Raw genomic sequence first — 56,547 nt, forward strand, 5'->3', positions numbered from 1 at the left:
GGCCGCCAGGCGTATGAGGCGATGGCCGGAAAGACCACGTTCTCAGCGCGTCAGGAAGTGGTTGACCGCCTGCGTGAGTCCGGTGAAATGAGTGGTGAACCCACTGAGACGCAGCGTCAGACAAACTTCTTTGAGCGCGGCGAAAAGCCTCTGGAAATCGTCACGTCCCGCCAGTGGTACATCCGCAACGGTGGGCGCCCATGGACGCATGAATCAACGGGTAAGGACTTCAATGAGGAGCTCATTGAGCGCGGGCACGCATTGGACTTCCACCCCGAATTCATGCGGGTGCGCTATGAGAACTGGGTGGGTGGCCTCAACAATGACTGGCTCATCTCCCGTCAGCGCTTCTTCGGCGTGCCGTTCCCGCTGTGGTACAGGATCGACGAGGATGGCACAACGCTGTACGACCAGCTGATCATTCCTGATGAAGCTGACCTGCCGATCGATCCGTCCAGCGACACGCCCCACGGATACACGGAGGATCAGCGTGACCAGCCCGGTGGCTTCGCAGCCGAGCTGGACATTATGGACACGTGGGCGACCTCGTCCCTGTCCCCACAGATTGCAGCCGGCTGGCTGGAAGACGAGGACCTGTTCACCCGCGTTTACCCGATGGACCTTCGCCCGCAGGGGCAGGACATCATCCGCACGTGGCTCTTCTCCACGGTGGTGCGTGCCGCACTCGAATTTGGCGAACTGCCCTGGCAGCACACGGCTTTATCCGGCTGGATCGTCGATAAAGACCACAAGAAGATGTCGAAGTCGAAGGGCAACGTCGTCACGCCGATGGGCCTGCTCGAAAAGTACGGGTCGGATGCGGTTCGCTACTGGGCGGCTTCCGCCCGTCTGGGTGTGGACTCAGCTTTCGACGAGTCGCAGATGAAGATCGGTCGCCGCCTGGCTATCAAGGTTCTCAACGCCTCGAAATTCGCGCTGACGATGGGCGACGATTCCGGTGAGGTGGATCTTGATGCCTCGCATGTGACGCAGCCACTTGACCAGTCTGTTCTGGCACACCTGCGTTCCGTCATCGACACTGCCAGCAGCGCATTTGCAGCCTACGACCATGCGCGTGCCCTCGAGGTCACTGAATCATTCTTCTGGACGTTCTGCGATGACTACGTGGAATTGGTCAAGGAGCGTGCCTACAACCACGACGGCGCCTGGTCGGACGAGGAAGCTCAGTCGGCACGCGCGACGTTGGCCCTGGTCATCAACGCTGCTGTGCGTCTGCTCGCACCCTTCCTGCCCTACGTCACGGAAGAGGTGTGGTCGTGGTATCAGGAAGGTTCCATTCATCGCGCGTCCTGGCCTACCCTCGATGAGCTGTCCGGCCCCGAGGGTGACCCGACTGTTCTGGATGCTGCGTCGGCAGCGCTGATCGTCATGCGCCGCGTCAAGTCGGAAGCCAAGGTTTCTCCGCGTACGCCGTTCCTGGCTGTGACGGTGCAGGCTCCTGCCGACATGATTCCTGCCCTCGAAATGGTGGAATCCGATCTGCGCTCTGCTACGAAGGTGACGGGTACGCTGACTCTTGAAGAATCCGCGTCAACACCCGACAGCGGCGATGATTCGCATGAGACCCACAGTGTCAAGGTTGCTGACGTGACCCTGGGTGAGCCTCCGGCCAAAAGAAAGAAGTAGTCATGGCGCACAGCTCCAGCGAGCCCGATTCGAATGCCGATGAACAGGTAGTCGTCGAGCCGGCAGGACAGGAGTCTCCCTCGTCAATTGGTGTGGAAGAGGCAACGTCTGCTTTCACGTCGTCTCAGCTCCGCCTGCCGTCAGGAGACTCGATTGACGCGGGCGAGAGCGAGGACGAGAGCGAACCTGTCTCAACCGATGCACTCGAGTGGCGGGCGCCTGTCCTGGTCCGGATCGACGAGCACACCACGATTCCCTACCTGCTGCAGCGCAGGGTGCAACGCTCACCGCGCAAGCCGATTATTGAGCGCAAGCTCTCGATGGGGGACACGTGGCGTCCGATGAGTGCCGCGCACTTCTACGAGGATGTGCAGCGCACATCTGCCGGCCTGATTGCAATGGGGCTCGAACTCGGTGATCGGGTCGCCGTCATGTCGCATACGCGCTACGAGTGGACGCTGTTGGATTTTGCCTGCTGGTGTGCAGGACTGGTGCCCGTTCCGATTTACGAGACGTCGTCGATCGAGCAGATCGCCTTTATCCTCAGAGACACGCAGGCGCGCGTGGCGATCACTGAGACCATCACGATGGCGGAACTGGTGCGTGCCGCGGCCAGCTCGCAATCTCAGGATGTCACCGTGCTGTCGCTGGATTCCGAGGCGATCCAAACCATCCAGGATGGTGGCGCTCAGGTTCGGCGCACAGTGCTGACTGGTCGCATGGCGCAGCTCACCACCGATTCGATTGCCACGATCGTGTACACGTCGGGCACGACGGGACGGCCCAAAGGCACGGTGCTCACGCACGGCAACTTCACTGAGCTGGCGGTGAACTCGCACCGTTGGATGCCGGAGATCGCGGCGGGTGACGATTCACGCCTCTTATTGTTCTTGCCGTTGGCACACGTGTTTGCGCGTTTCCTGCAGGTCTTCCAGATTTCAGGTGGAGGTGTGCTGGGGCACAGCCCTGACACGAAGAACCTGCTGCCGGATCTGGCCTCTTTCCGCCCGTCCTACCTGCTGGTTGTGCCGCGAGTGCTGGAGAAGATCTATAACTCGGCGGACGCTCAGGCGGGCTCGGGCCCTCAGCGCAAAGTATTCCGTTGGGCTGCACATGTGGCGGTGGAATACTCGCGCGCGTTGGATACTCCCGAAGGCCCCTCGCGTTCGTTGCGTTCCCAGCGCATGGTGGCTGACAAGCTGGTGTATCAAAAGCTCCTGAAGCTTGTGGGCGGCAATGCCAGCTACATCGTGTCCGGCGGCGCTCCCCTGTCCACTCATCTCGCTCACTTCTATCGCGGTATCGGACTGCCTGTGTTGGAAGGCTACGGCCTGACTGAGACGGTTGGGCCGGTGTCGGTCAATACACCGCGTCTGACCAAGATTGGCACGGTCGGACCGCCGCTTCCGCCGCTGTCGATCAAGATCTCTGATCAGGGAGAAGTCCTCATCAAGGGGTGTTCGGTTTTCCAGGGCTACCACAATATGCCCGACGAGACAGCTCAGGCGTTGACTGAGGACGGTTGGTTCCGCACCGGTGATCTGGGGTCGCTGGATCGTGATGGGTATGTGCGCATCACAGGTCGAGCCAAGGAGCTGATCGTGACGGCAGGCGGCAAGAATGTTTCACCTGCCACGCTGGAAGATCCACTTCGTTCTCATCCGCTGATCAGTCAGGTTGTGGTCGTAGGTGACAAGCGTCCGTTCGTCGCTGCTCTCATCACGTTGGATGAGGAGATGTTGCCGGTGTGGTTGAAGAATCACGGCCTGCCAGCGATGTCCGTTGCTGAAGCCTCGACCAATGTGGAGGTACAGGCGTCGTTGGAGCGAGCAGTTGAACGTGCGAACGCACATGTGTCGCGTGCCGAGTCGATTCGAGCGATCCGCGTGCTGACCTCTGACTTCACGGAAGCTAACGGCATGCTGACGCCCTCGCTCAAGGTCAAGCGTGCGGTTGTGACCAAGCGCTTCGAGGCTGTCATCAACGACATCTACGGCGGACCGCTTGAAGAGGACCAGGATAAGTAGCGTTCGTGTGCTTCTTGCCCGCGCTCTCGTGCAGGGCGCGGGCAAGAAGCCAACCGTTTGCGATGTTCGCGCAGTCGCACGTCAACGGGTCAAGGTCCTAGTCAACCGGTCAAGGTCAACGCACCGCCGCGCGTCAACCCGTCAAGGTAAGAGGGCCGCTCACTTCGCACAGCCGACCGTTGAACATCGACTTTTCCGCACTACATCAACGTTCTCATATCGTGAGATGTTGAATCCTACGCCTCATACCTTGACTGGTTGACGATTCAGCCCTTCAATTACCTTGACCCGTTGATCAGCAGATCATCCCAGCCGCTTTCGGCTGCACGCAGCCGCGGAATATCACGGCCACAGCCAGATCACGATGCTCAGCCGTCCCCAATTCATGCAGCTGATGGGTTGGCCAGCCGCCCCATCACCACAGCACGCCCGATGAGGGGCCGGCCGTCTGCATCATGATCGACTGCCACGGCGCGATCGGCCGAACCGCCGCTAAATGGCTTTGAGTGAGAGGTTATCGTTCTTCTTGGCCTTCATCATCATGAACGCCAGTGCACACGCACCTGCCGCGATGCCGATCAGGTCGGTGATCGGTTCAGGCGACATCATGGATAGGCCTGCGCCCAGGAACACTGCTCTCATGAGCAACGGTACCTTTTCCATAAAGAAGCCTTCGACGGCGATCGCCAGCAGGAGCACGCCTGCAACAGCCGTGGCAGTTACCTTCATACCCTCCAGCCAGTTCACGTCCTGGAGCAACAGAACCGGGTTGAACACAAAGATGAACGGAATGACGTATCCGGCCAGGGCGAGTTTCATCGACTGGAAGCCCGTGCGCATCGGGTCAGCCCCCGACAGGCCGGCAGCGGCGAAGGAAGCCAGGGCGACAGGCGGCGTGATGTTGGCGAACAAGCCGAAGTAGAACACGAACATGTGTGCAACCAGCGGAGGCACGCCCAGCTGACCAAGCGCAGGTGCAGCCATCGTTGCGGTGATGATGTAGGTCGGAATCGACGGCAGGCCCATGCCCAGAATGATCGAGGCCACCATCGTCAGCACCAGTGACAGCAAGATTGATCCTGCGCCGAATGCTACGATTGCATTCGCCAGTTTGACACCGAACCCCGTCATCGTCACAACACCGACGATGATGCCAACGGCCGCGCAGGCCACAGCCACGGAGATTGCTGTTTTGGCACCGTTTGCCAGCGCTTCGATGATGTCTTTGACTGACATGCGCGTAGCCGGGCGAAGCTCTGCGACCACTATGGTCACCAGAATCGTCAGCAGCGCAGAGAACAAGATGGTGCGTCCTGAGAAGAACAGCATGTAGATCAGGAAGAGCAGCGGGATCACCAGGTGACCGCGTTCTTTCATAACGTCTCGCACCAGAGGCAACGAGTCACGAGAAATACCCTTCAGGCCTTCCTTCGTTGCCCTCAAATGTACCTGCGCGATGATGCCCAGGTAGTACAGCAAGGCGGGGATCAACGCGGCAATCGCGATTTCACTGTATGGCATGCCCAAGGTCTCAGCCATGATGAATGCTGCAGCGCCCATAATCGGCGGCAGGATCTGGCCGCCAACAGATGACGAGGCTTCCACCGCGCCCGCAAACGTCGACTTATAGCCCACGCGTTTCATCAGCGGAATCGTGAAAGCACCGGTTGTTACCACGTTCGCCACGGCGGCACCGTTGATCGACCCAAGGAAGCCAGAGGCAATGACCGACACCTTCGCGGGGCCACCACGGGATTGACCGGCAATAGCCAGCGCGATGTCATTGAAGAACTCACCCATGCCTGACTTCTGCAGGACCGCTCCGAACAGGATGAACAGGAAGATGTAGGTGGCGGACACAGAAATTGCCGTGCCGTAGATTCCTTCGGTCGTCAAATACAGGAAGTTGAACGTGTCGGAAGGGTAATACCCGCGGTGACGGAAGATTCCGGGGAACAATCGCCCGTACAGCGCGTATATCACGAACGCGATCGCCAGCAGCGGCATGGCCCAGCCGGTCAGCCGGCGCGCCGCTTCAATGACCAAAACAACCAGAATCGTCGCAAAGACAAGGTCTGCAGTCGAGGGTTCACCGAACCGACGCACAATCCCGTCGTAGTTGGTTATCACGTAAACGGCCGTCGACAGCGCAGCCAGGGCCAGGATGATGTCATAAAACGGGACTCGCGAGCGCACGCCCTTTCGGATCGGCGGATACAGCAGGAATGTCAGGAACAAGATGACGCCGACGTGGATCGATCGGTGGATCAGCACCGGCGGCGCACCGAAGTAGGCGGTCCACATGTGATACAGGGACAGGGCGACTGCGACGGCTGTGATGAGAATGGCCATCGGTTTCCACTCGACCTGGCGAACGCGCGATTCCCGGTCAAATTCTTCAAGCACGTCTTCGGCGTGTACATCAATGTCGTGCGTGTCGACACTGACACGTTCGTCGTCACGTTTCGACCGGGTCGGGTGCGTCTGTGAGGGGTGAGCCTGTGTGGTGTGTGAGTGAGACATGGTTCTACTCCTGAATTCGTAGTCGCACGAGGGCATGATGTGGCAGATCCGTCGGGGCGATGACATGAGTTCCGACGGTGAGCGTGGTGTGAGTATCGTGGCTATGCGCCCACGTCAGCTCCGGAATCGTCCGGTTGATTCCTTCGGTGTGGATGACACCGTCTTTGACGGTGGTCACTCCTCCAGGGTCGGCCGGCACCCCCGCTCCGTATGATTTGATGTCGATGGCGTCAAGCTGCAGGTGGTCGCCGTGGACGGTGTAGTACTCGATCCACGGTTCCTTTTCGATGGAATGGATCCATTTCATCGTGATCGGTTCGTCGTCAGTGGCGGCGAATCGAAAATATTCCTGACCGGTTTCCTGGTCTTCAATGATTATCGAGGGTGCGGCATGGAGCGCGGCTGCATACGCACCGCACATTGCACCCGTTGCGACGAGGGCGATGCCGACGACGGCTGCCACGATCCGCGGGCTCTTATTCAGACTGTGCAGTGTCTTTGGATGCATCTTTGCTTACCACCCCCTGTTCTGTGTAATAGCGCAGCGCTCCAGGGTGGATGGGGACTGCTGCGCCTTCATCGAAGCTGTCCAGCGTGATTCCCGTTGCAGCTTTGTGAGACGCGTGCAGGGTGTCGAGGTTTTCAAACAGGGCTTTCGTCATTTTGTAGACCTGTTCCTCGTCCAGGTCCGGAGAGACGAGCAGCTGGTTCATAATCGACGCGGTGAGGACGTCCTCTGCCTGCGAGTATGTTCCACCTGGGATCGCGCTCTGGTCGAAGAAGGGATACTTCTCCTTGAGCCTGGCGAATCCTTCACCCTCGATGGGGACGATGACGACGTCTTCGGTTGTCGCAAGGTCCATGATTGAGGAGTTTGGCAGGCCGGAGGTGACGAACGCTGCGTCGGTCTGGCCGTTCTTGATCTGGTCGATGGCGCCCGAGTATGACAGGAAGTCTTCCTGGATGTCGTCATAGGTCATGCCGTATGCATCCAGAATCATCTGCGCGTTCAGTTCCACACCGGAGTTCTTGTCTCCCACGCCGACGCGTTTGCCGCGCAGGTCCTCCACCGATCGGATCCCAGTCCTGGCGGTTGTCACGATCTGGACGTAGTTGGGGTACAACGCTGTTAGTGCGGTGAGCTCACTGAGCTGGCGGCGTCCTTCGAATGGGCCGGTTCCCTCGACAGCTTGTCGTGTTGCATCGCCCATGACGAAGGCCAGTTCGGCGCGCCCTGAGGTGATGAGCGAGATGTTTTCCACGGATGCGCCCGTTGCCTGTACGGATGCGTCCGATCCTAGTTCGTTGCGGAAAATCTGAGCCATAGAGGCGCCGATCTGGTAGTACGGTCCAGACGTGCCGCCGGCGGCGATAGTGATGAATTCGACAGATCCGCGTTCGTGCGAAGGACCTGGTGCTATGCAGGCAGTCAGTACCAACGCCGCGGCGGCAATTGTGGCGCCAAATCGTTTTCTCATGACGTCCCCTTCCGGGCTTGCTGATTTGTCCGATGAGGTGGCTGTGTGACGGTTGGATTCGCCTGCGGCATGCTGACATGCTGGCTGGGTGAATCCTCATGTAGCCAGTTACTTCCCTGTCCTCCAGCTCACATATTTCTTTTGGACAATACCCCTGTTATTATCTTCACGTCAAGAGAAATTTTAGAATTTCATCGCCGTATCTCGAATCGCAGAATTCGAAATACGCAAAAATGCGGCAGATATCGCTGAGGATATCTGCCGCCTTGCGCGTTTCTGGTGCCGCGGATTAGGACATGGAGCCGCTCGCTGCTACTATCGCAACAATGATGATCCATATGATCATGAGAACAACGCCCACGATCAGCGATGCTAGGAAGCCGTTACGCGACATGCGCGAATCGTTCGGACGCTGGTCCTTCCAGACTAACCATAAAATCAGACCGACAATCGGGATGAAGAATCCCAGGACCGCCCATCCGATGCTGCCGGTGTCCACAGGATTTGCTCCCTGCTGATACTGGCTTGCCTGCTGGTACTGCCCTGGCTGGCCGTATGGCGATGGCTGTCCAGCCTGGTACTGCTGAGACTGGGATCCGTACGCATTGGAGCCGGACGAATTGTACTGATTCTCCTGCCCATAATTAGGGTTATCCTGCTCATAATTAGGGGGAGTATTGGTGTTTTGGCTCATTGCCATTGCCCTCATATCCTCGAAAGTGTATGACGTGATTACAGTTCTGACGAACTATCTCTATGATACGGTCACTGGCCCCACTTTGTGAACGATGTCATTTACGTGTTACGCCCCGTTCACTCCTCGTTTCCAAAATTGCGCTTGATGTGTTCATGATGTCGGATAACCTCCCGCACCATAAAGGCCAGGAACTTCTCCGCAAAGTCCGGATCCAGCCCGCTTTCTTCCGCCAAACGCCGCAATCGCGCCACTTGCCGCGCCTCACGCGCCCGATCTTCAGGCGGCATATCGTGCTCCGCCTTGATGAACCCTACGCGCTTCGTGCAGCGAAACCGCTCCGCCAGGATGTGGATGAGCGCAGCATCAATATTGTCGATCGTTTCGCGTGCCTGGCTGAGTTCTACAGGAATAGCGGGCTGCGTGCCGGCACTGGCGGCACTCGGGTCAGATGTTTGGTTCATATCAGCACTCCCCTCGTTGTCTTACGTGCTGCGTCGTCTTCGACGCGTGCATGTCTTCCTGCCGGGCATACCCGCTCCGGCAAAGGCGGCTACGCGCTTTGAGTCTTCGCCTCACCAGGGGCATACAGTTCCGCGTCCCCCTCGCCGGTGACGACATCGCGGGTAATGACGACGGTGCCGACATCGTCGCGACTGGGGAGTTCAAACATCAGGTCGGACAGCGTCTTTTCCATAATGGTGGACAGGCCGCGCGCGCCCGTACCTCGCCTGTTGGCTTCAGAGGCGATCTCCATCAGCGCGTCCTCGGTAAATTCCAGCGTCATGTCATCCAGCTCAAACAGGTGCTGGTACTGGGCGACGAGGCATGCCTGCGGCTCGGTGAGGACGCGAACCAGGTCCTGCTCGGTGAGCAGTTTCGTTGAGGTGAGGATCGGGAGCCTGCCGATAAATTCCGGAATCATGCCGAACTTGTGCAGATCTTCGGGCGTGACTGATTCGTAAATGTCACCCATTTCGGAAGAGGATTTCAGTGATGAGGCAAAACCTGTGGAGCGCTGTCCAAGGCGCGCCCGCACGATCTCCTCGATACCGGCAAATGCGCCGGCCGCGATGAACAGAATGCCGGATGTGTCGATTTCGAGGAACTGCTGGTGCGGATGCTTGCGACCGCCTTGAGGCGGGACGGATGCGACGGTCCCTTCAATAATCTTGAGCAGTGCCTGTTGGACACCCTCGCCCGATACGTCTCGCGTGATCGACGCATTTTCGCCCTTGCGGCCAATCTTGTCGATCTCGTCAATGTAGATAATGCCGCGTTCGGCCTTCTTGATGTCGCCGTCGGCTTCCTGGATAAGTTTGAGCAGGATGTTTTCAACGTCCTCGCCAACATACCCTGCCTCCGTCAGCGCAGTGGCATCCACGATCACGAACGGAACGTGCAGCATGCGGGCAAGCGATCGGGCCAGGTGGGTTTTCCCGGTTCCAGTTGGACCCAGCATGAGAATATTGGATTTGGTGCCCTGCATATCCTCATCGTTTCCGGCTTCCCTGGAGCGCACGCGCTTGTAGTGGTTGTAGACTGCTACGGATAGTGCACGCTTGGCGCGGTCCTGACCGATGACCCACGAGTCAAGGAAGTCGAAGATTTCGCGCGGTTTGGGTAGCGGGGTCTGCGTGGGCGCGCTGTCAGTCTGCAGCTCTTCTTCGATGATTTCGTTGCACAGTTCGATGCATTCGTTGCAGATGTACACACCGGAGCCGCCGATCAGCTTGCGCACTTGTTTTTGTGTCTTGCCGCAGAACGAACACTTGAGCAGTTCTGCCCCATCCGTCAACCGTGCCATGACGCGCCTCCCATTCGATCCGCACACCTCCATGCGCGTGTTTCTAGCCTAATGGAGCCATCCGCAGTGGGCGAACCGGCGCGCGTGAGAACGCCCTCGCCAATCATGTGAGGTTTCCCAGTCGGGTGTCACATAATTGACGAGGGCGACTTGTCCACGTACAGCTCGGCGCGCTGGACAAAGTGACTGGCACCACCTGCTGATACATGCGAGCAGCACCGCGCGTATCTGAGCCAGCGATACTACGCGCCGGCGATCAGTTACTGGGCTTTGCGCGGCTCGAGCACCTGGTCGATCAGACCGTACTCGCGGGCCTGCTCAGCAGTGAGGATCTTGTCGCGTTCGATATCGCGGCGTACCTGCTCCGAGCTGACGCCTGAATGCTTCGCCAGGGTGTCTTCGAGCCACTTGCGCATGCGGTCGATCTCGTCGGCCACGATCTCGATGTCCGAGGCCTGACCGTGCATGCCTTCCATCGCAGGCTGGTGAATCAGGATACGAGCGTTCGGCAGTGCGAGTCGGCGTTCAGGCGCGCCCGCGGCCAGCAACACGGCGGCAGCCGAGGCGGCCTGCCCCAGGCACACGGTCTGGATCTGAGGCTTGACGTACTGCATGGTGTCGTAGATGGCGGTCATCGCAGTGAACGAGCCGCCGGGGCTGTTGATGTACATCGTGATCATTGAATCGGGATCCTGAGACTCCAGCACGAGCAGCTGAGCCATCACATCGTCAGCCGACGAATCGTCAACCTGAACTCCGAGGAACACGATGCGGTCCTCGAACAGTTTGGCGTACGGATCCTGGCGCTTGTACCCGTAGGCGGTGCGCTCCTCGAAGGTGGGCAGCACGTAGCGGGCCTGCGGCATCTGACGGGCCATTGCGTCAAAGTAAGGAGCAGTGCTGGACATATCAGTTCTCTCCGTTCTGCGCGTCGTTGGCACGGTGGCCGATCTCCTGCGGTGTGGAGACGATCTTGTCGGCAAATCCGTATTCGATTGCTTCCTGAGCGCTGAACCAGTGGTCGCGGTCGGAATCCGCAAGGATCTGCTCGACGGACTTACCGGTGCGCTCAGCGGTGATTTCCGCCAGTTCGCGCTTCATCTTGAGAATCAGTTCGGCGTTGATGCGAATGTCGGTGGCCGAACCACCGGCCCCGCCTGAGGGCTGGTGCATGAGGACACGCGTGTGCGGGGTGATGAAACGCTTGCCGGGTGCGCCTGCGGTGAGCAGGAACTGCCCCATGGACGCTGCAAGACCCATGGCCACGGTGACAACATCCGGCTTGACGTACTGCATGGTGTCGTAGATTGCCATGCCGCCGGTGACCGAGCCGCCGGGGCTGTTGATGTACAGGTAGATGTCGCGGTCGGGATCTTCAGCAGCCAGAAGCAGCATCTGCGCGCAGATTGCGTTCGCATTTTCGTCTTCCACTGCACTTCCCAGCCAGATAATGCGTTCCTTGAGCAGACGCTGGTAGACAGCATCTCCGAACGAGCCTTGAGGCTGCGCACCGTCGGCGCCTCTCACGCGCTGTTCACTCACTTGACGTCCTTCCATCGGGCATTTTTCATCACTGATGTCCAACCTACCGGTTTCGCACTGTGCCGTCGGCCTGGATTGGCACTTTTCGCTGACGGCGCACGCTCATACATGTTCACCTCATGCAGGCGGGGCAGGAACGCTTCCTGGTTCCTGCCCCGCGTGTCAGTGGTGATCCGCTACTCGATCACTTCTCGTCAGCTTCTGCTGCCTCTGCGTCTTCAGTCTCGGCTGCGTCGTCGGCCTCAGCTGCATCCTCAGCCGCTTCGTCAGCGCCTTCGGCTGCATCATCGTTGCCTTCTTCATCACCAAAGAACTCAGTCAGGTCGATGGCCTGGCCGTTTGTGTCCTTCACGGTGACCAGACGCAGGGCCTCGATGATGGCCTTGGTGCGGGTCAGTCGTGCAACCACGGTCTGGACTTCCTCGGGCGAAGAGATCAGCTGGTTGATGTCGATGCCGTAGGTCTGCGACATCTGCATCAGGTAGTCGATCAGTTCGCGTTGGGAAACCTGGACTTCCAGTTTCTTGGCCAGTTCGTCGGAGAGGATGTCGCGACGGAACTCGAGTTCGAGCTCTTCGCGGGCTTCCTTCTTCTTCTTGGCGGTGGGCTTGTCACCCAGCTGCTGCTTGACAGCCTCGTCGATGACGGATTCAGGCAGGAGGATTTCCACCTTGTCCAGCAGTGCATCGACCAGACGGTCGCGTGCGTCCAGCGCCTGCTGAGAACGCTTGGTCTGCTCAGCCTGCTTCTTCATGTCCTCCATGAGTTCGTCAGCAGTGTCGAATTCGGATGCCATCTGGGCGAATTCGTCATCAACCTTCGGCATTTCGCGCATCTTCACGGAGTGAACGTGCAGGACAACTTCCGCCTCTTCACCGGCATGATCTCCACCCTTGAGCTTGGACGTGAAGGTCACGTCGTCACCCGAGTGCGTGCCGCGCAGAGCCTTGTCCTGGCCATCCAGCATCGTGCCGGAACCGATTTCGTAGGAAACCTCGGACACCGAATCCACCTCTTCACCGTCGACCGTTGCAGTCAGGTCGATGGTGACGAAGTCGCCGGTCTTAGCCTGGCGCTTGACGGACTTCAGCGTGGCGAAACGTGCGCGCAGGCGGTCCAGCTCGGTCTGCACGTCTTCGTCGGTGACATCCGCCGGGTCAACCTCAACGGTCATGTCATCGGTAATTTCGGGCACTTCGAAGGCGGGAACGATGTCGACCTCGCCGGTGAAGACGAGCTTGCCGCTGATCGGGCCGCTGGTCGCCGGAATTTCGGTGACTTCGATGCTGGGTTGAGCCATGGGGCGCAGTTCGTTTTCCACGACCGCCTGCGAGTACAGGCGAGGCAGAACCTCGTTGACTGCCTGCTCGATGATGGCGGCACGACCAAATCGCTGATCGATAATGCGCGGCGGAACGTGTCCCTTACGGAAACCGGGGATATTCGCCTGCTTCGAAATTTCCTTGTATGCCTTGTCCATCTGAGGCTTGATTTCTTCATGGTCGGCCTCAACGGTCAAGCGCACCTTGGTGGGCTCGAGGGTCTCAACAGTGCTCTTCACGTGTGTGCACTCCAACGTCTTGTTTCGATTTCAGCCCGTATTTCGGGCACATGACAACCCCTCGATTCTACGACAAGTCCCAGGCGTTGTCTGCAAGGGATCCGTCATATGTGGGATGAATCTACCGAATGTGCGACACGCACCACTGAACGCCCCATCGCAACGTAATCTGCGTCACAGTAAAGGTATGGCTCCAACGACCTTAACTTTCGTGGGCGCAGCTGGAACCGTGACCGGTTCCAAGCATCTTCTAACCGTTGACTCCCCACGAGGCGAGCGACGGATTCTCATCGATTCAGGCCTGTATCAGGGCGAGAAAAAACTCCGCCGCAAGAACTGGTCTGATTTTCCAGTCCCGGCCGATTCCATTTCGGATATTCTCCTCACTCACGCACATCTGGATCACGTGGGATATTTGCCACGCCTGGTCAAGCAGGGCTTCAGCGGCACCATCTGGGCCACACCGTCCACCATCGACCTGGCACATATCGTTCTGCGAGATTCTGCCTACCTGCAGGAACGCGACGCCGAACATGCACGCACCTACGGGTATTCCAAGCACCGCCGGCCGTTACCGCTGTATACGGTCAACGACGTTGAGGACACGCTGCCACTGATGCGAGCTGTCGATTTCGACGCTGACATTGACGTGGGCGGGCAGGTCAGTGCGCACTGGACGCGCGCCGGCCACATCCTCGGCTCAGCTTCGATCCGCGTCCACACACCTGGAGGTGACGCGCTATTTTCCGGTGACCTGGGCCGGCCCACGCACCCCGTTTTGCGCTCGCGAGAAATTCCCGAGGGCGCCCCGACGGTTCTGCTCGAATCAACATATGGAGATCGTGAACACTTTGAAACTGATCCAGGACACGAAAAGCACGAAGTGTTCCGTGACGCCATCTGCCGAACCATCGATCGCGGCGGCTCCGTTCTGGTTCCAGCGTTCGCCGTCGACCGCACTGAAGTAGTGCTGAAAGTACTATCCGACATGGTCGCTGCCGGCCAGATCCCCTCGGTGCCAATCTACGTGGACTCCCCCATGGCGCTGGCGTCCCTGCGCCTCTACCAGGCTGTCAGTGCGCGCGGCGAACTCAATGATGAAGTGGGAGGCCTGAAGCTGAGCAACCTGAATCTCATTGAGGTGCGAGACCAGGAACAGTCGCAAAAACTCAACGATCCTAAGGAGCCTTCCATCATTGTGTCGGCCTCCGGCATGCTCACCGGCGGCCGCGTCCTGCACCATATCGAGCACATGCTCCCCCAGGCGATTCATACCGTCGTGTTGACCGGCTATCAGGCGGTAGGCACACGTGGGCGCGCGCTCCTGGACGGCGCACGCGAACTGAAAATGCATGGCGCGTGGGTGAGCGTGCAGGCCGAGGTGATTCGCGACGAGGAATTCTCCGTACACGCAGATTGCTCGGAGCTGGTGGACTGGGTACGCGATCTGGTGCCTCAGCCTCGTTCAGTGTGGTGCGTGCATGGCGAAGATAAGGCTGCACAGGCGTTAGTCGAATCGCTCGATCAGGAGCTGGGCGTACGCGCCCGGGTGGCCGTCCCGGAGAAGACCATCGAGTTGAAGAAGTGACATAGCGTCCACTCCCCCTCTTCTCAGTCGGCCAGAACCGACCGGAACAGAACACGCTTTTTCCTACTTTTGTGTCCTTTTCGTAACTTTTCTCGTCGCAATTGACTGACACACGTCATGGCGCGCCATACAATAATGTCTGCGACTAAAGTCCTATATGCGCCACTGTGCATACAGGCGGCGGACCGACGATGGTACGCCGCGTCGCGCATCTGTCCTGGGATTCTCCGTCGAGGCGACGCGTCCTCTGTGTCACGAAAGGTCACCATGAGTATTCCTACCCTTCACACATCGTCATCGCATGCAGCAGCTGATGACTACGTAGCGCCATCACGTACCGTCCACCTTGTGCGCGTGGCGGGCCTGCTGGGAGGTCCACTTCTGGCCGTACTGGTGTACTTCATCATGCCCGACAATGCTGCCGACATCGCAGCACAGGGCCTTTCTGACGAAAAGCTCAGCACCATGAATCTTGACGGCCTGCCCATCGTGGCCGCGGTCGCGATCCTCATGGGCATCTGGTGGATGACCGAAGCCATCCCGCTCGCCGCCACTGCTCTGATTCCAATGGTCGTCTTCCCTGCCCTACAGGTCGATTCTTTTTCCGGAACAGCCGGACCGTACGCCTCGGACACGATCTACCTGTTCATGGGCGGATTCATCCTGGCGCTCGCCATGCAGCGCTGGAACCTGCACCGACGTATCGCGCTGACCGTGGTCAACATGGTCGGGACGAAACCTCGCCAACTGGTCGCAGGATTCATGATCGCGACTGGTTTCCTGTCAATGTGGGTGTCCAACACCGCGACCGCCGTCATGATGCTGCCCATCGGCATGTCGGTGCTGCAGCTCGTCTCCCAGCTCGAAGGTTCCCGCCAGGCAGATTCTGAGGATCTACCCGCCGACGCTGAATCAGTGTCCGGCACAGCTCGCGACGCCACAAAAGGTGGCGTCGTGGCAGCAATCGTTCAAAAAGGCAAAGATGCCTCGGAAACGATCAGTAAGCAGACGCAGCTATATCACTCGAAGTTCGCCATTTCCCTCATGCTCGGCATCGCCTATTCCGCTTCGATCGGCTCACTGGGAACCATCATCGGCACTCCGCCCAACTCGCTCCTGGTGGCATACCTGAAGGAAAACCACGATATTTCGATCGGTTTCGGACAGTGGATGCTGGTAGGTGTCCCACTGGCGGTGACGTTCCTGGCGATCGGATGGTTCCTGCTGACATATGTTCTGTTCCCACCGGAAATCTCGGAAATCCCCGGAGGTAAGAAGCTCATTCGCAGTGAACTGAAGAAGCTCGGCCCGATGGGCAGCGGCGAGTTGCTCGTCGGCATCCTCTTCGTGGCCGCCGCCATCTTGTGGGTGTTCCTACCCTTTTTCCTGAAGTTTTTCGGCATTCAGATCAAGGGGATCGACACCATTATCGGCATGGGGATCTCCTTGCTGCTCTTTATCATTCCGGCAGACCCGAAGCGAGGGGTGCGTTTGATGAACTGGGAGTCAATGAAGGACCTACCCTGGGATATCATCCTGCTGTTCGGTGGCGGTCTGGCTCTGTCTGGCCAGTTCTCTCACACGGGCCTGTCAAACTGGGTAGGCCACTCAGTTGAGCAGTTGCGCACCCTGCCCATCATCGTGATTTTGTTCGCCATCACGGCGCTCGTCCTGGCTCTGACGGAGCTCACCTCCAACACCGCAACTGCTGCCGCGTTCCTGCCGATTATCGGCGGCGTCGCCATCGGCCTTGGGTACGGCGATATGAACATCCTGCTCTTCGTGATCCCGGCTGCGTTGGCTGCCACGTGTGCGTTCATGCTCCCGGTCGCCACGCCTCCAAACGCCATCGCGTACGGGTCGGGTTACGTGCGCATCGTCGACATGATCAAGGCAGGTTTCTGGTTTAACATCGTCGGCATCTTCCTGGTGATGGGCACCGTACTGGCTCTGGCGGTCCCGATCTTTGGTCTAGCTTTAACGCCTTCCGTGTAGCACTCCGGTCGCCCTCGGCAATCACGATGAACGAGGGCGACCGCGGCGCCGTGTCGAAACTCCAGCTTGAATCATCGGGCGGATGACCGCGCGCCACTTTAATGACAGTGTGTCATAATCGTGGCATGACACCGACTTCCCGGAAAAGTGCATCCACTGCGCCATCTCGGTCATCAACACTGGCGCACCCCTGGATCGCACTCGTTTTCCTGTCTCTGGCACTGTCACTGATCGTTATGGACGGCACCATCATCAACGTGTCTTTGCCGACAATCATGCGTGACCTTGAGCTCACATTCACGCAGGCTCAATGGCTGACAACGAGCTACGCCCTGATCTTCTCGGCGCTGCTGATCACCGTGGGACGTCTGGCCGATAACTGGGGACGACGCAACATCCTTCTGGCAGGGATCGCCATCTTTGTTATCGCATCAATCATTGCCGGCACGGCGCGCACTTTCACTCCTCTGCTCATCGCACGTTTCCTGCAGGGCACCGGAGCGGCGGCCGTTTCTCCAACAACACTCTCAACTGTCAACGCGACGTTTACAGGCAAGAGGCGCATGATTGCGTTCGCCGTGTGGGGGTCAGTTATTTCAGGGATGGCCGCTGTTGGTCCTCTGCTGGGTGGCTGGATCACGACGAGCACCACCTGGCCGTGGATTTTCCTGATCAATGTTCCGATCGGCATCATCGTTGCGCTCGGCTGCATTTTCTTCGTGCCCAACACTTATGGAGAACGCTCCGAACACGGTTTCGACGCGGGCGGGTTTATCACCTCGTCAATCGGTTTCGCCGCTCTGGTCTACGCACTGATTCAGGGGCGTGACCTGGGCTGGTGGAAGCCGATCAATGAGGACTGGGCGTCATGGCCACTCTCGCCTGTGCCGCTGGCGGCTGCTCTGGCCGCCGTCCTGCTCGGCTTTTTCATCTGGTGGGAACGGCGACAGCTGCGAGTGGACGGGCCGCACCTGCTGAATCTGAATCTTTTCAAGCTCCGAAGCTTTTCTGCAGGGAACGTGGCCGCTGCGGCAATTTCAGTGGGAGAATTCGGTCTGCTCTTCGCGTTGCCTTTGTACCTTCAGAACGTCCGCATGCTCACACCGCTCCAATCAGGCGGTGTCCTGGCTGCAATGGCTGCAGGCGCCTTTATCGCAGGTGGCTCAGCATCCCCACTGGGGCGTCTCTTTTCTGCAACGTGGGTGGCGCGCGCCGGACTGGCCATAGAATCCATTGCCGTATTCAGCCTGGCGATCAGCCTGACAGCCCACACGCCCATCGCAGTTATCGTCACAGCACTGGTTGCCTACGGTTTTGGTCTGGGGTTGGCGTCAGCGCAACTCACATCCGTCATTCTGGTTGATGTGCCACCCAGCACGTCGGGGCAGGCATCCGCCACCCAGTCCACGACACGTCAGGTCGGTACAGCGTTGGGAATTGCTCTGGTTGCAACGTTCCTGGCTGCGTCGGTGAATTCACAGGTACAGGGAAGCCTCGACGATGTGCCGCTGCCCGAGCAGGCACGTCACGGCATCGAAGCGTCTGTCGCACCTTCAGCTGGCGCTTCCATTCGGGCGCTGACTGACTCGGACGGTTCAGAAAGCGTTCCAGCGGAACTGACCGATCAGGTGATCGACAAACTGTCGGAGGCTTTCAGCGTCGGAGCGTCGCGCGCAATGGGAGTGGCCGGCGCAGCCCTCGGACTGGGATGTGCACTGACGTTCTTCCTGCCTGGCGCCCGCAAGCCCTCAGGCGAATAGGGCACGTGGCACGGGGGGTTACCTCGCGTCACACGGCGGCGCTTCTGCGGATACCTGTTCGACACGCCCGCTTAAATCGCTACACTATATCAAATGCATCCCAACTGACAGCGACGATCGCTGTGGCGTAGAACAAGAAATGAACGGAGTATGTATGACCGATCCCCATTCACGGCCACAGAGCCCGATTCGTCGGATCGCACTGATTACAAACCCCGTTGCAGGTTTGGGATCGTCGATGGATGCGGCACGGCGCGCCACTGAGTTTCTGGCCAATCGCGGCATCGATGTGGTCTCCATTGCCAGCTACCTGCCACTGACGACGAGCCTGCGCACTCGCGAATTTGTCGCTGACCCAACCATTGACGCGATTGTGGTGTGCGGCGGAGACGGGCTGATCAACCTTGCATTGCAGGAGGTGGTCGGCACAGGCAAACTCTTCGGTGTCATACCGGCTGGCACCGGTAACGACCTGGCACGCGAATATTCCATTCCTTTCGATCCCAGAGCAGCCGCATCACTCATTGTGGACGGCCACCACGACAGCGTTGATGTGGGCCTCATGAGCCACGCGAACGGGGAAGAACGCTACTTTGCAACAATTATGTGCGCGGGCGTGGATTCAATGATTAACGATCGTGCCAACCAGATCAGATGGCCGAAGGGTAATTCACGCTACCTGCTGGCACTGGGCATCGAGTTCGCACGCCTACGCCCCCTGCGCACAACGATCCGCATCGACGGCAAAGGCACACATCACGTCCCGACAATTCTCAACGCCATTGCCATTACCAAGACGTATGGCGGCGGCATCATGATGTGTCCGCATGCTGACCCCCGCGACGGCCTGCTGTCGATCAGCCTGGTGGAAACGCTCAATCGCCTCGAAGCGATCAGCAAAGTTCCGAAGACCTTCCTGCACCGCCTGGAGGAGGTACCGGAGGTCCACATGTACCGTGCCCACAGTGTTGACATCGAAGTCAGCGGCCTCGATGCATTTGCTGACGGCGAGCGTCTCATGCCCATGCCTTTGCACATCGAATGCGTGCCGCGCGCCCTCAACTTGATCATGGCGAGGTAGAGCGGCGCACGCAAGTCGCCCTCGCTCATTGTGACGAACGAGGGCGACTGTGGCAGATCAGTGAGTTTGCGTCGAATCGGTGGGGCTGGCTCACTATGCTGCTGCAGACCAACGGCCAGCCACCGAGAGGCACCCTAGCTTTCAGCCCACGGATCGACGACTATACGGATCGGGTTACCTGTCTTATTGCGCATGATGTCCAGGCCTTCTTCCAGATTCTCCAGCGAGATGATCTGAGAGACCGATTCGGACAGATCCAATCGCCCAGCCTTGACGAGTTCAGCAAGCAGGAAGATGTCCACTACTTCGTAGCCCAGGTGTCCTATGGCCTGACGGCGCTTGACGCCAAAATCGTAAAGGCTTCCGCCGTGGAATTCCTGGCGTGACAGCCCGACCAGCACGGCGCGCCCCCTGTAGTCCAGTGACTGCACTGCCTGCTCGAAGGTCACCTGAAGACCGGCAGCGTCGAACGCAACGTCAATCATGCGCCCACCCGTCGCTTTCTTGATCTTGTCCATCAGTTCGGGGTCGTCGGATCGGAACGTGAAGTCAGCGCCCAGACGTTTGGCTCGATCAAACACACCCTCGTTGATGTCGATACCAATGACAGGGTACGCACCCGCCAGCCGGGACAGCTGGACGATGTGGGTTCCGACTCCACCCAATCCCCACACGGCAACGGCGTTGCCCATCGAGACCTTGCCGGTGTGCTTGACTGCTCCGAACGGGGTTGCCACAGCATCAGCGAGGATCGCGGCCTGTTCCATCGGCACACCATCGGGCACGCGGGTGAGTCCTTCAGCGTTGGCCACTGTGTACTGCGCCCATGCACCGTCATAGTCAAATGCCATAACGCGCAGGTTTTGGCATGAGCCTCGGTTACCTCGGCGGCATTCGCGACACTTCAGGCAGGGCATACCCGACTGCGGGATGACCTTGTCGCCGATCTCCCAGCCCTGCACATTCGATCCCATCTCTGCGATGGTGCCCGAGCACTCGTGGCCCTGCGTGATTTCCGGCATTTTCATGGGAAAATCACTGTCGATCAGCGCCATATCCGAATGGCAGATTCCACAGTAGGCAACTTTGATGAGGACCTGGTTCGGACCGGGTTTGGGAATCGGAATATCCTCGATCGTTACGGTGCGATCTGAATGCAGACGCTGGGCGCGCATCGTGCCTTCCATTGCTCTCTCCTTTTTGCGCGCAGCGCCGTGCCCTCGTGCGCATAAAAAGACAGGCGTCTGTGCCTGCAGATGCGTTGACAAGGTTGTCGCCAAAGCTCACACGACGTCACGCGGACATTATGTAGGAGGATTTCTCCTATGAGCACAGACTAACCCATGACCTGCGGCTATTGGGTCTTTTGACCTATATCGCAGATGCGAGTTTCGACGAAGCGATGCGTGAGCCTGCCTCGACAATAACGAAGAAGCCTCCTGCAACCAACGCGATCGTGCCGCCTGCTGACAGGCCACACACGACCGCAAGCCCCAGTCCAACTACGGCAATAATGGTAGACGCGAGCGTGGACAGTGCGACGAAACGCGGCGTCGATGCGACGCGCCCCTTCAAGACGGTGGGTGCGGCGGCGATTAAGGAGATTGACACGACGGTGCCGACCGCCGGAATAATGACCGTCACCGTCGCGATAATCAGACCCAGGGTGATCAGGCGCATCAGGTCAGGCCGCCCTCCGCTGGCTCGGTAGTTCACCGCGTCGAAGCTGACTGCTACCAGCCGCCCGCCCATCAACGCCCACACTCCCCCAGCGACAATAAGGACGAGGGCGGCCGCGATAACGTCGATGCGCGTACATGCCAGCAGGGATCCTGTCAGGAAGCCATCGATTCGCAGCGGCAGGGGCGCGAACCACTTATTGAGGAAGTAGCCAGAGGCAAACCCCACGGTGAGCGTGATTCCGGCGGCCGCCTGCGAGGAAATTCCTTTCAGGGCCGATACGCCATGCATCAACAGCGCGAGGACGAGTGAGGCCAGGCCAGCACCGATGAACAGTCCCAGAGACAAAGCCTCATGGCTGCTCGAGACCAGCGCCGCGCCGACCACGCCGATGACGGCGCCCGGGAACGCGGCATGGGTGATTGATTCAGTGAAGAAGATGCGCTGGCTGAGTACGGCGAGGGATCCGACCAGGCCGCACAGAGCTCCCACAACGATTGCTTCAACCAGCGGCAGGGCGATGATGGTCCACATCGAGATCATGGGCGCACTCCCTGAATCGGGTGGGCGACAGGCTGCGTCGCGTGCCCGGTGTCCAGTGCGCGCATGCACATGCGGTACAACGTGCGCACAGCCAGTACCAGCCCGAACATGGCACACACACTGAGCGAGACAGCAGCCTGCGGTGAGATTGGGCGCGAAACCGGCAAGTTCATAACATGCATCCCCAGGACCGCCCCACCGACGCCGACCGCAATCCCCACGGGAATCATCCACCCGACGGTGCGGGCGACCAGTCGAGCGCTTGCCCCAGGGATCACCAGATATCCGATCACCAGCAGGACGCCGATGGCGGAAGCGGCTGATACAACAACGGCGGCGATCGCGGTGTTGAGAACAATGTCGACAAGGAGGGTGTTGACTCCCAGAACCGGAGCGGTATCGCGGTCGAAGGCGGTGATTACCTGGCCGCGCCACGTCAGGGCGACGATCACGATGGCGAGCAGGCAGAAGAGGACGGACTGCGCCAGGCGCGCATCGGTCACGTCCAGCAGTCGGCCGAACATGAGCGCTTCCAGCTGGCCGGACATGTCGCCTTTTTTCAGCGAGATCACCACGCCCAGTGCGAAGAAGGTCGTCAGAATCGTTGCGGTGGATCCCTCGGAAATGTGGCTGCGCTGCCCGGCCCACACCAGTGCTGCGATGACTGCGCATGCACATAGCGCAGCTCCGGGCACGATCATGTCGATGCCGCCATAAAGGGCACCTACTACGATGCCAGGGAAGACGCCGTGAACCAGTGCTTCTGCGTTGAACTCCGCACACCGCACGTTGACCAGCACGCCGACCACTCCGCTGGCGCAGGCCAGGATAATCAGCAAGACAAATGGCCTGAACGTGTACGGAGCTGACGCAATAAATCCCCATCCAGGTAGTGGCTGCAGAAACTGCCGTAGACCTTCAAGCCATTCAGCCCACATGCTCGGACTCCTGTGTCGCTATGTGCGCGATGCGAGCACGCCGATCAGCGCGGTGTTCCTCTTTACCTGCGCTGGTCGCTGCGAGTTCGACGGGCACCGACCCGCCGTATGCCGTTGCCACCAGCTCCGGTGTCAGTACCTGTGCGATTGGCCCGAATGCCACTTGCCTGCCTGCCAGCAGCAGTGCCCGTTCACAGGTAGCGTCAGCCAAGATGAGGTCATGCGTGGAGATCACGACGGCTACGCCCTGGTTCTTGGCGTTGGTGATGATGGAGAGCAGGGCACGGCGGTTCGGCTCATCCAACCCGTTGAACGGCTCGTCGAGCAGGATCATCGCCGGCTCAGCGACCAGGGCTCGCGCCAACAGGATGCGCTGACGCTGCCCGCCAGACAGGTCACCGAACCGGACGTCTCCACGATCACTCATCCCGACATTGGCGAGGGCGTCCTCGATGCGCTGTTTGCCGGTCGATCCGAGCCGCCCAAACAGTTTCCGCTGACCTCGGTATCCCATCGCAACTACCTGGCGAGCAGTGATGGGGAATGTGGGGTCCAAGTTGAGCTGTTGCGGGACGTATCCCACTGTTGAGCCTGGCGGCACTCGAAGGTGACCGGCGCTGACGCGGACGGATCCGATGATGCCGCGCAGCAGCGTGGTCTTTCCTGACCCGTTCGGCCCGATCAGTGCCAGCGCTTCACCTGCCTGGATGCTGCCATCCACTCCGGTGAGCACTGTCTTATTGCCGTATGCCAGTGAGCAGTTGTCGAATTCGAGTGCCGCGCCCATAGCCTTTCCTTGCTCCGTTGCCTATTTTTCTGCGAGCGTGTCAGGCAGCTGTGGTACGTTCCCGTTCCACGCCTGGACCAGCGTCGTCACGTTGTGAGTGATGGAGCCGACGTAGGTTTGTCCTGCCGACCCGTCGGGTCCGAGGGAGTCGCCGTATAGTGCGTCGTCTCCGACGATTGCTTTGACACCGGCGGCCTGAGCAACTGCCTCGATTGACTTCGAGTTGTTGGAGTTTTCTGCAAAAAGCGCAACCGCTCCTGAGTCCTTGACCTGTTGGGCGGCTTTCTTGATGTGGTCAGCGGTGGCGTCCTGTTGGCTGTTGAAATCCGACAGGGCTGCGCCGATGAACTTCACGCCGTAGTCTTTGGAGAAGTATCCGAATGCGTCGTGAGAGGTGAAGAGGACGCGGTGCTGAGGCGGAACCGAATCGATCGCTTCACGCACCCATCCGTCCAGGTCGGTCAGGGTCTGCGTGTACTGCGCAACGTGCCGGTCGAAGAGGTCCTTGTTGTCAGGCGAGGCTTTGCCGAGGATTTCACCGATATTGCGCACCTGGATGGCGGCGTTCTTCGGGCTGGTCCACACATGCGGGTCGTACTGAAACTCCGGTGTTGCGGCACCATCTTCAGGCGGGAACGGCCACTTTTGCACATCGACCTTCTGCGAGCCGCGATCAATGGTGTAGGGCAGGTCGCTTTCACGCTTAGTCACCGAGGCAGGGTCGTCGACTTCCGCTGCCGTCAGAACTCCCGATGTCACTCCCATGATCCCGTGGAAGCCAGATGCCTGGATTGCTGAGTCAAGGAAGTGTTCCAGGTCGACGCCAGAAACGAACATGATGTCGGCGTGAGCAAGGGCGTCTGCCTGTGCCGGGGTCATCTCGTGTTCATGTGCCGAGGCATTCGGGGCGAGTAGGCACGTCAGGTTAATCGTGGTGGCGGCTGACTGGGCTGGCGCTCCTAAGGCATGAGTGGCGCCCTGTGCGTCAGTTTTGTTGAGCGCCAGCGTCGAGTGCTCATCGGCGTTGCCGGCGATCTGCGTGACGTAATCGCACACTTGGGTGGTTGTAGCCACCACATTCACTGTGTTGGAGGAGCGTTGTGCGCCGGATTGACCATTCGCGGCGGTCGCTCCTGACATGTTCGCCTGGGTATTGCCACAGCCTGCAAGACTAGCCGCCGCCACGGCGACCATCGCTGCTCGAAGGCACGCAGTTCTCTTCTTCACTCTTTCTCCCCTTATGTGTGATGCCGCTGGTCGTATTCCCTTCCAGCCCTTAACGATAACGGCTCTCACTATACGCCCAAGTTAGGTTTTCGGTCAACCGAATAATATGTTTGGTTCAATACAATATTTGATGGGTGTGGGAGTGTCAACGTGCAGATCAGGAGGCAACACAAGAGCACGGCAGCGTGCTGGATACAGGGGTCTCACTGCAGTGTGTACAGAGGCACAAAGTGCTGAAGTCAGAGGCCTCGCCGCGATGGATACAAGGGGGTAACCGATGGATTCACAGGAAGAGGCAGTGGCCAGCCACCCTCGAAAATTCGAGAGGAGCGGAACGCAACGGGGACAGCTGAAGAACCCAAGAAGAACGGCACATTCGGAATGAATGACAATAAATCGAAAATGGTCGGGGTGACAGGATTTGAACCTGCGACCCTCTGCTCCCAAAGCAGATGCGCTACCAAGCTGCGCTACACCCCGGTCGGTTTCTCACCGCTTGGAAATGATAATGCATCCGCTGAACGAAAACCAATTCTCGCACTCAATCCGGATTGTGGGATAGATCGTGGTTTTTCGATTTCACTTTTCAGCCCCGGCACGTTACGATCGATTCGTTCACGTGAACAGTCACGCCCATCGGCGCTGGCATCGCGGGCGTAGCTCAATGGTAGAGCCCCAGCCTTCCAAGCTGGTCATGCGGGTTCGATTCCCGTCGCCCGCTCCACTTAGACATCGGATTTGATAAGCACCCCTTTGCGTTAGCGAGTATCGCTTAGGGGGGTGCGAAAAATCGCTTGCGTTAGCGGGTTTGGGTTTTGCGTTACCTAGTATCGTGTTTTCCCTGTTCGAATAGGGTTTTGGGGGTTAACTAGCTAACGGATGGCAGGTGGCGTTCGCTGTAGTGCTTGCGATGGTGGTTCTATTTCTATTTTTAATTGGATCTATTTGCGTCGCCCGTGCTTGGCTCTTAGTCTAGTTCTGCTCTGTTGTATATGTAAGTGGCGATGAAAAGTAGCGCAATGATTAGCAGTAGGCTGCTGGTGATTGGCCAGATCCACGGTGCCTCGAGTGTGTCCTGAGCGAGGTTGTTTATTATGGGTGCGAGGCCAAGGGGAGTTTTGTCGCCCTCCTGGACAAATATCGCTGACATCGTTATTAGTAGGTAGGCTCCGAATCCGGCCGCAAGGGGTATGCCGACGCCTGGTTTAACAGTGGCTGCGGCAGTCTGTATTACGTGAATGAGAATGATTTGTAGCGCCCATACCAAACTAGCCAATATGATCGGGGCGGGATTGGCGCCTGGGAATAACAGTGACGTTCCTGCCCAGGCTAGGGTAGCGCTGAAGACGGCAAGGAATAGGGTAGATAGCCAGCTGCTGATAGCAAAGCTGATGAGGTAGTGTGAGCGCTGCACGCTACCAGGGAAAATAAAAGGAATGTCACCATTGCCGGTAAGCACACTGCAACGAAAAGAGTTCATTGCAACGAGGATTACGGTAAGAATTTGGGTAAGGTTCTTTATCCATCCCGCGTAGGCTTGCAGCCAGGAAGGTTCAGGTAGCGACTCTATTAGCGTGGTTACTTCTGATCCGGCCAGAAATCTGATGATTCGCGGCGTGTATTGGGTAAACAATCCTTGGGTGAGAGCAAGGATAACGAATACCCCACCTATCATCCATGTCCCATAAGAGCGTAGGATCCAGACAGCTTGATAGCGCCAGATCAATCTGAAACTCGAGGTATTCACGATTTTTTACCGCCATCCTTAGTCAGTTTGGTGAAAAGTTCATCTAAGCCGCTAAAGGTGGGGTGAATCTTTGCGGCAGAGTCGAGGCTGTAGATAGCCTCCGCCACGGCGGTGGCAACGTCTGAACGCACCGTGACATCAAGCGTAACGTGTTTAGTTTGCTGATTGACCAGCTCGCCTAACTGTCCTTGAGCTAGCAGGCTACCGCGATGCAAGATCCCCACGTGGGTAGAGACTTTAGCGACATCGCTGAGGATGTGGGAGGAAAATACTATCGTTACCTGCCCGGTTAACTCGCGTAGCAGCCCCAGAACATCTGCTCGCCCGATCGGGTCAAGAGCGCTGGTTGGTTCGTCTATCAGTAGTAGTTTCGGGGCAGTAACGAGTGCTGCTGCTATTCCCATCCGTTGCTTCATGCCTCTAGAAAAGGAGCCAATTCTTCCGGGGGCTTTGTCGAGGTTAACCAGATTGAGTAGTTCGTCGCTTCTTTCGGCTGCAAGGTCTGGGGAGATTCCACCAAGGCAGGCGAGAGTGATGAGCGCATCCTTGGCTCTAAGCCAGGGGCTAATCTGGGGGACATCAGTCAGGTAAGACACGCCAGGGATCGGTTTGACCGGAAGTTTGCCTCGACTAACTCCCAGCACGGTGGCGCTACCACTACTGGCTCCGGCCAGTCCTGCAAGGATCCTCATGGTGGTGGTTTTACCAGCCCCGTTCGCTCCCACAAACCCATAACAGGAGCCGGTAGGAACTCGAAGATTTATGTTGTTTAGTACTTGGTGCTTACCGAAGATTTTGGACAAATCTTTAGTACAGACTGCTAAATCCATGTTCATTCCTTCGGATACAGCTTGCTCACCACTGAACTCGCATCAACCTGGTGATGCTTGGCTGTAGCTTTCTGTTCATATTCACGCTGCACCTTAAGCTGTCTTTGTTCGTGAAAGTACATAACCAAAAAGACGATTGGCCCAATCACTTGGCCAAAGATGATAACCAGGAGCCACACTAGGCGATTTAAACCGGCAATGTGAGTTCGCTTATCACGCAGCAAGCAAATCAAAGACCAGACCACCGCTACCAGTTGCAATCCTATAAGGATGCAAACTCCTATCAATGCTGGGGTCGGCAAATCCAACAGTTTATCTATAGGGTTCATTACTTGTCTCCTGAATTATGTAGCCGGGTTTTTACCCTAGCTAACGCGGTTTTTATATAAGCGAGTTGGCAAGCGCCAGCAACGAGGGGCCATAAAGCAACAATGGGCACCATCGACCGGCGGCTCATTTCCTGCTTGTCACCAGCCCGGCGCATTGCTGCAAGCCAGGCTATGGACAAGGCTTCAACACCCAACAAATCAGCCTGATTGGCCAAACGTACGGCATCTTCGGATTCTGGGTCATCGCGCCGAAAGACCTGTGGCGCTAGTGCTGCAACAGTCGTTAAAACCACTGGAGCTAGCGCAGCCTGCTTGCCGCTAATAAATCTTTCAGACCCTCCGAGTGTTGACCGCTGGAGGAGAACCTGATCTTTGCGACTGAGCAGTACCGCCAAGAACCCAACCCCAATCCCACCGGCAATAGTGGTGAGCTTAATGCCGCGCTTTAGACGTGTGGGGACGTAGCTGGCCAAGTCCGGTAGAGAATCATCGGGTCGAATTAGCCCTAAACGCACACCAACAGCACCCAGATTAACGTCCCAACCCAGTCCGTATTTTCGAGGAATGAACAAGCGCGGATTCTCTGGTTCAAAACCATCCAGCGCAGCATCAGAGCGCCCCAACCACAGCCCGGAGACAGGTATCCCCAAAACTCGCGCCTGCCCTTCTATGTCCTTACCGAACCACTTCATCACCGTATTCCTTTCCGCGTTGTACGCTTCACAGCACAATCAAGCGCCTCCCACTCAGAGCGCATCTGCAATAAGCGATTCTTCCCAGATTTTGCGAGCTTATAAATCTTCCTCGGCGGCCCTACCGGAGACTCCTCCCAAGCCGTAACTACCAACCCTGATTTACGGAGGCGTGCAAGCAGCGGATATAACGTGCCCGTAGAAATCTCCAACCCCGCTTCTTCACGAAAACGCTCTACAAGCTGCCCCCCGTAAGAAGGACGAGACGAAAGTAATCCAAGGACAATCAGTTCAACAGCGCCCTTGCGTAACTGTGACTCAGACACAACCCCTCCTTGCTTAACCATGTTCCTTGTATAACATACTACCGCGTGTCTAAAAGGCTAGCAACTACTTTTCGCTAGGACTTCAGGTCTGATAAGTGCTCTTTTGCGTTACCGAGTATCGTGTTTTCCCTGTTGAGCGTTATGGCGTTTGAAATGTTTCTCTGAATGTGGAGTGTTCTACCTAATTCATCCTAGTGTTCATGTACACTATAAACACTAGGAGGTGTTCGTGGATATCATCGTTAGTAATGCAAGTTCTGATCCGGTTTACGCTCAGATTAAGAATCAGCTCAAGGCGGCAATAATCAACGATCAGGTAGCGCCCGGCGACAAGCTGCCGTCGATCCGGCGTTTGGCATCACAGCTTCGCGTGTCGGTGATTACTACCAAGCGCGCCTATGACGAGCTAGAGCTAGAGGGTTTCATTGATTCCGTACAGGGGCGAGGTAGCTTTGTCGCTTCTAAAAACACTGAATTACTCAAGGAAGAGCAGCGTAAAAAAGTCGAAGACTACTTGAAATCCGCCCTCGCCTCGGCTCGGATTGCTGGCTTGTCTGTTTCTGATCTGAAAGAGCTGATTGATTTATTAGGAGAATCCGATGAATGTGATTGAAATCAACGGACTAGTTAAAAAGTATCCGGGATTTACGCTCGGTCCGCTTAACCTTGAAGTTCCCCAGGGGGCAATTGTGGGTTTCGTGGGCGAGAACGGTGCTGGTAAATCTACGACGCTGCGTTTGATTTTAGGTCTTGCTCACCCTGATGCCGGCACAATAGATCTGCTAGGGCAGCCTACAGGTATGGGTAACCCACAAGCGCATGAGCGGGTGGGGGTAGTTTTTGACGATATTAGCCTGCCAGATAGTTTTACTGTTAAGAATGCTGGCGAGCTTGGCAAGCGCCTGTACAAGAGTTGGGAATCAGAAACATACGCTAGTTATCAGCAACGTTTTGATCTCGCTTCGTCTAAGCGAGTTGGTGACCTTTCTCGTGGTATGCGGATGAAGCTGGGGTTAGCGATGGCGCTTTCCCATGCAGCGGATTTGCTGATTTTTGATGAGGCTACCAGTGGTCTAGATCCGGTGATTCGTGATGAAGTGCTTGATATTATGCTCGAATTTATCGAAGATCCAACCCATTCGATCCTGTTTTCGTCCCACATTGTTTCTGATATTGAAAAAGCCGCTGACTACGTGGCTTTTATCCGTGAGGGCAAATTGAAGTTCATGGAACAAAAAGACGAACTTTTAGATTCTTGGCGAATCGCGGCGTTGACCAATGAACAAGCAAACCAGCTTGACTCCGCGCAAGTATTAGGGCGTCGCCGTCATGATTTTGGTCAAGAAGTCATCGTGCGCACCGGGGCCGTTCCTGCTGGTGTACAAGCTACTAGACCGACGATTGAGGACATCATGGTTTACACGATTAAAGGAGAAGATCAGTGAGGGCCGCTTTTTATAAAGATCTTATTGCCAATCGTACGTACATAGCTGTTTTAGGTTTGGTGCTAGTCGTAACCTGCGCTCTAGGAATATATGCGAACCAGTTGATTATCTTTCCGTTCATCTTTGGCATGATTGGAATGCTTTATTTTACGGCCACCTTTGCTCGTGATGCTGAATCCAAGGTGCACCGAACGATTCTTGCCGGACCTATCAGTAGAAACGAACTCGTTAATTTAAATTTTCTGATTACACTCGCTCTTGGGGTAGTGGCTTTCGCGGTTACAGGTGTTCTTGCCTATTTAATGGTTGAGATGCCTTGGAAAAATACTGTTTTGGTGGCCAGCTTTGCCTTTGCGGTCACTTTGTTGTTGACCATTATTCAGCTACCACTGTTTTACAAATTTGGTCCGGAAAAAGCCAAGCTTTTTCTGGTCGCGGTATTCATCGTGGTATTCGCCGGATCATCCTTTGTTGGTTCCAACAAACAAGCAATCTTCGAATGGGTAGCAAAAGCCTTAACCCTACCCCCACTCACAAACGCAGGAATACTACTGACCGCGACGATCGTACTTACCGCAGTATCCCTATGGATAAGTCGAAAGATCATGGCAGGTAAAGAATTCTAAGTTAGTAGAGTCCGATTTTGCATCCAATGTTGACACCCTGCCTTCTTTTCAAAGCCCCACCGTGATTTCTTTCCCGGTTCTAAAGATGAACCGGATCTGGTTTGCGCCAATACAGCGTGGTTGATTAGGGCGTTCCATTGACAGGACTGGAAATGTTCGATGGGTTTGCCGGCTAGCTGGGAGTAGGCGGTTTTTGTGATGTGTCGGGGCATCGTTGACAGTTTGTTGACGGTGTCCCGGTCTTTTTGTGTGTGGGTGTGTCACGTCATTGTTGACAGGTGTGACGGTGCTGGTGTGTTTTTTTGGGCTGGTAGTTGTGTGTGGGGTCGATGGTGTGTTCGGCGATGATTTCTCCGGTGGTGCGGTCGATTGTGATGGTGTCGTTGCCTGCTATGAGGATGAGGACTGGGTGGTGTGCGTAGGGTCTGCCGATGCCGAGGAGGTGGAGGAGTTTTCCTGAGTGGCGCATGGTGACTTTGCCTGCGGTGTCGACCGTGTCGTGTCGTATTCGCCAGATCCTCTCGAATAGCTCGGTGGTGGGGTGTGCTGGTGGTGTGGTTGTGTACACGGTGTGTGGGGTGCGCCTGTTGAAGGCTCTGTGGGGGCGTTCGTGGTTATAGATGCGGGTGAATGTGTCGAGTTGGTTGTGCAGGCTGGTGATGGTTGGGGCTGGTGGTTGGGCGGCGAGCCATTTTTCGAGCGTGTAGTGGTAACGTTCGATTTTTCCTTATGTGGTGGGATGGCCGAGGAGCCCGTTTTTCTGAATGATGCACAGGTCGTGAAGGAGTTGTTCAAACGCGTTGGGCTGGCGGTTTTGGGCGCGTGCTCCGCGCGCGTGGCGCGTGCTGTAGACCATGGCGTTGTCGGTCAGTGTGGAGCGCGGGTACCCGTAGGTGCGTGTGGTGGTGGTGAAGGTTTCCACCACGATGGGGCCGGTGATGCGCGGGTGTGCGCTTGCGTGCAGGAGGAACCGTGAGTGGTCATCAAGCCAGGAGATGATCTCAACTTGCTCGGTTTGAGTGTGCCAGTGCGTGAAGCCGGATTGCCACATTTCATTAGGTGCTGCGGCTTCGAATCGTTTCCATGCTGTGGTTTCTTGTGGGGCTGCGGCACAACACAGTTGTGCTTTTTGAGAATCCTCCAGATCGTGCTCACGCTGGGGCGTTCGTGTTCGTCAAGACGCGCCCATATGCTTTCAGCCCCACCATCAAGACCTTGCTCGATCAGCGTGGCGCGTAAACCCAGCACGTGATCCACCACGTGGAGTGGGCATTGGTGGGGGCGACGGTGGGGTCTACGTGAGCGGGGCTGCAGGCCTGTCAGGCCGTCTTGTTGGTAGCGCCGGATCAGGGTATAGACCCATTGACGTGAAACCCCGAAACACTTCACGGCCTCGCTGATGCTCATACCTGCTTCAACATCGCTCAACACGATTACTTCGTTCTTATTTGTTTCAATCATGTGTCAACGATGACGCGACACACCTGTCAACTATGTATTGAAACCAGACAAACAACGAAAAACAGGGTTACCCCCTCGTTCGGTGCGTGAAGGCGTCACTGACGCTGCGGCAAAAACGGAAAGCACGCGGTCTTCTGAAGCGGGCAATTCGCATGCTTCGAGTGGCACTTCACGATATCCTCAAGGCATGTTATTTGCCTTTTCAATTTCCCCGTCCACGACGGACAGCCCTGACGGTTCGATGGCGCATATCGTAGCGCGCGCCGTCAAAGTCATTCGTGACAGCGGCCTACCCCACGAAACCAATTCGATGTTCACCACCATCGAAGGCACATGGGATGAATGCATGCCAGTGATTCGCCGCGCCTGCGAAGCAGTGGGCGAAGTCAGCCCTCGGGTCTCACTGGTGCTGAAAGCAGACCTGCGCCCCGGTCACTCAGATGAGATGAGCGGGAAAGTGCAGCGACTCAACTCCCAGCTCGACAAGATCGACGGACAGTAGCTCCCCAAGGGAGCACCAAAGTGCGCAGTCACGGACGCGCGCGAGCATGAAGCTATGGCCGATACCGTGGGAACATGAGCATCCCTACCGACACGCCCCAGTCCCGGCCATTCACGATCCGCAAGGCCACACGCGCTGACGTTTCCGCACTGCAGGAACTGTCCATCACGACATTTACACAGACCTTCGGTTATCTGTACGCGCCCGATGACCTCCAGGACTTCCTCGAATCGACCTATTCGCCCAACGCGCTCACAACGCTGCTCACTGGCCCCCAATGCGCCGTCTGGCTGGCGTTCGATGCTGGCGATGGTGGAGACACTAATCCCGACGCGCAGGAGACCTCTCAACCGGTCGCGTATGTGCTTGCCGGATCATGCTCATTTCCCCACCCTGATGTGCGCTCCGGCGACGGGGAGATTAAGCGGCTCTATGTCAGGCAAGGCCTGCAGAATTCAGGCCTGGGCACACAGCTCATGTCCATCGCCGTCGACTGGCTTCTTGAGCGTCAGCCGGACGCCTTATGGCTGGGCGTCTGGTCACGCAACGACCGCGCGCAGCGATTCTATGAGCGTTTCGGCTTCACGCACGCGGGGGAATACCGATTCAAAGTCGGCTGCCACCGCGATCATGAATTCATCGTTAAACGGGCGCTGCATGCCTCACTTCGTCAATGAGGCATGAAATGGGCCCACCGCCTTCAACAGCGGTGGGCCCGAGCTCATACTTTCCGCAGACTACATGCGCTGGATCATCTCCAGCTCACCTGCATCAGCCCTCAACTGTCACAGCGCCACTTTCAGCGTCGATGTCAAATTCGGCCAAGTCTCCGCCGGCTTCGTTTTCGAGTTCAACTTCGAAGTAGAACTTGTTGTCGTCATTGTCGTCGAAGTCAGCGGATTCGAGGTAACCATCGGGACGCTCGGCCAGAGCAGCCTTGACCGCATCTGCCAGCGAGATGATTCCAGCATCCGTGACATGCTTGTCATCTTCATCAAAGTCGTCGTCGATCTCGTTTCGCACGACATTGCCGCTTTGATCAATGACGTAGATACGGCCTTCATTACCCTCAACAACCTTCACTTTCCACTCGGAGCGCTGGTGGTTGGTTTCCAGAGAATAGGCGCGGCCACCGTTCACACCCTCAGCAGCCGCCACAGCCGCCAGAGCCTGCTCGTTGGATGAAACACCTGATGCCGCAGAGGCCTGATCGTCATCTCCAGATTCGGCGGTGTCATCAGCATCATCATCACGGTCATCGTCCGAGGAAGACTGAGTTGCCTCGCTCGTCGCAGTAGTTGACGTGGGTTCAGATTCAACTGGTGCGGGGTCATTTTGGGAGCTGCAGGCTCCGAGAGTGAATGCCAACGCGATCGCAGGGACAAATGCCAGTTTTCGTGTGGTTTTCATGCCTTTATCCTGTCAAGTACTCTCCCACTTTTGCAAGCGATCACGCCAGATTCACGGCGCGCGAAGCATTGCTACCACCCTCAAACGGCGCCAGCGTGCGCAACCCTCGACGTCCGCATGATTATGCATACCTATCAGTAAGTTTCGCTATTTGGATGCCGTTCATCCGACCTTGCGCAAGGTATCCACCATACGAACACTTTTCCACGAGGGCGATTTTTGGCCTACCGTGTTCACATGCTGGTGACAGTCGACTTCTTTGCTGATTCTCGACTGACTGCTTACTCAACGAGGGGGAACGTATGTCTGATTCTGCTGCGACGCCAAAAACTGGCAGCCACGGCAAAGCCGATCCACGCCTTCGACGCAACCTCAAGGCTCGCCACCTCAACATGATCGCCATCGGAGGCGCAATTGGAACGGGCCTGTTCGTCGCATCAGGTGGCACCATCACCGGCGCAGGGCCAGGTGGCGCACTGCTGGCGTACGGCGCAATCGGCGTCATGGTCTTCTTCCTCATGCAGTCACTGGGCGAGATGGCCACATACTGCCCCTCCTCCGGTGCGTTCGAGGTTTACGCGACGCGCTACGTCTCCAAGTCTTTCGGCTTCGCGCAGGGATGGAACTACTGGTACAACTGGGCGATCACGGTGGCAGCCGAACTCGTTGCCGCCACCATCGTCATGCAGTACTGGTTCCCGCCGGATCAAGTTCCACCGTGGATCTGGTCCGGCGTCTTCCTGCTGATTCTGTTCACCCTCAACGCGTTCAGTGTGCGCGGTTTTGGTGAATCTGAATTCTGGTTCGCCGCCATCAAAGTCGTGACCGTCTTGATCTTCTTGGCGCTGGGTGTGCTGATGATCGTCGGTATCCTGGGAGGCGATTCGCCCGGCTTGACTAACTGGCAGATTGGCGAGGCGCCCTTCGTCAACGGCTTCTGGGGAATCATGGGGGTCTTCATGATCGCCGGATTCTCATTCCAGGGAACAGAAATGATCGGCATCGCAGCCGGCGAGACTGAAGATCCGGAGAAGAACGTTCCCAAGGCTACGCGAGCGGTCTTTTTCCGCATCCTGCTGTTCTATATCGGCGCGATCCTGGTGATTGCCTTCCTCATCCCTTACACCGACCCGTCGCTGCTGCAGGGCGCAAGTGCAGACGATTCCACCGCACAAGGCTTCACTGAAGCCGTCACAAAGTCACCCTTTACGTTGCTCTTTGAGCGAGCCGGCATCGCCGGTGCTGCAGGTGTAATGAATGCGGTCATTTTGACCTCGATTCTGTCTGCAGGAAACTCCGGTGTCTACGTCGCCACTCGCATGCTCTACTCAATGGCGAAGGAGCGTAAGGCGCCTCGTCTGTTTGGTCGTGTCACCTCACACGGTGTTCCCCTGGCTGCTCTGGCCGCTACGTGCCTGATCGGCGCAGCATGTTTCGCCACATCTCGCGTCGGTTCCGGCGTTGTCTACAGTTGGCTGGTGAACGCGTCCGGCCTGGCCGGTTTCATCACGTGGATGGGAATCGCATGGTCACACTTCTGTTTCCGTCGCGCATATAAGGCTCAAGGGAAGGACCCGAAGGATCTGCCCTACCGCGCTCTGCTCTATCCTGCAGGTCCGCTCATTGCGTTGGCGATGTGTGCGATCGTCGTGGTAGGTCAGTCCCTCGACGTGATTGCCGGCGAATTCTCCGTCATCAAGTTCATCGGTATCTATATCGGGCTGTTCTTCTTCCTCGCCATTTGGGGCGGACATAAACTGGTGACGCGCTCGCGCGCAGTTGACCCGATGAATGCCGACCTGTCGCGGACAGCGCAGTAGTTCCACCGTTCCCTGTCCTAACAGAATCGGCCTCGCGTTCGACGCGAGGCCGATTCCTTATGCGCTGTTCTGTGTGCGCTGTTCTGTGTGCGCTGTTCTGTGTGCGCTGTTCTGTGTGCTCTGTTAGACGCCCCACCCTTTTGAGATTGATTCTCACTATGTTAGTGTTGATACATATTGATAATCGTTCTTAACAGGAGGTCTGATGCGCCATTCACACACGTTCACTCGGCGCCGCGGCGTCAAAGCCCTTGCGGCAGCAGCACTGCTCAGTGTGGTCGCCTCACTCAGCAACGCCATGCCGTCGCCGGCATCCGACACACTCACCCTTGATCACGGTCACGTCGATATTTTTCACCTCAGTGCCGCCTCCTCAGGCGGAATCGACCTCGACGTGAAAGAAGACGTTACGGGCGCAGGCGTCCGTCACGCCCCTGAAGATGTCACATTCGTCGTCAAGGAAGCTGCAAGAACAGCGATTCCATCCGATGCGGGTGTGCCCGGTGCACCAGAGGCGTATGTGCTTCCGCAAAAGCAGGATTTCAACCTGCTGTGGCCGGGATGGGACATTTTGGCGTTGGGAGATTCCTACACGGGCGCGAACTTCGACATTTCGTATTCAGGTCCCCAGGGAGGTCGGATCGCAGCGTGGATGACACCAGCCTTCGGTGCGCCTCAGTCAGTACTGACCGACAAGTCCCTCGCTTTGGATCCTGCCGGCTCCACTATCGAGCAGCCTTATCTGGCGCATGCGCACGTCAACTGGCTGTTTACACATGCCGGTACCTACATGCTCAAGGTCACCGCGCGTGCCACGCGCACCGATGGCTCTCAGGTTCACAGCACCCCACATACGTACACGATCGTCGTAGGACATGCACAGCCTGCCTCAGATTCACAGGGCACTGATGAACCTGGCTCGAAGCCGGGCGAGGGCGAGGCAGCCACGACACCTGCAACCCCTGAAGGGGACGAAAGCACCTCCCCGGCAGGTGACGACGCGCAGACAGGTGACGGCACGCAGACAGGTGACAGCACGCAGTCAGGCGACGGCACGCAAACGGAAAGCAGTTCACAGACGGGCACTGGCTCACAGGCACAGCCTGACTCGCCAGCAGCCGTCTCGAAACCGCACGCAGACTCACCAGCACACAATGGCTCAGCAGCACAACCAACTCCGAAAGCGGAACCGGAGAAGTGCATTGCCACCGAAATCACCCGACCCGCCACCGAAGCGGAGATTGCGCAGGCACAATCTGCTCCCCACGGTGATTCCACAGTCGCCACAACAACCCTGCACTTTTCGGTAGGCCCGAACGCTTCAGGAGATGCGACCGATGGACACTTCGACCTCGGCGTCGGCATCTCCAACGGGCGTGCCGTGGCACTGCTCAAAGACGATCGCAGTCAGCCCGCATCGTGGGTCAATCCGTCGAGCCTGACGTTTGCCGTGGGAGGCGCCGCATATCTCAAAGCACCCTCAGCATTGTCATTTCTCACCACCGCAGGAACGCCCGTGTGGATGATCGGCTCCACACAGCAGCACGGTGTGCCGTGGCTCGGCATGAACTCACAGCGCCCCGAACTGTCAGGCGCCACAACCGGTCAGGTGCGATGGACACTCGAGGATGTGCAAGGTCCTGGCCGTCTGGGCGTCTTCTTCTCCGGAGGACTTGGCGGCGGAGTAGGCGAAAAAATCTTCACCGCTCCCGGTGATTCCTTCACACTGCCAGCCAACACTCACGCGCATCCGAACTGGGTCTTCACAGCTCCTGGCCATTACTCCGTGACCATCAGCCAGACACTCACCCCCACCAATGCCGCAGCTTTCGCAGCCTCAGGCGTCCATGTGGATGAGAACGGCCAGCACGTCGTCACAGAAATCGTGGGCCGCACCCCCTCCGGAAAAGCATGTGAGTTGCCGGAAAACGCCACCAGTCTAGCGTCAACCGGCGCCAACAGCTTTCTGGCTCTTGCCGGCCTCGTGCTCATCGCGGGCCTGGCTGGTCTGGGCATGCACCACGCTGCTCGTCGCACACGCTGCGATCGCTAGATGCCGCTGATCGCCATGTTCCACACATTACGACGAGGGTGGCCAGCCCACCTGCATGCTGCAGCACACACCTTTCGCATCACAGGTCGCGCACTGCTGACACGCACGGTGGTCGCCCTCGTCACTGCGGCATCTGTCGCCACGATAAGCGCGTGCAGCGGCATCGGACGCGCGCAAGCAGGTGCCGATCAAACCGGCGCGCTCAAAGTCGTGACAACCACAGGAATCCTGGCTGACCTGGTGCGTCAGGTCGGCGGTGAGCGCGTGTCGGTTAATGCACTGGTGCCCGATGGGGCAGATCCGCATACCTATGAGCCCTCACTGCGCGACATCCGCGACGTCGCCTACGCTGACGTGGCATTTTCGAACTACCTGCTGCTCGAAGAACATGCCATAATCCGCGCGCTCGACGCCAACCTGCCTTCCCAGGCGCGCTCGGTGTCCATCGCGGAAGTTGCCGCGGCATACGGTGCGAAAGTACGCCCGCTGGTCGAAGATCGCGCACTGGATACGGTGTGGCTCGGCATGCGGGTAAGCGGCAGCGGGGAGAAATACGGAGCGGATCGAGCATCGGAAATATCCCTGTATTGCACCGGCGCAGACCTACCCGAAGGATCGGTGGCGAGCGCGTGGCTGACCACCACGTTCGGTGCACCCAGCATCGCCTTTACTGCGGGCGGGCAGACAGAGACTTCACAGACACAGGCATGCTCAGATGATCAGATGCGCCTTCCCGCCCAGGCGCACCAGCACATGAGCTGGGGTTTCACAAAGCCAGGGATCTACCGCCTCACGCTGGGAGCGACCATCCACCCCGGGCGCGGCCTGCCTGACAGCAACCTGCGCAATGGAACACTGGTCGTGGCTGTGGGCATTGACCCCGGTGAAGTTGCCGCGCGCGAAAGGCGCACCGTCGTCGATTCTGGCCATGCGGATGTGACCGTGGACCTGGAACGCGGTGACGTGACCCTCATGGCTGATTCACACGCGGGCGGGGATTCGAGCCTGGAGCGGATCAACCTGGATCGCGCCGTCCTGTCAGTTCCAGCTTCCACTTTGACCTCAATTCCGGCAGATGGCTTCCGATTCCTCGGCCATCCAGGCGACCCGATTTATCTGCTGCCGCAGGCAGTCCTCGGCAAGCATGCACACGGCGAGATCGACCCGCACCTGTGGCACGACGTATCGAATGCGCGCGCATACGTGCAGGTCATTCGCGACGAACTGATGCGCGCTGATCCCGAAGGGGCCGCAACCTACCAGCGCCGCAGCGCCGCCTACCTCAACGAGCTGGCTGACCTGGACACCTATATGGCCCAGACGATTGAGCAGATCCCGCCCGAGCGACGCCACCTGGTCACCACTACTGATGCGTTCGCTTATCTTGCCGACGCGTACGGGTTGGACGTGGCGGGCTTCCTGGCTCCCAATCCGGCCACAGAGCCATCCCTCGCTGACCGCCAAGCACTCCAGGCAGCGCTCAGTGACCTGAAGATTCCCGCCGTTTTCCTGGAGCCGAACCTGGCCCGAGGGCGCTCACCGCTGCGCACGATTGCAGAGGAATCAGGCGTGAAAGTCTGCCCTCTGTACGGCGACACGCTGGATTCACGCGCCCCGACCTACATCGACATGATGCGCGCGAATGCCGATTCGCTGCGCACATGCCTCTGCCCTGCTGATTCAACGAAAGAGTAACCGTGACACAATCCCTGATTTCACGCCTGACCAGTGCCGCCCTGGGGGCCCTCGCCGCCACTGCCTGCCTGGCCCTGCCCGCCTTGTCTGCGCCGATGGACGAGGCTGACCCTGCCCTGGATCAGACGGTTAAGGCAGATGAACCCGTTTCCACTGATCCGACCGTGATTTCGCGCGGACACGTTGACATCGGTCCGCGCGTCATCGACGGCACGTGGCAGATCCTGGCGCGCGATGATTCGGCTGCCACACCACTGTGGCGCACCCTGGATTCGGTTGCCATCCACGTGAGCGATGAGTCCATGATGGATGTGCCGGATACAGACGATTACGCCTTCCTCGAAGGCGCGCAGGGTAAGCGCGCCTGGGTGATCCCGCAAACTCAGCAGGTCGATGTGCCCTGGGTCGGGTGGAACACGCAGGATTCGGCGGCACTGAAGCGCATGGGAACGGGCGCCACGATGACGGTTGAACGTGTCGAGGGGCCGGGCCGCATGTGGCTGTTCCTGCAGGACGGTACGTTCGGAGCGCCGCGTGTGCTGGCGGATTCGGGGGCGAACAGCGCTGACGGATCAGCGGGCAGCACACCTGCCGGTGAGGTATGGATGGAAGCCAATACTCATGTCCATGCCAACTGGGTATTTTCTGAGCCGGGCGTGTACCTGGTTCATCTGCGTGTGGCAGCTGACGACGGTGCAGGCAACGCGTCGTCTGACGCGACGGCTCAGGCTGTCATGCGTGTCGCTGTCGGCAGCCAGACTGATCCGCACGACGCCCTCAGTGCTGTGCCCTCAACTGCAGATCCTGCCGATTCTCAGGGCGCTTCCGACCAGTCTGGAGCAGGCGAACAAGCTGGCGACAATTCTGCATCCACTGCTGAATCGGCGCCGCCCGGTGTTTCCTCACAGGACCAGTCGGCTCTGAAAGGGCCGCGGGACGTGTCTGATTCGAATACGTCCGTTCCCCTGTGGATCGCCATCATTGCAGCCGTCGTGCTGATGGGTGCGGGCGTGGCGTGGCTTGTGAGCAGGGCGCACAGGAAGCAGCGCGCAGGCTCATCCCTCGTCAATCCACAGGATTCAGAAAGGACCACTCGATAGGCATGACTCTCACGGTACCAACTGCTGCGGCGGACAGGTCACCGGCAGGCGATGCGCTGAGCGTGTCGGGCCTGAATGTGTCACTGGCGGGCCGTTCGGTTCTGCACAATGTCTGCTTCACTGTTCCTCCCGGCTGCCTGATCGGCCTCATCGGCCCGAACGGTGCTGGCAAGACCACACTGATGCGCGCGCTGCTCGGATTGGTGCCGATCAGCTCCGGCAGCGTTCAAGCCGGAGGGACGCATCTGAGTGCGCCGATGATCGGGTACGTTCCTCAACGCCATGAATTCGCGTGGGAGTACCCCATCAGCGTGCGCCAATGTGTCGATATGGCTGCGCGCCTCCACCCCGGCGAGGGATCGCGCACGCTCCGCATGATGCGGCGTTTCGATTCCATCGCACGCCGCGAGCGCCATGAGCGCGTCTCGCGCGCCCTGGATCGAGTCGAGCTGTCGGATCTGGCTTCCCGTCCAATCGGACAGTTGTCAGGCGGGCAGCGCCAGCGCGTCCTGGTTGCCCGGGCGCTCGCCGGTAATCCGCAGTTACTGTTCCTCGATGAGCCGTTCACGGGGTTGGACATGCCCACCCAGGAACTCCTGACTGATCTGTTTCAGCGGCTGACCGGCGAAGGCCGCACCATCATGATGAGTACGCATGACATTGCCTCCGCGCTCCATACGTGCGATCAGCTGCTGCTGCTCAATCGCACGGTGATTGCGCACGGCACTGCCGCTGAGCTTGCTGATCCGACGTTGTGGGTGCAGGCCTTCCACATTCGCTCCGACAACCCGCTGCTGCGCCTGTTGCCGACAGAACGACTGGAGGACGCATGCTGACGCTCAGCGAGTTTTGGCAGGATCTGCACAATCCCCTGTTGGCTTTCCTGCCTCGGGCGCTTCTGATCTGTGTGTGCTGCGCCGTGGTCTGCGGTGTGGTCGGGTCCTACGTTGTGCTGCGAGGGATGGCGTTCATGGGTGATGCAGTTGCCCACTCTGTGTTCCCCGGCCTTGCCATCGCGTTCGTCCTTCAGGGATCTCTGGTACTGGGAGGTGCGATCGCCGGCATCGTCACAGCGGTGCTGGTCGCTCTGTTGTCAGGCAATCGGCGTTTGAAGGAAGATTCTGTCATCGGAGTACTGTTTGCTGGTGCGTTCGCTCTGGGTTTGCTCATCATGTCGAGGGCGCCTGGCTACGCCGGTTCGCTCCAGCAGTTCCTATTCGGTTCCATCACCGGAATACCTGCATCCGATGTTCCCGTTGTTCTGGGTGTGAGCGCTGGGATCATGGTTGTGGTTGCGCTGATGCATCAGCGTTTCCTGGCGGTTGGGCTGGATCGGGAAAGTGCTCGCGCAGCCGGGATGCAGACGCTGGCTGTGGACGTCTTGCTGGCTGTAGTGATTTCGCTGACGGTTGTCATTTCGGTGCAGACGATCGGAAATGTTCTGGTGCTGGCATTGCTGGTGACGCCGGCAGCCACCGCACGTCTGCTCACTGATCGCCTAGGCGTGATGATGCTTCTTGGCCCTGCCATCGGGGCGCTGTGCTCGCTGATCGGCGTGTATCTGTCGTGGAGCAGTGATCTGCCGACGGGGGCGACGATTGTTGTCACGCTGACAGTTGTTTTTGTTGTGGCGTGGGTTCTTGCTCCGCGACATGGGCTGGCAGGCCGCCGCGCGCGAGACCGCGTGCCCGCATCATCTGCAGCCCGCTAAGCGATCGCGGACGACAGGCTGCACGTGGTTGTATGGGTTATTCCGATTGGTTGCGTTCGAGCTCGCGCAGGTCGTCAGCCAGGGCGAATCCTTCGTCGGATTCAAAGCAGAAAGTGGCACTGCCATTGGGGTCTACGCCAATGCTCGTGGTCGGTTCAACGCTGATCAGGGTAAATGTCCCCACGGATTCCAGAGTTGCCGATTCTCCAGCCAGTAGCACTACCTGGATACCGCCCTGTGTGCTTCCGGCATTCAGATATGTCTTCATAAAGTGATCCTGCACCTGCGGCGCAGTGATCGTCGCGGTGTAATTGCCGGCGTTGTCCAGCCACAGCGGCGCATTCTCACCGATCGTCAGTTCAATTCCGTTGTCACACACTATAGTCTTGCTCCCGTTTTGTCCGTGATTTCCACCGATGATTGGCTCTGAGTCTGATTTCGACTGCTGATGGGTGCTCTCGCTTTGTCCTGTTTCTCCATCAGAGCACCCGGCAAGGGCACCCATCGCGACTACGAAAGCGCATGCCAGGAGGGCCTGTCCCCTGCTCCCATATCTACTTCGCATATCCATCTCCAACCGCGATCGAGCCGTAATACTTTCCAAAGTCTTCCCAGGAAATGGTGATTTCACCGGTGGGAGTTGTTCCTCCACCTTCCAGATAGTTGTGGCCCCATGGATTCACAATCGTGACCGTATCCGCTGTCGCGCTCTTGACCTGATAGGCGTGCTGTCCCACAAGTTCGACGTTGACGTCCCGTCCGCTGGAGTCTGTGGCATGGACCACGGCGGTATGCCTGTCCGGATGGAATTGTCCGCTTGTCGTTGCTGTCTCCGCAGTAACAGGCTTGTCAGCTTCAAGCGCACCTCTGACTTCCATCTGATCCCAGGGCTTATATCCTTCTTTGAAGAACAGGAAGCCGTTCGACTTATCGATGACGTGATAGTCCCCGCCGGACAGTTCCTTCGTGGCAGGGCCAGGCCATCCACCGGTGATGCCGCCATTGTTGCCAGGCATCGTTCCGCCCTGATGCATTTGCCCATAGGCCGACTCAAACAGCGAATACACATTCGCTTTCCCGTCTTTTCCACGGGCTCCACTCGCATATACGTCATCAACGAATTCAGTTCGTTTCCGACTTTCGTCAGGATGAAGCGGATCATCATAGATCGTCACAAAATAGCCGTCGAGTTTTCCATTTTCATCGTAATGGGGCTTGATCATGTTCCGAAGATGCTCACGCCCTTCTGTCGAGTCATTAAGAGCTATTAATGCCGACAGCAGCCCGTTCCCCTGACGCGCAACAGCTACGATCGTTGCCAGTTTCTCCAGGGGCGGAGCCGCATCAATTTGCGCATCGATTGTGAGCGCCTGGTGATGGAGTTCGTCGGCTTTTCGTTGAAGCGCTGAAACCGAGGCTCCATATCCTACGAAGGCATCGCCTGCCTGGCCGATTCCGTCCACCACATGCAACGCCTGTTTTCGAATCTCTTGATGCGCGCTGTCGAACGATTCGCGCGCTTCCCCTTCCCATGCACGTATTCGGCCAGGAATTCCTTCCAGTTCCTGAGTATTCGTTTCCATCACTTGTGCGGTGGTTTCCACACCTGAGGCTGTTGCGTTAATGGCGGCGGCATCTCCCGGAATATCACCGATAAGAAGAGAAAAGAGCGGCATGGCGATCACGACCTGAATTTGTGTTGACGTTCTGGGTCATATCTGAAACTCCGGGCCCATTGCCCGTCCGTCTGTTCACTTTGCTTCCTGGCAGTCGCAACGGCCTCAGATGTCTTGTTACACCATTGCCCGACTTCCCCAACACGTGTCTGTGCGGCTTGGGAAAATGCTTCGTATGCATCGCTCAGCTCCGGCTGACCAAGCACCCCGATCCCAGGGTGAGCTGGCGTCTTGACAGTGGAGAACGCAGAAAACAGCTGGTTCAGATCGTTCGACAGCTGTTTCATTTCTTCGGGGGACATTGAAAAAGTCATCGTCGATCCTGTCCGGTTGCACTGGCTCTACCGTCACGACACTGAGGTGGATCATGTCTCACATCACACTATCATACAAACTCTAGACAATACAAGTGTTTTCGGTGAAAACAACCGGCACACCTGTCGCTTCAGCTATCTCATTCAATACGCAGATGTCCCTCATCTGGACTGCTCTATCACACACAGAGCATTCCAATGACTCGACTGGCTGACACAAAGTCGGCGTATGATCAGTTCACACGTTGTACCCCAAGGATGCGAAACCACCATGGATGTCTTTACTCAAGCAATCACTCCCAGTGCCACAATTACCGGCTACGCTCTGTCCGCAAGCGAGGAGCTGTCCACAGGTCTTCGCCCTGCAGTCCTGATTTTCCCTGGCGGCGGTTACCAGTTCTGCTCGGACCGGGAAGCAGAGCCAGTAGCGCTCGCCTACGCAGCTGAAGGATTCAACGCATTCGTCGCCCGCTACGCAGTGGGTCAGGACGCACCGTGGGAGCAGTCTTTTAACGATGGGCAGGAATGCATGCAATGGGTGCGTCGACACGCACGCAAGTATGGCAGCGACCCTCATCAGATCGCTGCAGTTGGCTTTTCGGCGGGTGGCCACCTGGCGGCATCCATTGCAACGACGCGCGGTGACCGGCCGGACGCCCTCGTCCTTGGTTACCCCGTCACGCGAGCCGAGTTCGGCCCTTTGATGGGTAAAGAGATCCTCGATGTGGTCGATTCAGTTGACGAATCCACTCCTCCCACATTCGTGTTCACCACTCAAAGCGACGGCCTGGTTCCCGCTTCCAATACGACTGATCTGGTCAGCGCGCTGATGGCGCACAACGTGCCCGTGGAGGCGCACATGTACCTTCTGGGTGCTCACGGCCTCAGCCTGGCGAAGGCTCACACGGCTAACGGGCAAGCGGGAAGCACAGATGAGGCGGTTGCGCAGTGGTTCCAAGCTTCCGTTACATTCCTGCGGCGCATTTTCTCCCCCTTCCCGCTCGAGGGTGCTGCGATGACGTGGAAGTCCTATACAGATACACGCCGAGTGGGGATCGACATGCGAGTCGATCGCCTCCTGGCAGTTCCTCAGGCACGCGCGATCCTGCAGAAACTGGCACCTGAGCTTTTGGCATTCGTGGAAGCGCATCCGGCGTCAGCGCACATGTCTGCACGCATCCTGTTCGAACAGGCACCCGACCGTTTTCCTGAGGACACGATCCGTCAGGTCGAAAACGAGCTCACCGCTTGCAACAGGTGAAGACTCCGCGTATTCAAGCGAAAGCCCCGTAACCTCAAGGCTACGGGGCTTCCCTGGGGGTGGCTGACGGGGCTCGAACCCGCGACGTCCTGGACCACAACCAGGTGCTCTACCAGCTGAACTACAGCCACCACTGCCGCACCGACCGGTGCAACGAATGCTTACTCTATCAGAGTTCACGCCGGACCTGAAAATTCTCACGCCCCCTCCGATGGTGGCATCGAACACGTCCCGCATTCACTGCTGCACGCTCCACCGTTCGCAACATCACCGTCAACAATTCGGAACATGTCAGTGAAAGTCCTGCATCAATTCTGCAGCATCGATCCTGATCGCCGCACTTCCACCTCAGCACCCATGTTTTGCCTAGTATCATGCGGAAAAGACCGCTTCTTAAGCATATGTAAAAGAGACGAGCGATGTCGATCCCACGTCGCGCACGATCAGGTCACCGGAACGCAGGAATCATCACCCTCAGCGCATTGATATCGCTTGGCCTTCTGGTCGGGTGCTCCAGCGGAGGCGGTGCCACTAAGAGTGATGACAATGCTAGTGGCGGCGGCACAGCATCTGCCGATGGTGAAATCCCCACCTATGACCCGATTGCCATCGTCGCTGAAGAAGTTCTGGTGTGCGATAACGGCGAAAAGCGGACCACGGCATACGATCTCGAAACAGGCGAACCCACAATGGACCCCGTGGGCGGCGAAGAAAGCTGGGTTAAGACGATCAGCGACGGCTACATCGTCTACGACTCCTCAGCAGATGACGAGGAAGCCGAACATACAATTTACGCCTACGACGGCACAGAAAAGGGTACCTTCAAGGGATTGAAGAGCTTGCCGACAGCGTGGTCAGTCATTCCCTGGTTCCGTCCTCGGCGATGTTTGCCCATCGGGAAGATGGCCCGGCCAGCGTCGACGCCAAGGGAAACGTCGTGACGCTCAGGCACGAGCGTGACGATCTGTTCGCCACCACTGGCTTTAACTTCGACGATATGGGCGAAGTTAAAGCCGTGGCAGCCGACGGAAGATCCGTTGTGATGAGAACTGATGACGGGTACTTCATCGTCACCCCCGACGGAAAGACTCAGCATGAGATTCCAGGGGAAGATTTCAGGGTCTTTGATGGGCACATCGTCATCGACGAACCCGGTCCTGAGGCTCGCCTGCTGGTCCCCAATAAATAGGCCAAAGCGGGTTGCTTAGCCCCACCCCCACTGGTCGAGCTCTTCGTCGTCAACACCGAAATAGTGAGCGACCTCGTGGATGACCGTTGTGCGTACCTCGTCCTCGACTTCTTCAAGCGTGTCGCACACGGCCAGGGTGGGGCGACGAAATATGAAGATACGATCCGGCAGCATCCCGGCGTAGTCGCTGCGCTCAGTCAGAGGCACGCCATCATACAAACCCAACAGGTGCAGTGAATCTTCGGGTGGGTCGTCCTCGACAATGAATGCAACATTGTCGATTGCTCGCCACAGTCTTTCGGGGATCTCATCGACTGCACGCGCCACCATCTGTTCAAACTCATCAAAGCTGACGTCAACGCTCACGCCGGCCGCCCTCACAGGATCTTGCGAGCGCACCTGCCCGCAGCACCGCAATGCTCACCAAAACGCGCGCATCGCAATAGCGTCAGCAAAGTTGTTCATGGCGGCAGGTGACGAGGCAAGATACAGGTCCGCGTCCACCAGTGACACTTCCATCACCCTGAACGAGCCCTGCCCGTCGGGGACAAGATCAACCCGGTTATACAGGAACAGCTCGTCGCGGCCCATCCGATCACGCACATAGGAATGCAGGACCGAGCGGATCAACTCGCCCCACTGCCACTGCTCGGCACTCGCGTCACGCGCCTCGACCACTGATTCACGGAACACAGGTGCCGACATGGTGTCCGGGGACAGCATTGCGGTTTTTTCAACCGAGTGCGAAACCAGGCCGTTGAAGAACAGCAGCGAGATCTCACCGTGAATATCGATGTCCTCCAGGTAGCGCTGCACCATGACCGAACGGCCCTCCGACAGCATCGTCATCGCGTGCATGATCGCGGCCTGACGCTGCTTCGTGTCGTTGGCGGAGTACCGACCCACATCGCGCACACCCGAGGACACAGCCGGCTTCACGACGAAGTCACCCGAGGCGGGAAAACGTGCATGCACCTGATGCTTCGACAGGTTCTGTTCCGGCTCCAACCACATCGTGGGAATCACCGGAAGGCCACGCTTCTCCAACTCAATCATGTAGTGCTTATCCGAGTTCCACTCCAGTACATCGGGGTGGTTGAGCAAACGTGGAACCGAGCGGCTCCACTGGATGAAGGCATCACGGTCAGTGGCGTAGTCCGACACTGAGCGGACGACGCTAACACCGGCATCATCCCAGTTCACGTTCGGGTCGTTCCACACTGCGATGTGCGGATCGGTACCTCGCTCGACCAGTGCATCAAGAAGTCCGGCATCATTGGTGTACAGGTCAGGCATCTCCGCTGACGTTACGAGCGTTACCTTCGGTTTCGACATGACTCCACATTACCCCGATCGGATCTCAGCGAAGCCCAAGCGGGCGTGCAAGTGCTTCGCGCAGCAAAGTATCGAGCAGCTGACCGTAATCCACTCCGGAGCTCTCCCACATGCGCGGGTACAGCGAAATGGGAGTGAACCCCGGCATGGTGTTGATTTCGTTCACGGTAATGGCGCCGGTTGAGTCGTTGAAGAAGAAGTCAACGCGTGAGAGTCCTTCACCACCCACCGCGGCAAACGCCTGGATCGCAACATCACGGATCCGGTCGGCGTCTGCCTTCTTTAAATCTGCAGGACACTTGAGCGTGGCAGCTTCCGCGTCCACGTACTTGGAGTTGAAATCGTAAAACTCGCCGTCAGGCACGATAATCTCACCCAGAACTGCGGCACGAGCCGGAGCCCGCTCCCCTGTCTCAGCGCGGGTGGCCAAGACGGCGCATTCAACTTCGCGCCCCTGCAACATTGATTCGACGATGACGCGCGGATCGTGCGCGTGTGCTTCTTCGATCGCCTGGTCCAGCTGCTCCCACTGGTCCACACGCGTGATACCGATGGAGGATCCAGCGCGACATGGCTTGACAAACAGAGGCAATCCGAGGGCACGGATCCGCTCGTGCGCATCGTCCTTGTGATGCGACCACTGCTCGGCCGTCACCAACTCCCAGCGCCCTACGTCTACGCCAGCCTGGCTGAGCACTGTCTTAGTCAGGTGCTTATCCATGCACACCGCAGAAGCTGCCACACCGCATCCCACGTAGCGCACGCCAACCATCTCTAGGAGCCCCTGGATTGTGCCGTCCTCACCGTAGGGGCCATGCAGCAGCGGGAACACAACGTCGATTGCTCCCAGATCGCGTGCCGTCCGCAGGCCTTGGCCACCCTCGTCACTGTCTGACAGTTCAAAGAGGTGTCCGTGCGGCCCCCACACCACATGTGCGCCCGTCGCGGTGACTTCGTGCCCATGCCCGTCGTGGAATTCAAGGTCATCAGGGTTGTCACTGACGCGCACCCACTGGCCATCCTTCGTAATGCCCACCGGCACAATGTCCCACACGTCGCGGTCGATCGCTGAAAGGATCCCTGCGGCAGTGGCGCACGAAATCTCGTGTTCGCTTGATTGTCCTCCAAAAACCATGAGGACACGGGGTCGGGCTTGAGTCGTCATGGCGTTAAGCCTACCGCCGTCTGCCGCGTTTATTGACGAGGGCGCCCCCTGATGCCTCGGTTCACAGCAGTTCGATGCGCCACCCGTCCATCTTCTGAGGGCGCGACATGAGCATCTGACCCATGTGCTCAATGGAGTCACCGTCATGGACCACGCGCACCACGCTCTCCGTGATCGGCATATCCACATCGTGAGCGCGAGCCAGCTGCAGGATCGGAAGTGCGGAGCGCACACCTTCCACCACGCCGGGAGACAGTTCGAGCGCTTCGTCCAGGGAAGCTCCGCGCCCCATGCGCACACCCAGCGAGTAGTTACGCGACAGTTTCGATGAGCAGGTCGCCACAAGGTCACCGATACCGGCAAGACCGGCGAAGGTGTCGGCACTGGCTCCCAGTGTCGTACCCAGACGGGTCATTTCAGCAAGGCCGCGGGTGATCAGTGTGGCACGCGTGTTGATTCCCAGGCCCATTCCCTCGGCGGCTCCAATGGCAACGGCGATGACGTTCTTGACAGCACCGGCGATTTCGCATCCAAGTACGTCGCCGCTCACGTAGGGGCGGAATGTTGACGTGTGGCAGGTGCGTGCGATCATCGTGGCGCGCTCGATGTCCTCACATGCCACGACCGTTGCCGTCGGCTGACGGTCGGCAATTTCGCGCGACAGGTTCGGACCGGACATGACGGCCACGCTGGTCGGTGCGAAGCCGGTTGCCTCGCAGATCACTGAATGGACTGTGCGCAGCGTGTCCAGTTCAAGACCCTTGGCCAGGGACAGCAATGTGGCATCGGGGTCCAGTGCGGGTGTGGCCTGTTCCAAAGTGGCGCGCACCGCCCCCACGGGCACGGCGATGCATAACAGGTTCGAGTCCTGAATGCACTGCCGGATGTCGGTCGTCGCGTTAATCGCATCGGACAGTGTGACACCAGGCAGGTAGGTTGAGTTTTCATGAGAGTTGATGAAGTCGACGACGCCCTCGTTCCTACCCCACATCGACACGGTGAGGCCGGCCTGGCTCAGGATGTGCGCGAAGGTTGTTCCCCATGCTCCGGTGCCCAGCACGCTGGCGTGGGTGAAGCGCTGTTCAGGTGCGCCTGCCCGTTCCTCGGAGCTGTCCGCCGGAGGCGTGTGGGAGTGAGCGTCGTAGCCGGTCGTTGCGTGAGGTGTCATACATCAACTCTACTGCGTGGGCACTCAGATCGCGGTTGAGCCACAAGTACGAAAAATGGGAGATAAGCTTTTGGGTACTGCCACATGCGCACGAGTGCGCATAAGCGACGCCCTGTAAGGAGATTGTGATCATGGTGCTGCCCGGACCGCACAACGAGGGATCAAAACGTGACAGTGCTTTTCTGCCTGCTGTCGCAGCAGGGATTGCCGCAGCCAGCCTCCTTGTCGCCGGTTGTTCATCAACTCCTGACGAGGGTGCCTCAGCATCCGGTGCCAGCGAGCATTCTCAGCAAAGCACACCCGACACGCCGCAGACACCGGATGAATCGGATGTTTCCGACTCCGGCAGCGACACGGATTCATCCGCGACACCCAATGAGCCGGAAGCGAACCTCTCAGACGAAAAAGATGCAACGTTGCCAGTGAACGTCGATCAATGGATTGACGGTCCCACTCATCAGGAATCCGCTCCTGTTGAAGGCAGCCAGCTCATCTTCCATGACATGCGAGTGGGAGAACATGAGAACTTCTACCGGTTCGTCATCGAATTTTCAGGTGAGGGCCTACCCGGCTGGTACGTTGACCGTGCGGCTCAGCCTCTTGAGCAAGGACGCGGATTGCCGCTGAAGATCCGCGGCGCCACCTTCCTGGATGTGGGCATTGAGGGCACCGCCATGCCGCTGGAGGAAGAAGATCAGAACGTGTATTACTCGGGGCCTCCTCTGCTCAATATCGGGCCGCTGTCGATCATTGAGGACGGCACATTTGAAGGGCGCACGCATGTTGTGATCGGCATGGATCAACAGCGCGTCTATCAGATTGGAATTCTTGAAGACCCGATGCGAGTGGTAATCGACATACGCAAATGAGCCGCCTCGTCGCTCAGGTGGTCAGCGGGCAGCGGGCGGAAGAGTCATCCTCGTCGATATGAGTACACGGGGCACAGGCGCCGCATTGCAATGAAATCAGCGTCCCTGGACGCCCCTGCGCCAGTGCCCGAACCGTCCCAGCGTCTTCTTGGCTGGCCCCTGCATCTTGTCAGGATCCCACGGCTGTTCAGGAGCCTTCTCTCCGCGCAGTTCCTCCACCCCACGAGTGATGGCCTTCTGGATGCGCTCAGTCGCTTCCACCACCGCTTCGCGGTCCTGCGATCCCTGATCGGAATACAGGTCGGAAAGGTCGACCGGTTCCATGATTGTCATGCGCACTTTGCGCCCGGGACGAATGTCCAGCGCCTTCGAGTAACGCTCCAGGATCGCCTGGGGACCCCACTGTGCAATCGGGATGACCGGGCAGCGAGTATCCAGGGCAAGGCGAGCAGCACCCGTCTTGCCACGCATCGGCCAGTACTGCGGGTCACGTGTAAGAGTGCCTTCAATATAGATGCCAACGCACTGACCCGCGTCGAGCGCCTTACGGGCCCCTGCCAGCGAGTCCACAGAATGCGAGGAATTACGCAGCACCGGCACCATGCCAAGTTTCTTCATCACAGCGCCCAGCACCGGCACCTTGAACAGCTCGTTCTTGGCCATGAAGCGGGTCGGAATTCCCAGCTCACCCAGGACAAACGCCACGCACACCGGGTCGGTGTTCGAAATATGGTTCGGGGTCACCAGGAAGCCGCCTGATTCGGGCAGGTTTTCTTCCCCCGTGACGTCAAAGTTGATCCACGTGTGCATGATCGGTGAAACCGCCGCCACCGCATTCTTGTACAGGCCTTGAATTCTGCTCACAGTTCACCAGCTTAATCACAGGGGTCGGTCAATAAGGCGTCTTCAATCCGAGCTGTCGGTGCCGCTTGGTTCTTGGGCACTGCCGAGGAGTCGCTTCAGTTGTCAACGTACTGGACGCGGGCGTCCAGCTGGCGCAGTTTGGTCAGGAAATGCTCATATCCGCGCGAGATCACGTCGATGCCGGCCACGTGGGACGTTCCCGTCGCAGCCAACGCTGCGATGAGGTGGGAGAAACCGCCACGCAGGTCAGGCACGGTGATGTCAGCTGCCTGCAGCGGCGTCGGTCCCGAAATCACTGCGGAATGGTAGAAGTTACGCTGACCGAAACGGCAGGGAGTCCCACCCAGGCACTCTCGATACACCTGAATATTCGCCTTCATCTGGCGCAGCGCCTGAGTGAACCCGAAGCGGTTTTCGTACACCGTCTCATGGACGATGGACAGCCCGTCGGCCTGCGTCAGGGCGACAACCAGTGGCTGTTGCCAGTCCGTCATGAACCCGGGATGGACAGCCGTTTCCAGCGCGATCGAATGCAGAGAACCACCAGGATGATAGAAGCGGATACCCTCCTTCTCGATGTCGAAGGCGCCGCCGACCTTCCTGAAGGTGTTGAGAAATGTGAGCATGTCGGGTTGGCGCGCACCCTGGACGTACACATCGCCGCCGGTTGCCAGTGCTGCCGCTCCCCACGATGCTGCTTCAATGCGGTCGGGCAGCGAGGTGTGCCGATATCCAACCAGTTCCTTGACACCTTCAATACGGATGGAACGGTCGGTATCTGGTGAGATGATCGCGCCCATTTTCTGCAGCACGTTGATCAGATCCATGATTTCCGGTTCAACGGCCGCGCCGCGCAGGATCGTGACGCCTTCAGCACGAACCGCGGTCAGCAGTGTCTGCTCGGTGGCTCCCACTGATGGGAACGGCAGGTCCACGACTGTTCCGCGCAGCCCTTCGGCTGGCCGTGACATATGGATGCCGTCGGATCGTTTGTCGACAATCGCACCGAACTGGCGCAGGATCTGCAGGTGAAAATCGATGGGGCGTCCCCCAATGTTGCATCCTCCCAGCTGTGGGATGAACGCTTCACCCATGCGGTGCAGCAGCGGGCCGCAAAACAGGATCGGGATGCGTGAGGATCCGCCCAGAGCATCGATGTCAGAGCGTTGAGCCACTTCAACGTTCGAGGGGTCAATTCTCATGACGCCGCGGTCCTGGTCGAAGTCGACGTGCGCACCATGCAGGCGCATAAGATTCGACACCACATCCACGTCACGGATCAGCGGAACGTTGTACAGCTCAGAGGGCGTGGTCGCAAGGAGGGCTGCAACCATGGCCTTAGGAACAAAGTTCTTTGCCCCTCGCACGGTAATGCTGCCCGTGAGCGGGTGTCCCCCTTCAACTTCAAGTATCGACGTCATCTGAAGCTCCTCGTGGAAGAATCCGTATTGTCTCACTCTATGACAGTCGAGTGCGCAACGGAGTCTCAGGGAGCGCACTGCTAGGAATCTCTCACTGCTCCTGCTCGTCGCTGGGGCGAGCCGACACGACTGTTTCCTTCGGCAGGGTCCGCACCGGCAGGGTGCGCGGCTTGAAAGAGGGGCGGCGCGCCTCGTACGCTTTGATGGCATCTTCGTTGCGCAACGTCAATGAAATGTCGTCCAGGCCTTCTTGCAGACGCCACGCCGTGTAATCGTCGATGTCGAACGTGCAGGTGAACGAGCCGCATGTCACGGTGCGGTTCTCCAGTGACACGGTCATCATGACGCCTGGTTCGTTGCGTAGAAGCTTCCACAGTTGCTGGCAGTCGCCTTCGCTGATCTGCCCGGCCAGCAATCCCTGTTTGCCCGCGTTTCCTCTGAAGATGTCCGCGAACGAGGGGGCCAGAACGACTCGGAACCCGTAATCTTTGAGCGCCCACACCGCATGCTCACGCGAAGAGCCGGTGCCAAAATCAGGGCCTGCCACCAGGATCGTCCCGTGTTCGTAGGCCGGGTTGTTCAACACGAAGTTCGGGTCTGAGCGCCACGCTGAGAACAATGCGTCCTCGAAGCCCGTGCGGGCAACGCGCTTGAGGTAGACGGCCGGAATAATCTGGTCGGTGTCAACATTCGACCGTTCGAGCGGCACGCCCACGCCACTGACGGTGGTGAATTTTTCCATCTCACTCTTCTTCCACAAGTGTTTTTCTACGATTGCTGGTCCGGTACGTAGGCTGCTATCTGACCGGGGCTCGTGCGCTGCGCGTAAGGACGGCGCGCGCGTCGTTCCGGTCAGGCCTGCGGTTCCAGATCGTCTGGGCTGGACAGTGTTCCGCGCACGGCAGTCGCCGCTGCCACCAGTGGCGAGACGAGGTGGGTGCGTCCACCTTTGCCCTGGCGTCCTTCAAAATTGCGGTTCGATGTGGAGGCGGAGCGTTCACCAACCGACAGTTGATCGGGATTCATCCCCAGGCACATCGAGCATCCGGCGTTTCGCCACTCGGCTCCAAAGTCCTTGAAGATCTTGTCCAGGCCTTCATCTTCAGCCTGCAGTCGCACGCGCGCTGATCCTGGGACGACGAGCATTCGCAGGCCGTCAGCTTTGTGGCGCCCGTTGATAATCTTCGCCGCAGCCCGTAGGTCTTCAATACGTCCGTTGGTGCATGATCCCAGGAAAACAGTGTCGATGGGGATCTGCCGCATTGGTGTTCCTGCACGCAGATCCATGTATTCGAGGGCTCGTTCAGCTGCATGCCGCTTGGTTGCGTCACCCATGTTCTCCGGATCGGGCACGCTTGCTGACAGCGGGACGCCCTGACCGGGGTTCGTTCCCCATGTGACGAATGGTTCGATCTCTTCAGCTTCCAGCACCACTTCGGCGTCAAATACTGCGTCGTCATCTGAATACAGTGTGGACCAATATTCCACAGCCTCGTCCCATTGCTCGCCCTCGGGCGCGTGGGGGCGACCCTTCAGGTAGTCAAATGTGGTCTGGTCGGGAGCAATCATTCCGGCGCGCGCACCGGCCTCAATGGACATGTTGCATATGGTCATGCGGCCTTCCATTGACAGTGCGCGAATGGCTTCGCCTCGGTATTCGAGGACGTATCCCTGCCCGCCACCTGTGCCGATCTTCGCGATGATCGCGAGGATGATGTCCTTGGCTGTCACACTCGGTGACAGCGTGCCGTTGATCGTGATCGCCATTGTCTTGAAAGGGACCAGCGGTAGTGTCTGGGTAGCCAGGACATGCTCGACTTCAGAGGTTCCGATGCCAAATGCGAGGGCGCCGAATGCACCGTGTGTGGACGTGTGCGAATCGCCGCACACGATTGTCATACCCGGTTGAGTCAGACCCAGCTGCGGGCCGACCACGTGCACGATTCCCTGATCCGAATCTCCCAGTGAATGCAGGCGAATGCCGAATTCTTCGGCGTTGGCTCGCAGCGTGTTGATCTGAGTGCGCGAGGTAAGGTCTGCGATCGGCAGGTCAATATTGACTGTCGGAGTGTTGTGATCCTCTGTCGCGATGGTCAATTCAGGGTGGCGAACCTTGCGTCCGGCCAGGCGCAGCCCTTCGAATGCCTGAGGGCTGGTGACTTCGTGGCACAGCTGCAGGTCGATGTAAAGAAGGTCCGGGGCACCGTTCTCGCCTTTCGTCACAACATGGTCTGCCCACACTTTTTCAGCCAATGTGCCGCTCATGATTCCTCCTTCACGCGTGTCATCACCGTCAGTTCCCTCTGATTCAGCGAATTTTCAGCACCGCCGTCGAACTGGGTGCATAAATACGTCGACAGTGTCTATGGTTAGACACAACACGTGTCTGCAGATTTTGAATCTCAGGACTTGAGATGAGAGGATCACTATATGGACGACGCATCTTCATCAGGCGTCGGGGTTCTCGACAAGGCGACGCTGGTTCTTGACACACTCGAGGCAGGCCCTGCCACTCTTGCCCATCTCGTCGCCGCCACTGGCCTGGCGCGGCCCACTGCCCACCGCCTGGCTGTAGCTCTCGAATTTCACCGTATTGTGGCCCGCGACATGCAGGGTCGATTCGTCCTGGGGCCGCGCCTGAAAGAACTGGCCTCCCAAGC

The 56,547-nt window shown here is 58.2% G+C and carries 55 protein-coding genes, 3 tRNA genes and 2 pseudogenes (2 of these 60 running past the window's edge); 25 read left to right on the forward strand and 35 right to left on the reverse strand.

Translation table 11 applies throughout. The annotated features are described in order from the left end of the window. Positions 1-1,647 carry the 3' portion of a valine--tRNA ligase gene (gene valS, locus AC1EJ1_RS06660; RefSeq protein ID WP_285014489.1) on the forward strand. It extends 1,098 nt beyond the left edge of the window, so the window shows 1,647 of its 2,745 coding nt (coding positions 1,099-2,745); its start codon lies beyond the left edge, outside the window; the stop codon is at positions 1,645-1,647. 2 nt (positions 1,648-1,649) lie between these two features. Further along, entirely contained in the window at positions 1,650-3,674 is a 2,025-nt protein-coding gene (locus tag AC1EJ1_RS06665) for an AMP-dependent synthetase/ligase (RefSeq protein ID WP_285014487.1), read from the forward strand. Positions 3,675-4,166: 492 nt separating this feature from the next. On the opposite strand, the gene AC1EJ1_RS06670 is transcribed toward AC1EJ1_RS06665, so the two are convergent. The 9 genes from AC1EJ1_RS06670 to tig form a co-directional block, all read right to left on the reverse strand. After that, positions 4,167-6,197: a TRAP transporter permease gene (locus tag AC1EJ1_RS06670; protein ID WP_285014485.1), complete on the reverse strand. Its 2,031-nt coding sequence runs from the start codon at positions 6,195-6,197 to the stop codon at positions 4,167-4,169. A 4-nt stretch (positions 6,198-6,201) separates the two neighbouring features. Beyond that, on the reverse strand, positions 6,202-6,705 hold the full coding sequence (locus tag AC1EJ1_RS06675; protein ID WP_480295584.1) for a DUF1850 domain-containing protein: 504 nt from the start codon (positions 6,703-6,705) through the stop codon (positions 6,202-6,204). Beyond that, positions 6,674-7,675 carry a TAXI family TRAP transporter solute-binding subunit gene (locus tag AC1EJ1_RS06680; protein WP_285014481.1) on the reverse strand — a complete coding sequence of 334 codons (1,002 nt, stop codon included), beginning with the start codon at positions 7,673-7,675 and terminating at the stop codon, positions 6,674-6,676. Before AC1EJ1_RS06680 ends, AC1EJ1_RS06675 begins: the two co-directional genes overlap by 32 nt. A gap of 289 nt (positions 7,676-7,964) precedes the next feature. After that, positions 7,965-8,375, reverse strand: a complete 411-nt coding sequence (locus AC1EJ1_RS06685; RefSeq protein WP_285014480.1) for a PLD nuclease N-terminal domain-containing protein — start codon at positions 8,373-8,375, stop codon at positions 7,965-7,967. A gap of 113 nt (positions 8,376-8,488) precedes the next feature. Further along, positions 8,489-8,833 (reverse strand): chorismate mutase, encoded by a 345-nt coding sequence (locus AC1EJ1_RS06690; RefSeq protein WP_058236360.1) that lies wholly within the window; start codon positions 8,831-8,833, stop codon positions 8,489-8,491. A gap of 89 nt (positions 8,834-8,922) precedes the next feature. Then, positions 8,923-10,176: an ATP-dependent Clp protease ATP-binding subunit ClpX gene (clpX, locus tag AC1EJ1_RS06695; RefSeq protein ID WP_058236359.1), complete on the reverse strand. Its 1,254-nt coding sequence runs from the start codon at positions 10,174-10,176 to the stop codon at positions 8,923-8,925. A 260-nt stretch (positions 10,177-10,436) separates the two neighbouring features. Next, entirely contained in the window at positions 10,437-11,084 is a 648-nt protein-coding gene (locus tag AC1EJ1_RS06700) for an ATP-dependent Clp protease proteolytic subunit (RefSeq protein WP_285014478.1), read from the reverse strand. A gap of 1 nt (position 11,085) precedes the next feature. Next, complete coding sequence (locus tag AC1EJ1_RS06705; RefSeq protein WP_285014476.1) at positions 11,086-11,718, reverse strand: ATP-dependent Clp protease proteolytic subunit; 633 nt, start codon at positions 11,716-11,718, stop codon at positions 11,086-11,088. 184 nt (positions 11,719-11,902) lie between these two features. After that, positions 11,903-13,279 (reverse strand): trigger factor, encoded by a 1,377-nt coding sequence (tig, locus tag AC1EJ1_RS06710; protein WP_480295585.1) that lies wholly within the window; start codon positions 13,277-13,279, stop codon positions 11,903-11,905. 187 nt (positions 13,280-13,466) lie between these two features. Here tig and AC1EJ1_RS06715 point away from each other — a divergent pair, with 187 nt between their 5' ends. The 4 genes from AC1EJ1_RS06715 (at position 13,467) to AC1EJ1_RS06730 (ending at position 19,703) form a co-directional block, all read left to right on the forward strand. Continuing rightward, a complete protein-coding gene (locus AC1EJ1_RS06715; RefSeq protein WP_285014473.1) occupies positions 13,467-14,867 on the forward strand; it encodes an MBL fold metallo-hydrolase RNA specificity domain-containing protein in 1,401 nt (466 codons plus the stop codon). Positions 14,868-15,134: 267 nt separating this feature from the next. Continuing rightward, positions 15,135-16,862 carry an SLC13 family permease gene (locus tag AC1EJ1_RS06720; protein WP_285014472.1) on the forward strand — a complete coding sequence of 576 codons (1,728 nt, stop codon included), beginning with the start codon at positions 15,135-15,137 and terminating at the stop codon, positions 16,860-16,862. Positions 16,863-16,987: 125 nt separating this feature from the next. After that, positions 16,988-18,622 (forward strand): MFS transporter, encoded by a 1,635-nt coding sequence (locus tag AC1EJ1_RS06725; RefSeq protein ID WP_285014471.1) that lies wholly within the window; start codon positions 16,988-16,990, stop codon positions 18,620-18,622. A 154-nt stretch (positions 18,623-18,776) separates the two neighbouring features. After that, on the forward strand, positions 18,777-19,703 hold the full coding sequence (locus AC1EJ1_RS06730) for a diacylglycerol kinase family protein (protein WP_285014470.1): 927 nt from the start codon (positions 18,777-18,779) through the stop codon (positions 19,701-19,703). A gap of 134 nt (positions 19,704-19,837) precedes the next feature. On the opposite strand, the gene AC1EJ1_RS06735 is transcribed toward AC1EJ1_RS06730, so the two are convergent. The 6 genes from AC1EJ1_RS06735 to AC1EJ1_RS06760 form a co-directional block, all read right to left on the reverse strand. Beyond that, positions 19,838-20,890: a zinc-binding dehydrogenase gene (locus tag AC1EJ1_RS06735; protein WP_092648405.1), complete on the reverse strand. Its 1,053-nt coding sequence runs from the start codon at positions 20,888-20,890 to the stop codon at positions 19,838-19,840. A gap of 184 nt (positions 20,891-21,074) precedes the next feature. Beyond that, the gene (locus AC1EJ1_RS06740) at positions 21,075-21,926 is read right to left on the reverse strand and encodes a metal ABC transporter permease (protein WP_058236351.1); all 852 of its coding nucleotides are present in this window, start codon (positions 21,924-21,926) and stop codon (positions 21,075-21,077) included. Then, the gene (locus tag AC1EJ1_RS06745) at positions 21,923-22,864 is read right to left on the reverse strand and encodes a metal ABC transporter permease (protein ID WP_285014466.1); all 942 of its coding nucleotides are present in this window, start codon (positions 22,862-22,864) and stop codon (positions 21,923-21,925) included. Before AC1EJ1_RS06745 ends, AC1EJ1_RS06740 begins: the two co-directional genes overlap by 4 nt. After that, positions 22,854-23,651 carry a metal ABC transporter ATP-binding protein gene (locus AC1EJ1_RS06750; RefSeq protein WP_285014465.1) on the reverse strand — a complete coding sequence of 266 codons (798 nt, stop codon included), beginning with the start codon at positions 23,649-23,651 and terminating at the stop codon, positions 22,854-22,856. Before AC1EJ1_RS06750 ends, AC1EJ1_RS06745 begins: the two co-directional genes overlap by 11 nt. Positions 23,652-23,672: 21 nt before the next feature. Further along, positions 23,673-24,845 carry a metal ABC transporter substrate-binding protein gene (locus AC1EJ1_RS06755; RefSeq protein WP_082628482.1) on the reverse strand — a complete coding sequence of 391 codons (1,173 nt, stop codon included), beginning with the start codon at positions 24,843-24,845 and terminating at the stop codon, positions 23,673-23,675. Between the two features lie 436 nt (positions 24,846-25,281). After that, positions 25,282-25,358, reverse strand: a tRNA-Pro gene (locus tag AC1EJ1_RS06760). A 170-nt stretch (positions 25,359-25,528) separates the two neighbouring features. Here AC1EJ1_RS06760 and AC1EJ1_RS06765 point away from each other — a divergent pair. Continuing rightward, positions 25,529-25,602, forward strand: a tRNA-Gly gene (locus AC1EJ1_RS06765). A gap of 1,019 nt (positions 25,603-26,621) precedes the next feature. Here the strand turns inward: AC1EJ1_RS06765 and AC1EJ1_RS06770 are convergent. The 4 genes from AC1EJ1_RS06770 to AC1EJ1_RS06785 are packed head-to-tail and all read right to left on the reverse strand — an operon-like array spanning position 26,622 to position 28,823. Next, positions 26,622-27,455, reverse strand: a complete 834-nt coding sequence (locus AC1EJ1_RS06770) for an ABC transporter ATP-binding protein (protein ID WP_285014463.1) — start codon at positions 27,453-27,455, stop codon at positions 26,622-26,624. A gap of 2 nt (positions 27,456-27,457) precedes the next feature. Further along, positions 27,458-27,784: a PLD nuclease N-terminal domain-containing protein gene (locus AC1EJ1_RS06775; RefSeq protein WP_092648400.1), complete on the reverse strand. Its 327-nt coding sequence runs from the start codon at positions 27,782-27,784 to the stop codon at positions 27,458-27,460. Then, entirely contained in the window at positions 27,784-28,476 is a 693-nt protein-coding gene (locus AC1EJ1_RS06780) for a DUF5808 domain-containing protein (RefSeq protein ID WP_285014460.1), read from the reverse strand. The genes AC1EJ1_RS06775 and AC1EJ1_RS06780 overlap by 1 nt, the downstream gene beginning before the upstream one ends. Further along, a complete protein-coding gene (locus AC1EJ1_RS06785) occupies positions 28,476-28,823 on the reverse strand; it encodes a PadR family transcriptional regulator (protein WP_257590396.1) in 348 nt (115 codons plus the stop codon). Before AC1EJ1_RS06785 ends, AC1EJ1_RS06780 begins: the two co-directional genes overlap by 1 nt. A gap of 208 nt (positions 28,824-29,031) precedes the next feature. On the opposite strand from AC1EJ1_RS06785, the gene AC1EJ1_RS06790 reads away from it, so the two are divergent. The 4 genes from AC1EJ1_RS06790 (at position 29,032) to AC1EJ1_RS06805 (ending at position 31,333) form a co-directional block, all read left to right on the forward strand. Beyond that, on the forward strand, positions 29,032-29,415 hold the full coding sequence (locus tag AC1EJ1_RS06790; RefSeq protein WP_285014459.1) for a GntR family transcriptional regulator: 384 nt from the start codon (positions 29,032-29,034) through the stop codon (positions 29,413-29,415). After that, entirely contained in the window at positions 29,402-30,247 is an 846-nt protein-coding gene (locus AC1EJ1_RS06795; protein ID WP_285014458.1) for an ABC transporter ATP-binding protein, read from the forward strand. Before AC1EJ1_RS06790 ends, AC1EJ1_RS06795 begins: the two co-directional genes overlap by 14 nt. Beyond that, positions 30,244-30,873 carry an ABC-2 transporter permease gene (locus tag AC1EJ1_RS06800; RefSeq protein ID WP_285014456.1) on the forward strand — a complete coding sequence of 210 codons (630 nt, stop codon included), beginning with the start codon at positions 30,244-30,246 and terminating at the stop codon, positions 30,871-30,873. Before AC1EJ1_RS06795 ends, AC1EJ1_RS06800 begins: the two co-directional genes overlap by 4 nt. Positions 30,874-31,144: 271 nt before the next feature. Then, complete coding sequence (locus AC1EJ1_RS06805; protein ID WP_480295586.1) at positions 31,145-31,333, forward strand: hypothetical protein; 189 nt, start codon at positions 31,145-31,147, stop codon at positions 31,331-31,333. A 126-nt stretch (positions 31,334-31,459) separates the two neighbouring features. On the opposite strand, the pseudogene AC1EJ1_RS06810 reads toward AC1EJ1_RS06805, so the two are convergent. Continuing rightward, positions 31,460-31,594, reverse strand: a pseudogene (locus AC1EJ1_RS06810) (integrase core domain-containing protein); the annotation flags it as partial. 6 nt (positions 31,595-31,600) lie between these two features. Further along, on the reverse strand, positions 31,601-32,017 hold the full coding sequence (locus tag AC1EJ1_RS06815; protein WP_480295616.1) for a DDE-type integrase/transposase/recombinase: 417 nt from the start codon (positions 32,015-32,017) through the stop codon (positions 31,601-31,603). On the opposite strand from AC1EJ1_RS06815, the gene AC1EJ1_RS06820 reads away from it, so the two are divergent. Then, complete coding sequence (locus AC1EJ1_RS06820; protein ID WP_285014454.1) at positions 31,957-32,112, forward strand: hypothetical protein; 156 nt, start codon at positions 31,957-31,959, stop codon at positions 32,110-32,112. The two genes, AC1EJ1_RS06815 and AC1EJ1_RS06820, sit on opposite strands and share 61 nt — an antisense overlap. On the opposite strand, the pseudogene AC1EJ1_RS06825 reads toward AC1EJ1_RS06820, so the two are convergent. Beyond that, a pseudogene (locus AC1EJ1_RS06825) lies at positions 32,065-32,334 on the reverse strand (helix-turn-helix domain-containing protein); the annotation flags it as partial. The gene AC1EJ1_RS06820 and the pseudogene AC1EJ1_RS06825 overlap by 48 nt on opposite strands. A 187-nt stretch (positions 32,335-32,521) precedes the next feature. Here AC1EJ1_RS06825 and AC1EJ1_RS06830 point away from each other — a divergent pair. Continuing rightward, positions 32,522-32,836 (forward strand): thiamine-binding protein, encoded by a 315-nt coding sequence (locus AC1EJ1_RS06830; protein ID WP_058236347.1) that lies wholly within the window; start codon positions 32,522-32,524, stop codon positions 32,834-32,836. A 74-nt stretch (positions 32,837-32,910) separates the two neighbouring features. Then, positions 32,911-33,513, forward strand: coding sequence for a GNAT family N-acetyltransferase (locus AC1EJ1_RS06835; RefSeq protein WP_285014453.1), 603 nt, complete (start codon positions 32,911-32,913; stop codon positions 33,511-33,513). A gap of 94 nt (positions 33,514-33,607) precedes the next feature. Here AC1EJ1_RS06835 and AC1EJ1_RS06840 read toward each other — a convergent pair whose 3' ends face one another. Further along, positions 33,608-34,246 (reverse strand): PepSY domain-containing protein, encoded by a 639-nt coding sequence (locus AC1EJ1_RS06840; protein ID WP_285014451.1) that lies wholly within the window; start codon positions 34,244-34,246, stop codon positions 33,608-33,610. Positions 34,247-34,548: 302 nt separating this feature from the next. Between AC1EJ1_RS06840 and AC1EJ1_RS06845 the strand changes: the two genes are divergently transcribed. From AC1EJ1_RS06845 to AC1EJ1_RS06870, 6 genes are all read left to right on the forward strand, one after another. Then, complete coding sequence (locus tag AC1EJ1_RS06845) at positions 34,549-36,066, forward strand: amino acid permease (protein WP_285014450.1); 1,518 nt, start codon at positions 34,549-34,551, stop codon at positions 36,064-36,066. Positions 36,067-36,271: 205 nt separating this feature from the next. After that, positions 36,272-38,119 (forward strand): TIGR03773 family transporter-associated surface protein, encoded by a 1,848-nt coding sequence (locus tag AC1EJ1_RS06850; RefSeq protein WP_285014449.1) that lies wholly within the window; start codon positions 36,272-36,274, stop codon positions 38,117-38,119. Then, positions 38,120-39,814 (forward strand): anchored repeat ABC transporter, substrate-binding protein, encoded by a 1,695-nt coding sequence (locus AC1EJ1_RS06855; protein ID WP_480295587.1) that lies wholly within the window; start codon positions 38,120-38,122, stop codon positions 39,812-39,814. It abuts the gene before it with no gap. A gap of 2 nt (positions 39,815-39,816) precedes the next feature. After that, positions 39,817-40,914: a choice-of-anchor M domain-containing protein gene (locus tag AC1EJ1_RS06860; protein ID WP_285014447.1), complete on the forward strand. Its 1,098-nt coding sequence runs from the start codon at positions 39,817-39,819 to the stop codon at positions 40,912-40,914. 2 nt (positions 40,915-40,916) lie between these two features. Then, positions 40,917-41,750: an anchored repeat-type ABC transporter ATP-binding subunit gene (locus AC1EJ1_RS06865; protein ID WP_285014446.1), complete on the forward strand. Its 834-nt coding sequence runs from the start codon at positions 40,917-40,919 to the stop codon at positions 41,748-41,750. After that, positions 41,744-42,625, forward strand: coding sequence for an anchored repeat-type ABC transporter permease subunit (locus AC1EJ1_RS06870; protein ID WP_285014445.1), 882 nt, complete (start codon positions 41,744-41,746; stop codon positions 42,623-42,625). Before AC1EJ1_RS06865 ends, AC1EJ1_RS06870 begins: the two co-directional genes overlap by 7 nt. 37 nt (positions 42,626-42,662) lie before the next feature. Here the strand turns inward: AC1EJ1_RS06870 and AC1EJ1_RS06875 are convergent, their stop codons facing one another. From AC1EJ1_RS06875 to AC1EJ1_RS06885, 3 genes are all read right to left on the reverse strand, one after another. Next, positions 42,663-43,004: a hypothetical protein gene (locus AC1EJ1_RS06875; RefSeq protein ID WP_285014443.1), complete on the reverse strand. Its 342-nt coding sequence runs from the start codon at positions 43,002-43,004 to the stop codon at positions 42,663-42,665. Positions 43,005-43,179: 175 nt separating this feature from the next. Beyond that, on the reverse strand, positions 43,180-44,310 hold the full coding sequence (locus tag AC1EJ1_RS06880) for a hypothetical protein (RefSeq protein ID WP_285014442.1): 1,131 nt from the start codon (positions 44,308-44,310) through the stop codon (positions 43,180-43,182). Beyond that, the gene (locus AC1EJ1_RS06885) at positions 44,307-44,615 is read right to left on the reverse strand and encodes a hypothetical protein (protein ID WP_480295588.1); all 309 of its coding nucleotides are present in this window, start codon (positions 44,613-44,615) and stop codon (positions 44,307-44,309) included. Before AC1EJ1_RS06885 ends, AC1EJ1_RS06880 begins: the two co-directional genes overlap by 4 nt. 229 nt (positions 44,616-44,844) lie before the next feature. Here AC1EJ1_RS06885 and AC1EJ1_RS06890 point away from each other — a divergent pair, with 229 nt between their 5' ends. Beyond that, complete coding sequence (locus tag AC1EJ1_RS06890; protein ID WP_285014441.1) at positions 44,845-45,876, forward strand: alpha/beta hydrolase; 1,032 nt, start codon at positions 44,845-44,847, stop codon at positions 45,874-45,876. A 58-nt stretch (positions 45,877-45,934) separates the two neighbouring features. Here AC1EJ1_RS06890 and AC1EJ1_RS06895 read toward each other — a convergent pair. Then, positions 45,935-46,007 (reverse strand) — tRNA-His (locus AC1EJ1_RS06895). A gap of 288 nt (positions 46,008-46,295) precedes the next feature. Here AC1EJ1_RS06895 and AC1EJ1_RS06900 point away from each other — a divergent pair. Together AC1EJ1_RS06900 and AC1EJ1_RS06905 are read left to right on the forward strand one after the other, a co-directional pair. After that, positions 46,296-46,817: a hypothetical protein gene (locus AC1EJ1_RS06900; RefSeq protein ID WP_480295589.1), complete on the forward strand. Its 522-nt coding sequence runs from the start codon at positions 46,296-46,298 to the stop codon at positions 46,815-46,817. Further along, complete coding sequence (locus AC1EJ1_RS06905) at positions 46,814-47,065, forward strand: hypothetical protein (RefSeq protein ID WP_480295590.1); 252 nt, start codon at positions 46,814-46,816, stop codon at positions 47,063-47,065. Before AC1EJ1_RS06900 ends, AC1EJ1_RS06905 begins: the two co-directional genes overlap by 4 nt. Positions 47,066-47,080: 15 nt before the next feature. On the opposite strand, the gene AC1EJ1_RS06910 is transcribed toward AC1EJ1_RS06905, so the two are convergent. From AC1EJ1_RS06910 to AC1EJ1_RS06925, 4 genes are all read right to left on the reverse strand, one after another. After that, positions 47,081-47,431, reverse strand: coding sequence for a metallopeptidase family protein (locus tag AC1EJ1_RS06910; protein ID WP_227469349.1), 351 nt, complete (start codon positions 47,429-47,431; stop codon positions 47,081-47,083). Between the two features lie 54 nt (positions 47,432-47,485). Further along, complete coding sequence (locus tag AC1EJ1_RS06915; RefSeq protein ID WP_285014438.1) at positions 47,486-48,400, reverse strand: ATP-grasp domain-containing protein; 915 nt, start codon at positions 48,398-48,400, stop codon at positions 47,486-47,488. 25 nt (positions 48,401-48,425) lie between these two features. After that, complete coding sequence (locus tag AC1EJ1_RS06920) at positions 48,426-49,565, reverse strand: D-alanine--D-alanine ligase family protein (RefSeq protein WP_285014436.1); 1,140 nt, start codon at positions 49,563-49,565, stop codon at positions 48,426-48,428. A gap of 61 nt (positions 49,566-49,626) precedes the next feature. After that, positions 49,627-50,733 carry an NAD(P)H-dependent glycerol-3-phosphate dehydrogenase gene (locus tag AC1EJ1_RS06925; protein WP_285014435.1) on the reverse strand — a complete coding sequence of 369 codons (1,107 nt, stop codon included), beginning with the start codon at positions 50,731-50,733 and terminating at the stop codon, positions 49,627-49,629. Positions 50,734-50,864: 131 nt separating this feature from the next. On the opposite strand from AC1EJ1_RS06925, the gene AC1EJ1_RS06930 reads away from it, so the two are divergent. Further along, entirely contained in the window at positions 50,865-51,602 is a 738-nt protein-coding gene (locus tag AC1EJ1_RS06930) for an AMIN-like domain-containing (lipo)protein (protein WP_285014433.1), read from the forward strand. Between the two features lie 96 nt (positions 51,603-51,698). Here AC1EJ1_RS06930 and AC1EJ1_RS06935 read toward each other — a convergent pair whose 3' ends face one another. The 4 genes from AC1EJ1_RS06935 to leuC form a co-directional block, all read right to left on the reverse strand. Next, positions 51,699-52,466 carry a lysophospholipid acyltransferase family protein gene (locus AC1EJ1_RS06935; RefSeq protein WP_141757377.1) on the reverse strand — a complete coding sequence of 256 codons (768 nt, stop codon included), beginning with the start codon at positions 52,464-52,466 and terminating at the stop codon, positions 51,699-51,701. A 95-nt stretch (positions 52,467-52,561) separates the two neighbouring features. Next, positions 52,562-53,887 (reverse strand): UDP-N-acetylglucosamine 1-carboxyvinyltransferase, encoded by a 1,326-nt coding sequence (gene murA / locus AC1EJ1_RS06940; RefSeq protein WP_070727045.1) that lies wholly within the window; start codon positions 53,885-53,887, stop codon positions 52,562-52,564. Positions 53,888-53,978: 91 nt separating this feature from the next. Then, complete coding sequence (gene leuD / locus AC1EJ1_RS06945; protein WP_070727043.1) at positions 53,979-54,629, reverse strand: 3-isopropylmalate dehydratase small subunit; 651 nt, start codon at positions 54,627-54,629, stop codon at positions 53,979-53,981. 110 nt (positions 54,630-54,739) lie between these two features. After that, a complete protein-coding gene (gene leuC / locus AC1EJ1_RS06950) occupies positions 54,740-56,152 on the reverse strand; it encodes a 3-isopropylmalate dehydratase large subunit (protein WP_480295591.1) in 1,413 nt (470 codons plus the stop codon). 165 nt (positions 56,153-56,317) lie between these two features. On the opposite strand from leuC, the gene AC1EJ1_RS06955 reads away from it, so the two are divergent. Next, a protein-coding gene (locus AC1EJ1_RS06955) for an IclR family transcriptional regulator (RefSeq protein WP_058236328.1) crosses the window boundary here: on the forward strand, positions 56,318-56,547 show its 5' portion. It continues 505 nt past the right edge of the window; the window shows 230 of its 735 coding nt (coding positions 1-230); its start codon is at positions 56,318-56,320; its stop codon lies beyond the right edge, outside the window.

This window comes from Pauljensenia sp. C0170B4, from assembly GCF_056590235.1.

Bases quoted from the DNA above. Each gene is read 5' to 3' on its own strand.
- AC1EJ1_RS06665 (WP_285014487.1), top strand. From the start codon at position 1,650: ATGGCGCACAGCTCCAGCGAGCCCGATTCGAATGCCGATGAACAGGTA.
- AC1EJ1_RS06670 (WP_285014485.1), bottom strand. From the start codon at position 6,197: ATGTCTCACTCACACACCACACAGGCTCACCCCTCACAGACGCACCCG.
- AC1EJ1_RS06675 (WP_480295584.1), bottom strand. From the start codon at position 6,705: ATGCATCCAAAGACACTGCACAGTCTGAATAAGAGCCCGCGGATCGTG.
- AC1EJ1_RS06680 (WP_285014481.1), bottom strand. From the start codon at position 7,675: ATGAGAAAACGATTTGGCGCCACAATTGCCGCCGCGGCGTTGGTACTG.
- AC1EJ1_RS06685 (WP_285014480.1), bottom strand. From the start codon at position 8,375: ATGGCAATGAGCCAAAACACCAATACTCCCCCTAATTATGAGCAGGAT.
- AC1EJ1_RS06690 (WP_058236360.1), bottom strand. From the start codon at position 8,833: ATGAACCAAACATCTGACCCGAGTGCCGCCAGTGCCGGCACGCAGCCC.
- clpX (WP_058236359.1), bottom strand. From the start codon at position 10,176: ATGGCACGGTTGACGGATGGGGCAGAACTGCTCAAGTGTTCGTTCTGC.
- AC1EJ1_RS06700 (WP_285014478.1), bottom strand. From the start codon at position 11,084: ATGTCCAGCACTGCTCCTTACTTTGACGCAATGGCCCGTCAGATGCCG.
- AC1EJ1_RS06715 (WP_285014473.1), top strand. From the start codon at position 13,467: ATGGCTCCAACGACCTTAACTTTCGTGGGCGCAGCTGGAACCGTGACC.
- AC1EJ1_RS06720 (WP_285014472.1), top strand. From the start codon at position 15,135: ATGAGTATTCCTACCCTTCACACATCGTCATCGCATGCAGCAGCTGAT.
- AC1EJ1_RS06725 (WP_285014471.1), top strand. From the start codon at position 16,988: ATGACACCGACTTCCCGGAAAAGTGCATCCACTGCGCCATCTCGGTCA.
- AC1EJ1_RS06730 (WP_285014470.1), top strand. From the start codon at position 18,777: ATGACCGATCCCCATTCACGGCCACAGAGCCCGATTCGTCGGATCGCA.
- AC1EJ1_RS06735 (WP_092648405.1), bottom strand. From the start codon at position 20,890: ATGGAAGGCACGATGCGCGCCCAGCGTCTGCATTCAGATCGCACCGTA.
- AC1EJ1_RS06740 (WP_058236351.1), bottom strand. From the start codon at position 21,926: ATGATCTCGATGTGGACCATCATCGCCCTGCCGCTGGTTGAAGCAATC.
- AC1EJ1_RS06745 (WP_285014466.1), bottom strand. From the start codon at position 22,864: ATGTGGGCTGAATGGCTTGAAGGTCTACGGCAGTTTCTGCAGCCACTA.
- AC1EJ1_RS06750 (WP_285014465.1), bottom strand. From the start codon at position 23,651: ATGGGCGCGGCACTCGAATTCGACAACTGCTCACTGGCATACGGCAAT.
- AC1EJ1_RS06755 (WP_082628482.1), bottom strand. From the start codon at position 24,845: ATGGTCGCCGTGGCGGCGGCTAGTCTTGCAGGCTGTGGCAATACCCAG.
- AC1EJ1_RS06770 (WP_285014463.1), bottom strand. From the start codon at position 27,455: ATGGATTTAGCAGTCTGTACTAAAGATTTGTCCAAAATCTTCGGTAAG.
- AC1EJ1_RS06775 (WP_092648400.1), bottom strand. From the start codon at position 27,784: ATGAACCCTATAGATAAACTGTTGGATTTGCCGACCCCAGCATTGATA.
- AC1EJ1_RS06780 (WP_285014460.1), bottom strand. From the start codon at position 28,476: ATGAAGTGGTTCGGTAAGGACATAGAAGGGCAGGCGCGAGTTTTGGGG.
- AC1EJ1_RS06785 (WP_257590396.1), bottom strand. From the start codon at position 28,823: ATGGTTAAGCAAGGAGGGGTTGTGTCTGAGTCACAGTTACGCAAGGGC.
- AC1EJ1_RS06795 (WP_285014458.1), top strand. From the start codon at position 29,402: ATGAATGTGATTGAAATCAACGGACTAGTTAAAAAGTATCCGGGATTT.
- AC1EJ1_RS06820 (WP_285014454.1), top strand. From the start codon at position 31,957: ATGCTGTGGTTTCTTGTGGGGCTGCGGCACAACACAGTTGTGCTTTTT.
- AC1EJ1_RS06830 (WP_058236347.1), top strand. From the start codon at position 32,522: ATGTTATTTGCCTTTTCAATTTCCCCGTCCACGACGGACAGCCCTGAC.
- AC1EJ1_RS06835 (WP_285014453.1), top strand. From the start codon at position 32,911: ATGAGCATCCCTACCGACACGCCCCAGTCCCGGCCATTCACGATCCGC.
- AC1EJ1_RS06840 (WP_285014451.1), bottom strand. From the start codon at position 34,246: ATGAAAACCACACGAAAACTGGCATTTGTCCCTGCGATCGCGTTGGCA.
- AC1EJ1_RS06845 (WP_285014450.1), top strand. From the start codon at position 34,549: ATGTCTGATTCTGCTGCGACGCCAAAAACTGGCAGCCACGGCAAAGCC.
- AC1EJ1_RS06850 (WP_285014449.1), top strand. From the start codon at position 36,272: ATGCGCCATTCACACACGTTCACTCGGCGCCGCGGCGTCAAAGCCCTT.
- AC1EJ1_RS06855 (WP_480295587.1), top strand. From the start codon at position 38,120: ATGCCGCTGATCGCCATGTTCCACACATTACGACGAGGGTGGCCAGCC.
- AC1EJ1_RS06865 (WP_285014446.1), top strand. From the start codon at position 40,917: ATGACTCTCACGGTACCAACTGCTGCGGCGGACAGGTCACCGGCAGGC.
- AC1EJ1_RS06870 (WP_285014445.1), top strand. From the start codon at position 41,744: ATGCTGACGCTCAGCGAGTTTTGGCAGGATCTGCACAATCCCCTGTTG.
- AC1EJ1_RS06885 (WP_480295588.1), bottom strand. From the start codon at position 44,615: ATGACTTTTTCAATGTCCCCCGAAGAAATGAAACAGCTGTCGAACGAT.
- AC1EJ1_RS06890 (WP_285014441.1), top strand. From the start codon at position 44,845: ATGATCAGTTCACACGTTGTACCCCAAGGATGCGAAACCACCATGGAT.
- AC1EJ1_RS06900 (WP_480295589.1), top strand. From the start codon at position 46,296: ATGTCGATCCCACGTCGCGCACGATCAGGTCACCGGAACGCAGGAATC.
- AC1EJ1_RS06915 (WP_285014438.1), bottom strand. From the start codon at position 48,400: ATGTCGAAACCGAAGGTAACGCTCGTAACGTCAGCGGAGATGCCTGAC.
- AC1EJ1_RS06920 (WP_285014436.1), bottom strand. From the start codon at position 49,565: ATGACGACTCAAGCCCGACCCCGTGTCCTCATGGTTTTTGGAGGACAA.
- AC1EJ1_RS06925 (WP_285014435.1), bottom strand. From the start codon at position 50,733: ATGACACCTCACGCAACGACCGGCTACGACGCTCACTCCCACACGCCT.
- AC1EJ1_RS06930 (WP_285014433.1), top strand. From the start codon at position 50,865: ATGGTGCTGCCCGGACCGCACAACGAGGGATCAAAACGTGACAGTGCT.
- murA (WP_070727045.1), bottom strand. From the start codon at position 53,887: ATGACGTCGATACTTGAAGTTGAAGGGGGACACCCGCTCACGGGCAGC.
- leuD (WP_070727043.1), bottom strand. From the start codon at position 54,629: ATGGAAAAATTCACCACCGTCAGTGGCGTGGGCGTGCCGCTCGAACGG.
- leuC (WP_480295591.1), bottom strand. From the start codon at position 56,152: ATGAGCGGCACATTGGCTGAAAAAGTGTGGGCAGACCATGTTGTGACG.